Below are 57671 nucleotides of genomic sequence, written 5' to 3'. Positions count from 1 at the left end.
ACTTCGTCGAGGCTCTCGAAGCCAGTCGCACGGTGTCGATAGAACGCGGTGCCGCCGAGGTGGTCTTTGAACAGGTAATGGATGGTCGCGAAGCCCTCGCGTGCCAGCGAGTCCACGTGAGGAATGCGCTGCATGGGGGCCAGTTCGCCGGCAGGCGTCGTCACCAGTGAATAGTGACACATGCTGAGCCGAAGCGTGCCGCCCGTGAAGCCAAAGTGTTCGGCCAGCAGCGGCTGCAAGCGGGTTGCGAGAAAGTGCTCGTACGAGGGCGGCGCCTTGGCTCGAATCCCCGGATAAAACCGCCCGCCCGAAGCGAACTGCGCCGTCGTCGCTTTCTTGACCAGGCGATCAGGCTCGGCAACGAAGTTATCGATCACGAGCAGCGTTGCGCGCTCGTTGCCGAAAACCCGCTTCTCGATGCGGATTTGTGGGTGGAAGTCCAGAATCATGGCGACCGTCCGTGAGGCATGCGGCGTACTTTAGCAGCGCGGCGTCAAGGCGCCAGCAATGTCGAGGTCACCGCGTAGATCAGCAGGCCGGCAAGGCCACCGATCAAAGTGCCGTTCACCCGGATGTATTGGAGGTCTGCGCCAATGGCGGCTTCCATGCGACCGCTGAGCGTGCTCGCGTCCCAGCGCTTCACCGTGTCCGAGATCAAGCGCGCAACCTCGTGCCGCTGCAGCTCGATGATCCGAATGACGGCACCGCGCAGCATGAGATTGATTTCCAGGCGCAGCGCCTCGTCGGCGTGCACCCTCTCGGCGACACCACGCAGCCACTGTGCAAGCGGAGTATCGATCGAGGGGTCTTCTACCGCGGCCCGCGAGGCGATCTGATCAACGAAATCTCTGCCGATGCGCCGGAGATAGTCTGTGAACGCCGCGTGCTCGAGCAGTTGTTTCTTCAGCCGCTCACCCTCGGCGAGGAACTGCGGCGACATCGACAGCTGCTGGCAAAGGTTGTCGAGCGCCTCGTCGATTCGAGTTCGCAACGTATGATTGGGATCATCGGCCGCCGTGCGCAGCATCTCCTCGAGAACCGTGATGAGCCGATCCGCGATCCGCTGATCCACTGAAAAACGCCGCCACAGCCACGAGGTTCGTGTTCTCACGGCCTGACGGAGCTGCGGCTCGTACTGGTGAACCAGTTCGGCGGCCTTGCGCAGCAGGGCATCGACCGGCCGCCGATGGCCCTGCTGGGCCATGATCGCCGCCAGGATCTTCCCGAGCAGCGGTGACAGTTCGGTGCGTTCGACGGGGGCGAACAGATAGCGGCGGATCAGACGGTGCAGATCGTCGTCGCTGAGCGAGTTGGCGATCGTTGCGAGCCCGCGCATCAGGCCATTCGCCGCCAGTGCACTGTTCTTCGGCTCGGTGAGCCAGCGGGCAAGGCGGCCCGCGAGATCGGCAGCCTGGATCTTGTCGGCGACGATCTGGGGCGCCAGAAAATTCTCCTCGACGAAGCGTCCGAGCCCATCGCCAATACGATCTTTGTTCCTTGGAATCACCGCCGTGTGCGGAATGGGAATGCCGAGCGGATGGCGGAACAGGGCAGTCACGGCGAACCAGTCGGCGAGCGCGCCAATCATGGCTGCTTCGGCGAACGCACGAACGAATGCGACCCATGGGTGGGTCCGCTCGAGCGAGTAGGCGACTACGTAAAGAATACTGACTGCGATGAGCAATCCAGTCGCGACTCTCCGCATCCGGCGCAGTCCGGCGGGAATGGCAATTCGCTGCATGTCGTGCCTCAAGGCGTGGCTGCACTAGCCAGGCTGAATCATGAGTGTGACATGGTACGTCGGCGAGAACGGCATGGGACGATCATCGCGAGCAGCGCGAGGCCGAGCAAGGACAGAAGATCCAGACTGCCGCCGCCGCTGCGTGCGCGGCCGGGGCTTGCAGAGCTTGCATTGCCAGTTTGGGGCTCAGTGGCGACGGCGGCTTTGATCTCCAGTGTTACCGAGGTCGCAGCGGATTGACCGTGCGTGTCGCTGACCGTCAGCGACACCGTGGTTGATCCGGTTTGTTCGCTGGCCGGAGCGAGTGTCAACGTGCAGTCCAGCGTGGTCGAGCCGCAGCCTGCACCAACTGAGATCGCAGAATCGGGTAACACAGTCGAGTTGCTGCTCCCCGCTGTCACCGTGAGCGTGCCGGATCCGCCGATCGTGAACGCGATGGGAGCGGGCGAGCTGGGCAGCGTAATGGACTGATTGTCTCCCGAGGTCACGCCGATAGTCGGCGGCGGCGGAGTGGCCGGCGGATCTGGTGGATCTGGTGGGGGCGGAGCGGATGTATCCTCCACGGCGATCGTGCCGCTGGTATAGAGATCGTCCGTATTCCAGGCTGAGCCGGAGGGCAGTGTGGGCAGCGTCAGGGTCGCGAATTCACCCGCGAACGAGTCGAACGACAGCAGCTTGAATCGATCGCCGGGCGCGGGAGCAAAGCCGTTCTTCAATTCGACTTTCAGGGCAGGTCGATGCAACGTCAGCCTTTGCGCGACGGTCAGCTGGCCCTGGTTCGTGCAGGCGCTCGCGCCGCCAACCTCGACCACCAGCGTCATGTTCGATTGCAACGTCACCGCACCCGGATCTCTCGAGCAGCCGCCAACCCGGATTTCGCCCATCATGGCGGCGACTGCCGCCGCGGAAAGTGCCTGTGCTCCGAGCCCGGTGTAGTGAACGCCGTCTTCCAGATACCGGCCGCTTTGGCCGCTCTGCGCATTCCAACCGATGTCTTCCATCAAGCGTCGCGCATTGATGACCATGACGTTGGGATCGCTCTGCGCGATGGCGAGTTGTGCGCCGACATACCGGTCATATTCCGCCGTCTGGGCTGGCGTCAGGCCGCTTTCATAAACGTCTGCGATGAGAATGATGGGGAAGTCGTCTTTGCCCACCCACGCCCGAACTTGCGAGATGACTGCCGAAATGTCCGACTCGAACTGCGTGGCGGTGACGTTGCCACCTTCGTTTGCTCCGTAGTGAAGCACGGCCGCATGGAAGCCGAACGCCGCGAACATGGGCCCCGCGTCGGCGTGAGTGCTCGAGAACCGCGATGCCGTATATCCGCCCAGCGAAAAGTTATCGATGACGACGCCTTCGGGGTGTGTCTCGTTGACGAAGCGCAGGCCGATGAGATCGGTGAGGGCGGAATCGCTCGAGCCGAACACTTCGAGCTGCATATAGTTCGTGCCGTTGAACTCCAGGGCAGAGGTCTCGCCGGATTTGATGGCGAATGTCGCGGACCGAAGTCCAAGCGTGAGTGTTCCTGTCGTCGTGACGGCCGCAGCGTATGAAACCGAGGACGACGCGTTGGGACGAGCGCGATAGGCGATCTCGCCCGATGCGGGATGGGTCGCGGCGTAGATTCGTGCCTTTACCTTGCCCGAGGTGTTGAAGTAGGCAACCTCGGTTGGAATGTTCGTGCTCGGATCCACGCCCCTCGCGTCATGACGGAGCATCGTGAGTTGGCCGCGATTTCCGCCGGTGATGTTGACCGCACTGTTCAAGCTGGAGAACGCCGTTGGCCGGGCATTCGGCAGAATCTGGCTGGCGTCGAGTCGCGTTGCTGTCGGCCCTGGCGTTGCGCACTGTCCGGCGAGTAGCCAGTTCGCAGGCCCCGAGTTGCCATGGTAGAAACATCCCACTACGGGCGTCTCGGGCGAACTGCCGAAGCGCTTCCACATCTCATAGTTCAATAGCGGGATGTACTGGAAGCCGTGTGAGCCGGGACTTGTCTCCTGCGAATCGCCGAGCACAGCGATGCGGATTGTCCGGGTTTGCGCTGCCTTCCACAGAGCCTGGAACACCTGCGGCTGTTGTGAGTAGAAGAAGTCGACGTCACGGAAGCTTGGATAGACCTGCTGGGCGTTGCCGATCGAGAACCACTGCAGCGCAATTGCGCCGACCGCTGCTGCCCGTAGAGGAGCCCCGATAGTTCGCTGCATCTCTGTCTCGTCCTGGTGGTACGAGCGCGCCTGACTCCCCGAGCTCACCGGTTGTCCGATGCTCGGAGAAATAAACGCGGGCAGGAACTACTTTGGTTCCGTCGAATACTACATGCCACTTTCTAGCCGGAGTCCGCACCCAAAAGATCGCGCGAGATCAGGCTGGTGAGTTGAGTGGTTTCCACCAGCAGCCGCGCACCCGCGGGGCTCAGGTGAACTGCATCGCTATACAAAATGGGCTTGCCGGGTGGGCGCTGGGAGCAAACATTTGCCGCGCACAACACGGCGATTGCGTCGACCAGTTGCACATCTGGAAATGAGACCTGCACCCGACTCAGGACGCGGTTATACGGCGCCATCGCCCGTTCGACCTGATCCCGGGCGCGTTCCGGATAGCACTCAGTGGACGGCAGTTTGACGGCGCGCAGGAAGCACGCGGGCGGGGTTGAGTAGGCGGGGATCTCGCCGAGATAGATCACGCGAGAGAATTGCGTGAGTTCGCTCAACAAGGTGCGCACGCCGTACTCGAAGATGGCTTCCTTCGATTCGGCAGGGCCGGCGCCGTCACGGCTCAGTTGAATGTCTGGATCGGAGATGAGGAAGGAGCCGTTGCCGACCACGACGATGACTTTCGGCTTGGTTCGGTGGGCATAGTCGACGAAGGTTCGCCAGATCTGCTGGCACTCATCTTCATTGGGGTCATAGCCGCTGACGCGAACGTTCAGCACGGGCGGGCAACCGCCGCGCCCGAGCAGCATGACTGGCTGTGTCGGCGCCAGCAACGGTGCTGCGACCTCGTAAATCGCATGAGCCCGCGAGTCGCCGACAAACAAAATCGACGGAGGTTGTGCGCTGGTCGTGCGGCAATAGTTGATCGGCGTGGTCGCCCCGAATCGGGCGTGACATTGTTTGTCGAGCCTCGGGCCGTGGTGCAGGGCTCGTATGTCCGCATCGAACCTCTGTGCGACGCCGCCTGTGGCATACACAACCAATCCGGCGACGCCGGCGACCGCAGCGGCCGCCGCCAGACGAATGTTGAATCGGCGTTCTTTGCGCCGTCGCACCGGCAGTTCGATGTAGCGATACGTGAGCCACGCGAGCAGAATGCTCGAAGCCAGCGCGACCCAGCGCAGCGCGAGCGGCGGCAGACCGGCTTCGAGAATATTCAGGAACGAGAGCAGCGGCCAGTGCCACAAATAAAGCGCGTAGCTGATCAGGCCGAACCACACCAACGGGCGTGAGCCAAGCAGATAGCGCTGAATCCATGCGTCCCCGGGCGTGGCCAGAATGAATAACGTACCCACAACGGGCAGCAATGCAGGCCAGCCCGGGAACGGCGTGGTCGTGTCGAACCCCACGATCGAGGCGAGGATCAACGTCAGGCCGGCGAGTGGCAGGAAGTTATGACCCAGGTCCAGAAAGCGACGGTCGCCGGTGTCAGCGCTCGTCGCTGCACGGGTCGATCGCTCCATCGACAGCGCCAACAGACATCCGGCGCCTAATTCCCAGAATCGTGACACGGGCCAGAAGAAATTGGCGACCGGCGCAGTTTGCGCCATGTGCACGCTCGCTGCGAACGATGCGAGCACCAGCACGGACACAGTGACGAACAGCGCGTTCTTGCGCTTCCAGAGTGCGACGAGCACCGCGGGCCACAGGAGATAGAACTGTTCTTCTATGCCCAAGGACCACAGGTGCAGGAGCGGCTTGAACTCCGCAGCCGTATCGAAGTAGCCGGTTTCTCGCCAGAGCGCGAAATTTGCCATGAACGCGGCCGCAGCGGTGGCATGTTTGCCGAGCTGCTTGAACTCGTTCGGCAAGAGCAGAAACCAACCCAGCGCCAGCGTCGTCGCCAGCACCAGCACCAGCGCGGGAAACAAGCGCCGGACCCGCCGCCAATAGAAATCCGCGAAGGTGAAATCCGCGTGCAGCAACTGGCGCGCGATGATGCTCGTAATCAAATAGCCGGAGATGACGAAGAACACATCGACGCCGACATAGCCGCCGGTGACGGTTTCTGGAAACGCATGAAATCCAAGCACGGCGAGCACTGCCACGCCGCGCAGACCATCGACTGCGGGGCGATACTGGAAGTGCCTGGCGTGCTCCGCTGACAGGACGTCAGGGCGCATGGCAGGACCCTCTTCGACTCGAGAGAGAAATTTCGAGAGCTGAGAGAGTCGGCTACTACGGTGGAGAGGAAAGGCAGGCTGCGGCGGAGGCAGCCGGGCACAAGAGCGCGGAGCAACTGGTGTTACTCACCATCGGGCGATCCTGCGAGCGATGTTGTTCGCCGATCGTGGAATAGCGCGCTGGCACACGAAGCGCGTGGTGGCCCTTGCGTCGACGCCAGATGGTTTTGCGCAGGAACTGCACACACGACAGCGTTACGTCCGACGCGCTCGTGGTCTTTTGTCGTGCGCAGCTCCTCATGAAGCTTGCAACGCCGCTTTGGCTGCAAAGTTCCTGCACGTTGTGCGGTCAAAAATTCTCGGCAGGCGCTGCAGCGATTCATCTACACGTCGGAAGCGTATCCTTTCCCTGCCGGCGCATCGAATCGATTCACCAGCTTCGCGTACTCCGGCGGATAGAGCTGCGAGATCTCGAACTGCCCGGAGGTGCGGTCGGTGACGGCATCGATCGTTTGTCGCAGGATCATTGCGTGGCCCACGACATTCCATCGGCCGTCGATCTCTTCGACCAGGAACACGCGCGTGGGCTTGAGGTTGTAGAGCCGTCGGCCCGCGATCGAAAAATCATAAACGCCGCCGACGCGAAGCTCGGCGGGAAAGCCGGCGCCACGCTTGAGCTTCAGGGTGTCATTGAGCTCGATCAGATGTCCCATGCAGTTATCGCGTCATGTCCGCCGGCGGGCGGCAATTGTAACCGCGGACTCTGGTCGCCGAGCAGCCCATCGTGTGCAGCTTCGGTAACGCGGATCCGCTAGAGTAGGGCGTCTGGGGAGTCTTAGTCAGGATCGCTCGATGTCGTTGTTCTCACGCTTTCGCAAAGCGCCGCCGCCTTCAGCTGCCGTGAAGCATCCGGAGCCTGTGGCGCCCAAGGCGGCCCCAGAGCCGCGCGCTCCAGAGGCTGCCTTGCTGGCCGAGCAGGAGGAGCAGGGCTTGCAGGCGGCCATCGCCGCCGGCGATGTGCAGACGATCGCCAGGCTGGTCATCGAGGGCACGTCGACCCGGATCCGGCAGCACGCCGCCGAGGCCATCGACGATCCGGCGCAGATTCGCGAGCTGATCCGGAACGCGCGTGGCGGCAAGGACAAAAGCGTCTACAAGATCCTGACTCGCAAGCGGGATTCGGTCCTGGCGCAGGAGCGCGAAGTCGAACACCTGCACGCCGAAGTCACGGCCACCGCCGCTGCCATCGAAAAGCACAGCCATCGCCCGTTTGACCCCCTGTTCACACCGACGCTGGAACAGCTCGAGGGACGCTGGTCGACCGTGGCGTCGCATGCAGCCCCGGACGTCGCCGAGAAAACCCGGCAGGCCATCGACCGCGCCCGTGAGGTCATCGCTCAACACTTGCGACAAATCGCAGCCGAAGCGGCACGCCAGCTGGCCGTTGCCAATGCGGCCGCCCAGGCCCAGTTGCAACGGGAGCAGGAAGAAAAGGCGGCCGCGGCCGCTGCCGCCGAGCGCGCCCACGTTCAGGAAGTCGAGCACCAGGCCGAAGTCGAAAAACACGAGGCCGAGGCGAAAGCCTTGCGCCAGATCGGCGGCTTGATTCGCAAGGCGCATGGCGCGCTCGCGTCCGGCAGCAGCAAGACGGCGGCTGGGTTGCGTCGAGGCATCGACGACAAGTTGGCCCACGCGCCGCACCTGCCAGCGCATCTCGCCAACCAACTCCGCCAGCTCGATGAAAAGCTGCAGGAACTGAAGGACTGGAAGAGCTTTTCGGTCGCGCCCAAGCGCGTCGAGCTCATCGAGCGGATGGAGTCGCTGGTCGGCGCGACGTTGCGCCCCACCGCGCTTGCCGGGCACATCAAGGATCTGCAGGAACAATGGCGGACCTTGAGCAAGGGCGCGGGCGAGAATGGCGAGGCGGAGTGGCAGCGTTTCCACGAGGCCGCGCAGAAGGCGTTTCAGCCGTGCCGTGAATTTTTCGAGGCCCAGGATAAGGTCAAGGAAGAGAATCTGCGTCAACGCGGCCTGCTGTTCGAGCGGCTTGCCACTTTCGAGTCGCAGCACGATTGGGAGCAGCCCGATTGGCGCAATGTGATCACAGCAGTGCGTGAAGCCAGGCAGCTCTGGCGTCAACACTCGCCCGTGGATCCCGCCGCCGCGGAACAGCTGCAGGGGCGCTTTAATGAATTGACGGCCTCGCTGCAGAGTCGAATCGACGCCGAGTTCGCGCATAACGTCAAAGAAAAGAAATCGCTCATCGAGCGTGCTCGGGCACTCGCTGGATCGGCGGAGACCCGCAAGGCCATCGATGAGGTCAAGCGGCTGCAGGAGAAATGGAAAGCCGTCGGCCCGGTTTCGCGCGATGACGATCGCAAGCTGTGGGAGGAATTCCGGAAGCAATGCGACGCGCTGTTCCAGAAGCGTCAGCAGGAGTTCGCGACCCAGAACGCCGCGTTGGATGCCAACAAGTCTCAGGCCATCGGGCTGTGCGAGGAGATCGAGAACATCGCGCAGCTGTCAGGTCAGGAACTGCTCGAGGGCGCGAAGAAACTCCCCGAGCTACGGGCTGCCTTCGATGGCATCGAGGAATTGCCGAAAGCTGACGCGCGGCAGCTGCAGAACCGCTTCGAGCGGGCGTCCGAGCGTTGTCACAAGGCTGTCGCTCAACAGCATGCCAGAGATGCGGAGCAGGGTTGGACAGCTCTCCTCGATGCATCGAACGCCGTGCGCGCTTATCGATTCGCCGTCGTTCGCAATGCCGATGAGGCCGAGCGCGATACATTGAAGCAAACTGCAGATGCGCAGCTGGCGAGCGCGGTGAAGTGGCCGAAGCGTGGCTTGGACGCGTTGAAGCAGGCTCTCGCGCAGCCCGGCAGCAATGATCTCGCCGCCAACGAACTGGCGCTCAGAACACTGTGCGTCCGCGCCGAGATCCTGACCGAGACGCCGACGCCCGACGCGGATCAAACGCTACGTCGCGAGTATCAGGTGAAGCGCCTGATGCAGAGCATGGGTCAAGGCATCAAAGCTGAGGAAGGGCTCGATGCGTTGACGCTCGACTGGCTGAGCGCTGGCCCGACGGAAGAGGGGACGTATCTGAAGCTGCTGGAACGCTTCAAGGCGTGCCGGAGAAAGGCGGTGTGAGGCCCGCTGAATTCAACATTCGCAGAGGAACCCCTGCCGACAATCGCCCCGCGTTCGATGTTTCGATGCTGGCGCTGAAGGACCTTTTCGTTCGACAGGGTTATGAGTGGAAGCTGGAATCCGAAGCATTCTGGCAAGTCATGGAGCCACTCGTCAGTCACGTGGCTGAGCACGCAGCCGAGTGGTGGGTCGCGGAGGATCGCTCGGATGGAACACTGATCGGTTACGCCCGATCCGTGGAGCGGGACGGTCTGTTCGAACTTTCGGAGCTGTTTGTTCGACCGGACAGACAATCGGCCGGCCTCGGTAAAGTGCTGCTCGACAAAGCGTTCCCCTCCGGGCGTGGCGAAGTCCGGGTCATCATTGCAACCAATGACGTACGCGGGTTGGCGCGTTACTACGGCGCCGGTACAGCGGCGCGTTTCGTGCTGTTCTCATTGGCGGGACAACCCCGGCCTGCAGCAACCGAAGGCTACGAGGCCCTCCGAATTGGTTCTGAAGCGATCGGCGAATTTGCCGAGATGGAGCAAGCCGTCGTCGGCTATGCGCGACATGCCGACTATCCGTGGCTGTTGAAAAACCGGGAGATCTATAAGTATCGCAGCGGCGGACGCACGGTCGGATTCGGCTGCTTCAGTGAAACGGGGCAGGGCCCCATCGTGACGCTCGAACCCGACGACCAGCCGGCCATCCTGCTCCACTTCGAGACGCTCGCTCACAGTCGCGGGATGGAAGCCCTTTCGTTTCAAGTACCCTCTATCAACGTCGGCGCAATGAATCATCTGCTCGACCGCGGCTACAAATTCGACTCGCCGCCCGGCTTGCTGATGTCGAGCAGAGACTTCGGCCGATTCGACCGCTTCCTCCCTTTTGCGCCAGCTATCGTGCTGTGAGTCGGAGGGTTGGCGTTTAGGCGCCGATCAGTCGACTCCTCTGCGATCGATTCTGCAGCGCGTGCCTTGATCTGTGCGGTTCGCTTCGCGGGTAGGCGGGCGATCTTTTGACTGAGCGTGCGTGCCACGGCTACTTATCTCGATCTATTACTAGTTTCGTGACGCTTGGTCTGGGAGCCAGGACTCCACGAATTCATTGCCAGCAACAAATGCGCTCGCCAGTTCACGAACTTTGCCGTAGGCGACAAGAGAGTAGTGCGAGGCGGCGAATGGACAGTCGTGGGGAACTTCGATCTCGGTAGCAGCGAGGGTGTATGTGTCGTTTTCGCAGACGCGGAAACCATTCTGTCAGCATTTCGCATAAATACTTACAACCAAGTAACGGTACTGCTGCAATCTCCGAGTGCATTCACTCAACTCACCGAGGCACTCAAAGCCAATCCCGCACTTCGGATCGAAGCTAGGCGCGAAGCTGAAGTGATTGAGGACAGCATGAAGCGCTTCAATGGAATACTTAACTTTGTAAGCTACTTCATCGGCTCCATCATGGCTGTGGCGGCTACGTTTGGAGCCGCAAACTCGCTATACGCAATCGTCGATAGCCGCCGTCGCGAGTTGGCCACCTTGTGTGCCCTCGGTTTCACACCGGGGCCACTCATCACAGCCATCTTGGCCGAGTCCACGCTCTTGGCATTGTCCGGGGCCTTCATCGGGGTGGGACTCGCCTGGTTTTTCTTCAACGGATCCGCCGCCAGCCCGCTTGGCTTCAGCTTTCAGCTTGCGGTCACGGCTCCGATTGCGGGGCTCGGTCTCGCTTGGGCATTCGCCATGGGTATCGTCGGAGGCGTGCTGCCTGCGGTCAAAGCAGCGCGCCTGCCGGTGACAACGGCGTTGCGCGCAACTTAGCGACATTGCTCTCAGCAACAGCACCTCGTAACAGGTGAAGTTGTGGTTAGGCCGAGCCGGTGTTGACGCACCGGTTCAGTCGCTTCACGTCACGCTTGTGCTGACTGGGAGGAGATAGGGGTAACGATGGCTTGCCGCGAAAAGTGACCACTTGGATTGCGGCATGCGTATGCGCAAGCGCGTTACGAAGTCTTGACCGGCTGGAAGTCGCCGGCAGCTGGTGGACCATCGACTCAGTCGTTGACTCCCTCTCAGCGGCTCACAGATTTCGAGGCTCGCCAGACAATCAGCCGGGAGCTTGGTCATGAGCGGGTGGAGATCACCAAGGTCTACCTTGGACGATAGCGGGATTGGCCTTCCGGCGATTTGACAAGGATAAAGCTTTTGGACATGGCGATGGGCGCTTGAACCTCTGCATAGCCGGCGCCGGCTAGCACGACTCACTGATTGTTGCCTTCAAAGAAGAGCGCGATTTTCCTAGTCTGGCCTGTCACAGAGCCCTACGCTCGCCCGTCTAGCAGTTGGATCGACTGGCATTGTGCTAGCTCATCAACTTCTCTGAACAAGGGCTGTGAAAGCATGAAACGCGCTAACTGGTTTTCTGTCTCTCCCGAGGGTGCCAAGGCCGTGGGAGGGCTCCATCACTTCGTCACGACGGGTACGGCGCTGCCAGCCAGGCTGATCCACCTGGTGTTCCTGCGGGTCTCTCAGATCAACGGCTGCGCACATTGCATCGACATCCACACGCGCGACCTACTCAAGGAGGGGATGTCGGTCGATACTGTCGTTCTCGTGCCAGTCTGGCATGAGGCTGCGTACCTGTTCTCGGAACAGGAGCGCGCTGCTCTGGCCTGGGCCGAGGAAGTGACCCGCGTCAGCGAAACGCACGCCTCTGACGAGGCGTATGCGGCAGCGGCAGCGGCATTTTCGGAGAAAGACCTGGTGGACCTTACGCTGACCATTGCCGCGATGAACGCGATCAATCGCCTCGGCATCAGCTTCCGCTTGAAGCCGCGCGCCAAGGCCGACGCGTAGTGCGCTGAGCGACTTGCGCATAGTGCCTTGAACGCTCAGCCGCGGCCTCTGGCCCGGTGCTAGTGCGTACTCAGGACGACATCTTTGTCCGGATCAAGCCGCGGATGAGCGCCGCCGTTGACACTGTCAACGCCCTCGCAGACCGAGTAGGGTTACAAGAGGTTTGCAACAGGGGACGCGTTGATGCGTACTCCGGCGCAGCTGAGAGGGTTTACGGCGGCGCGAGTCTCATCGGCAACAAGAGCAAGGGTCCGGCGCTGCCGCTCGGCATCCAATCCGCGCTCGATGAGAGAGACAACGACGAGGAACACGTCAGCGAGGCAGTGAGCCTCGACCATGCCATGCGTCGCAGCCCGTTCAGCCACGGTCGCGACGGCGTGGGCCAATTGCATGTTTCGGATTGCTACATTGAGCGGGTCCATGCCGAGCGTCGTTGTCTCGCCTGTGCGCTCGCGTCGTATCCCGGCCTTGCCGGCGCCGCTCACGGTGCACCAGCCCGGAACTCAAGCAGTTCCTGTTCTAACTGCTTGATACGTTCAAGGCAGCGCAGAGCCAACGCAGCCATGCTGTCGAGAATGTCGGCGGCACGATTGAGTCGGAACATGAGCGAGCCCTGTTCGCCGCGAACGGCCTTTGCTGTAGCTCGCAAGACGAGTGCAGTAGCCCGCGCTTCGGCGATGTCGTTCATGCCGTCCATGCGACACCTTCGACGATGAGCGCCAGATCATGGACGGGGACGAGGAGGTCAGAGACTTGGAAATAGAGGCGACCGCGCTCGATGCGCGGGTAATGGGCACAGCCATGACAGCCTCCGATAAAGGCAGTTGTGGTCAGGGCCGTCGTGGCGCTCTAACACCGCGGCTGCCCGCTCTTCGAACTCAGTGGTTCGAGATCAGGCGCGTGCGATGACGTCGAGCGTTCGAGGGTGCTGGAATTGGCCGGCGGTGAGGCCCGAAAATTCAGGGAGTTGCATGAACTTTCTCCTGCAGTGAAGTGAGCGAAGGCAGGAGCGGACGACTTTGTACCCTTAGCTGTACTCGTAACAGATACTGCTAAAAGCCCGTCGTTCTAAGTCGTTGACTCAATTGGTCGGGACGGCGAGATTCGAACTCGCGACCCCTTGCACCCCATGCAAGTGCGCTACCAGGCTGCGCCACGTCCCGACACTGATTCGATGCTACACGGCTGCATCTTCTACGACAACTTTGGGGTTTAAGTTGTTGAGATGCAGCCGTTTTGGGGCGGAGCGAAGCTAGCTTGAGCGTCCGGCGACTCGTCCCGCGGCGCGCGATATTACACTCTTTCTTCTGGTCGCGCAGACCCGATTTTTCGGCTGCTCACTCGTACCGAAGCGCCTCCATCGGCTTGGCTCGGGCCACGAGCATTGCATGACCGGCAACGGTGGCAAGCGCGATGGCCAGGGCGAGAGCGCCAGCGATGACGAAGGTCAGGACCCCAATCTCGGTGTGGTAGGCGAAGCCTTGCAGCCAACGTTGCATCACTAAATAGGCGCATGGCCACGCGATAAGATTCGCCCAGAGCACGGGGCGAGCAAACCGCCAGCCCAGGAACAGCAGAATGTCGGTGCGGCGTGCGCCCATGACTTTCCGCAGGCCGATTTCTTTGGTGCGCCGTTCGGCGGTGAAAATTGCCAGGCCCAGCAGGCCCAGCGCTGCGAGCACGATGGCCACTGCGGAGAACCAGGTGAATATCGCCGACTGCGTCAGGACGTCCTCATACAGCGCATTGACGAACTGATCCAGAAACATTCCCTGGAACGGACTGGAGGAATGTTTCTCCCACAGGTCGCGCACCGATTCCAAGGACTGTTGCACCGAGCCGCCGTCGAATCTGAACACCATCCGTGAGAACACGGTGGGATCGATGTAGTACGCGGTCGGTCCGACGACGTCGCGCACCGAGCCGATGGAGAAATCCGGGACGACTGCCGCAATTTTGGAGCTCGACTGCCCTCGGAATTGCAAACGTCCGTCGATGACGCTGAGCCGCTGCCATCGAGCGAACGTGCCGACGGCCTCGGCGGGCGAGGAGTACCCGAGGGCTCGCGCCGCCGCCTCGTTGATGACGATGGTTGGATTGTCGGCGGTGCTTTGGTCCTTGCGTAGCAGATCGTCCTGGCCAAATTGAGGCGACAGCAGTCGCCCGGCGATGGGCTGAATACCGAACACATCGAAGAACGAATAGTCGACTTGCGCCGCTCTGCCATTGACGTTGCCGCCACCGTGCGGCGAGATGAAATTTACGGAGATGTGGTCGAAGCCGAGCGTGGAGCCGGAGACGCAGGTCACGGCCTTCACCCGCCCGAGCGTGGGCAGTGCATCGGTGAATGAGGTGGGGCAGCCCAATGCCGGGCTCGCCAGGTAGATCTGGTCGGTGGGCAGGCGCAGCCGATCTTCGATGGCGAAATGAATCTGGCGATTGACCGTGAAGGTCGCAACTAGCAGCGCGATCAAGATCGCGAATTGAGCGACGACCAACGACTGTCGCGCGCGGCTCGACTGCGGAGTGAGCGTGGTTCCCCGGAGCACTGCGTTAGGCTTGAAGCGCGACAGATAGAGCGCTGGATAGGCGCCGGCCGCGAGCCCCGTCAGCACGGTCAGCCCGATCAATCCCAGGCCAAGGCTCGGCTCGGTCAAATAATCGAAGGCGATCTCTCGTCGCAGGAATCCGTTGAATGCAGGAAGAACGAGCTCCACCGCAACGACGGCCGGAATCAGCGCGAGCAGGCCATAGAAGAGGCATTCGCCCATGAACTGAATCATGATTTGACGCTGAGTGGCGCCAGCCGCCTTGCGCACGCCGACTTCGACGGCACGACGCGAGGCCCGCGCCGTCATCATGCTGATGAAGTTGCCGCACGCAACGACGAGGATGAGCAAGGCGACGCCAATCAATGCGTGCAGTACTCGCACATCCACCGGAGGCTTGAGGTCGCCAATGCTGCGAGGTTGGAGATGGACGTCGGCAAGCGGCGTGAGTGTGAAGGTATAGGATTTGGCGATGGGCGTGCCGTTCACGTCGCCTCGGACGTGTGAATCGGTAAACGCGCGCAGCCTCGAGCGCACGTCGTCAATGCTGGCGTCGCCTCGCAAGCGCACGTAGGTGTATGCGTTCTCGCTGCGTAGCGCACCGGGCTGGCGCTGTTCGGCGGTCAACGTGACCAGCGGGGAGAAGCTAGCGGCGCCGGGCAGGAACACGTCGCAGTTGAGATGACTGTTCGAGGGTAGATTCTCAACGACTGCCGCGACACGCATGACAGCGTCCGGTCCGACGCGAACCGTTTCGCCAACCGCATCTTCGCGTGAGAACAGTTGTCTGGCAGCTCGGCTCGTCAGCACAAGCGAGTCCGGTTGGCTCAACGCATTCGCGAGGTCGCCTGCGATCGATCTGAGCGGAAATACGTCGAAGAAGTTGGGATCCGCCCAGAAGGAATCTAGTGCAGCGCCCTCATTGTCCTGCTTCGTAGACAGGCGCAAACCGCTCGGTGCGAGTCGGGTCGCGGTCTCGATTTCTGGAAATGCGAATTTCAAGGCTTCGGCATCGGTTGTCGATGTGACGCTCAACCGCATCGCGCTACGACCGGGCGGCTCGACCACTTCGCCGACCAGATAGATGCGATCATGGTTTGGAATGAAGCGGTCGTAGCTGAACTCGTCACGCGCGTACAGCGCGATCAGGGTGGCGGCGGCGAACCCCAGCGACAGCCCGAACAGATTGATGAGCGTATACGCGCGATTGCGCAGCAGATTGCGAATCGCCGCCGCAAAATAGTTGGCTAACATGCCACCGCGATCTCCTGATCTTCGACCACTCGGCCGTCAAGCATGTGCACGATGCGACCGGCCCGGTGTGCGTGCTCGGCGGAGTGCGTCACCATGACGATCGTGGTCCCGGCCCGATTGATCGCACCGAGCAGATCCAGCACGGCATCGCCGTTTGCGCTATCGAGATTGCCGGTGGGTTCATCCGCGAGCAGCAGCTTGGGCCGTGTGACGAGCGCTCGGGCCACCGCCACGCGTTGTTGCTGTCCGCCCGACAACTGCTTCGGCATGTGATGTTCTCGGTGCTTGAGCCCGACGCGTTCCAAAGCCTCGGCGACTCGGCTGCGACGCTCGGCGCGAGCCATGCCGACATAGAGCAGCGCCACCTCGACGTTCTCCGCGACGTCGAGGTCGTCGATGAGATTGAAATTCTGGAAGACAAATCCGACCCGCGCTCGGCGGTGCAACGTGAGTTGTTCTTCCGAACAGCGCGCCACGTCTTCGCCCATGAACCAGTACGCTCCGGACGTGGGGCTGTCGATGAGCCCCAACACGTTGAGCAGCGTGGACTTGCCGCAGCCGGAAGGACCCATGATGGCCAGGAACTCGCCGGCGCGCACCTCGAGAGAAACGTCATCCAATGCCGCCGTTTCAACGTCACTCGTGCGATACGTTTTGCAGATGCGGTCGAGCTTGAGCATGGGGGCTCCTAACGAGTGAGGACGATGCGATCCACGGCGTCGAGCCCGGTGTAGTCCGAGGTGATGACGCGATCGCCAGGGGCGAGACCGTCGAGCACTTCGAGCTGTTCGATGGAACGCCGGCCGAGCCGGACCTGCCGGCGCGCCGCCGATTGGCCGTCGGCGGCAACGACAAACAGCCAGGTCCCGCCAGTGCGCTCTATGAACTGACCATTGGGAAGTAACAACGCGTTCGTGTCGCCGCCAAGCCTGAGCCGGCCCTGTGCGGTGGCGCCGGCTACCAAAGCCTCCGGGCGCTCGGCGCCAAAATCGAGATCGATCTGAAACTGCCCGTTGCGGACCTGCGGAGACACGCGTCGCACGGTGAGATCGGCCGGCGCGCCATTGATCTCGACCGTGGCTGTTTGACCGGGGCGTACCCGCGACAAGTAGAACTCATCGATATCGGCGACGAGCTTCATTCCCGAGTCTGGCGTCACTTCCGCCAGACGATCGCCGGACGCGCGGTTCTCGCCGACCTTCAAGTCGAGCGCGGTGACACGGCCAGACACTGGGGCGCGAACGACGAGGCTGTCGAGTTTGTCGTGCACCACCGTGAGGTTGCCTCGCAGGTTCTGCAGCTGATCGTGAATGGCTGGCAACAAGCGGGCGCGCAACTCGGATTGCCGGCGACTGCTGTCGGATTGGATCGGCTTGAGTTGTTGATAATAGGCAAGCTCATCAGCGATCTCGTCGCGCTGCTCGCGAGACATCAGCCCCTTACCGGCCAGCGTCTCGCGACGCTCCATGGCACGCCGCAGACTCAGGATTTTGTAGTCGATCTCTGCGAGCCCTCGCTCGTTCACCAGATGATTCTGTTCGAGCGCGATCTCGTTCTGCTGCAGCTGTGAGATGGCCTGGTTGAGCTGCGATTCCTGCTGAATGACCTGCAGCGCCAGGTTGGTGTTGCTGAGTGCGATGATGGGCTGGCCGGCCTCGACCACGTCGCCCGCTTCGACGTAAATGCGGTCCACGCGGCCACCGTCGACGGCATCGACATAAACGGTTTCCCGGGGCACGACTCGCGCATTCAAGGGAATCAAATCACGAAACAAACCTTGCTCTACGGTCGCGGTCGATATTTGATCGAGCGGCACTCTTAGTGTTCGCTCGCCTGTGCCTGCGATCAGTTTGATCAACAGCAATGAGGCGGCCAGGACGACAACCGCAGCGGCACCAATCCGGGCGCCGAGCGACCAACGTCGCAGCGACCACGCGGGATGCTCGATCCGCCGATCCATCGCGGGACCGGCAAGCGAAGCGGGCGGGGCAGGGATCGCCATCGTTGCATCCGTCACATCAACGAGGCTTGCGACGAAGCTTGCCGGCCAGCGCTTTCAGTTGATCTGCGCTCACCAATCCCGAGTCGACCAGCCCAAGCAACATACGCTCGAGCGAGCCGCCGCAGTATCGCTGGACGATGTCCTGAACCGCGCTGGCCGCGGCCGATTCCGGCGTTTCTTTGGCGCGATAAACAAACGTTCCGTTCACGACCGTGTGATCGACGTAATCCTTTTCCTCCAGGCGCCGTAGCACGGTGCGGATGGTGGCGTCCTTCAAATCGCGGGCAACTTGCTGGCGAACGGCAAAAGCCGTCATCTCGCCGTGTTGCCAGAGAATCGCGAGCAACTCGTGCTCCAGATCGCCAAGCGGAGGGCGCGCGCGTTTCATGGTGTTATCACTCGTAACATGTGACGAGTTGTAACATCTAAGCTCGGCGATGGCAACCCGGCCTTTCGAGGCCGGTGCGGGACTACTCGGCCGAGTAGCTCAACGCTTCGATCTTGTTGCCGTCCGGGTCGAAGACAAATGCGCCGTAATAGTGATCGTCGTATTCGGGACGAATGCCGGGCGCGCCATCGCTGCGTCCGCCATTCTTCAACGCAACGGCGTGGAATTCATCGACCATCTTGCGGCTGCGTGCCTGGAACGCGATGTGGGTGCCGTTGCCGGCGGTGGCGGGTTGTTTGTTCGTGGGGACGACCAGGCTGAAAAGAATTTCGCCGGTGCCGTAGTGCGCGCCGGTTTCATCGCACTTGAGCAAACGAAAGCCGAGCAGGTCGAAGACGGGATCGTAGAACCGCCGTACGCGCTCTACGTCGTTGGTCCCGAGCGAGACGTGATTGATCATGGCAGCACCGTTCGGTGGAGATCCGTTCAACCGATGCCACAGAGCACAAGTTCCGGCGGCTGCGGCAGCGCTCCAGAGTGAGCGCTGCCTTCGAGACGATGCTTACTGAGCCGCGATCACGCGGATCTCCACGGTCCACTTCGGCTGTGCGAGCTTCGCTTCTACGCAAGCGCGCACCGGTGTGTTCCCCGGGCTCACCCACTTGTCCCACACCGAATTCATCTCAGCAAACGTGCTCATGTCGGCCAGCCAGATCGTGGCCTGGAGCAGGCGGCTCTTATCGCTGCCCACCGACGCGAGCGCCTTGTCGATCTGCTGCAGGATATCCGCCGTCTGCGCAGCCACCGGCTGGCCGGCCGCACTCTCGGCCACGTAACCGGACAGATAGACGGTGCCGTTGTGGACGACGATGCCGCTCATCCGCGCGCCGACGTCGTAACGCTTGATTTCGCTCATTGCTCTTACTCAGGGGTTAACCAAGGGCCGCGTAGTTTCACCATCCGGGCCGGCTCGGGCAATGCGCCCACTGAAATATTTCCCATGACTTAAGGCTGACATCGTGCTATGACGCCGCCCATGCGCGTTCCAACGGAGCAGGAATTACAGGCAGACGTGGCCAGGGCGGGCCGGATCGATGCCATTACCGCGATGCTCAATGTCATCTGCCGGGTGACGAAGATGCGTTTTGCGGCGGTGGCGCGGGTCACCGAGAATCGCTGGATTGCCTGCCAGGTCCGCGACGAGCTCGGCATCGGGCTCGAGCCGGGCGGCGAGCTGGAGATCGAGACCACGATCTGCAACGAGATCCGGCAGCACGGTCAGTCGGTCGTGATCGATCACGTCGCCCTGGATCCGCACTTCTGCCGTCACCCCATCCCGGCGAAATATGGCTTTCAGAGTTATATCTCGCTGCCCATCGTACTGCCCGATGGCGAGTTCTTCGGCACGTTGTGCGCGCTCGATCCCTTGCCGGCCAAGGTGAGCAGCGCAGAAACCTTCGGCATGTTCAAGCTGTTCGCCGAGCTGGTGGCATTTCACTACGACGCGCAGAAGAAGATCGACGCCAACGCCGCGCTGCTGGTGGATGAGCGGCACAACGCCGATCTGCGCGAGCAGTTCATCGCAGTGCTCGGTCACGATCTGCGCAATCCGCTGGCGGCGATTTCGGCGGGCAGCCGTGTGTTGATGAAGCAGCAGCTCGACGATCAGTCCCAGGACGTGCTCACGTTGATGCAAGGCTGCATCCGGCGCATGACGGGCTTGATCGACAACGTGCTCGATTTCGCTCGCGGCCGGTTGGGTGGCGGACTGTCGCTCGACAGGAATGCCAAGGAGCCACTCGAGCCGACGTTGTTGCACGTGATCGATGAGCTGCAGACGGCCTGGCCGGATCGAATGATCGATCTGTCGCTGGGCGCGATCGGCAGGGTGGATTGCGATCGCGCGCGGGTCGGTCAGTTGGTTTCGAATCTGCTGTCCAATGCATTGCTCCATGGCGCGCCTCGTGCACCGGTCAGAGTCGCCGCGCGCATCGAGGACAATCAACTGGCCATCGATGTGAGCAACAGCGGTGAGCCCATTCCAGCCGCGGTGCTCGACAAGTTGTTTTCTCCGTTCGTGCGGATGTCGTCGGAACCGCACGGATTGGGTTTGGGCTTGTACATCGCGAGCGAGATCGCAAGAGCCCACGGCGGCACGTTGACAGCGACGTCATCCCCGGAAGAGACGCGTTTCATGTTCCGGATGCGCCTGGCGGCAGCAGGGCTGGAACGGAGAGTTCGGCGGCGCGCTGGTTGAAGCGCGCAGCAGTGAATCTCACTTCTGCTGCTGCGCTGATTGCTTGCCGGGCCTCACCGCCCGATCGATCGCATTCTCACTGTGCGCTTCGAGACTGAAGACCAGGAGCGATCGCCCGGTGACTCCGTACGTTTCGCCGGTCGTGAATATGGCTTTGCGCCCGGTCGGCAGGTCGGGAAGGTTGGTGTCGATCAGCAGTGTCCAGCGCGCGTCGGGCGAATCGCCGGGCAGGGTGAATTCCACCAGATCGTGAAATGCGTTCAGCACGATCAGCAGCGTCGCATCATGGCTGCGCTGACGCAGCCCCGACTCCTGGGCGCGACCGTCGAGCAGCATGCCGAAACACAGCATGCCATCATCGGCCCACTGCTCGTCCTCCATCTCCTTGCCGCTGGCATTGATCCAGGTGATTTCCTTCAGACCGATGCGCGGATTCTCCTGCGCGGAGAGGAAACGGTTGCGACGTAAGATTGGAAATTTCGCTCGCAACGCGGTCATCTGCTGGACGAAGCGCACCAGCGTTTCGTTCTTCTCGGCGAGTGACCAGTCCAGCCAGCTGATCTCGTTGTCCTGGCAGTAGGCGTTGTTGTTGCCTTGCTGAGTGCGGCCGAATTCGTCGCCGGCGAGCAGCATCGGCGTGCCTTGCGACAGCAGCAGTGTCGCGAGGAAGTTGCGAATCTGGCGGGCCCGCAGCGTGTTGATGCCTTCGTCGTCGGTCGGGCCTTCGGCGCCGCAGTTCCAGGAACGGTTGTGCTCGTGGCCGTCCCGGTTGTCCTCGAGGTTGGCTTCGTTGTGCCGCTCGTTATAGCTCACCAGGTCGCTGAGCGTGAAGCCGTCGTGCGCGGTGACGAAGTTGATGCTCGCGTACGGTCGGCGGCCGAACTTGTCGAAGATGTCCGCGGAGCCGTACAGGCGCGGCGCTACTTTGCCGGCTGATGCTTCGCCTCGCCAGAAGTCGCGCACCACATCGCGGTATTGATCGTTCCATTCGGCCCACCCCGGCGGAAATCCGCCGACTTGATAACCGCCGGGACCGCAATCCCAGGGCTCGGCAATCAACTTGACGCGACTCAACACCGGATCCTGCGAGCAGGCTTTCAGGAAGCCGCTCTGATTGTCGAACCCGTTGGGTTCGCGCGCGAGGATGGTGCCGAGATCGAAGCGGAAGCCGTCGACGTGCATCTCGTTCACCCAGAAACGCAGGCTGTCGGTGACCATTTGAATCACCCGCGGATGACTCAGGTTCAGCGTATTACCCGTGCCGGTATCGTTGATGTAGTAGCGCTTCTGCTCGGGCATCAGGCGGTAGTACGACGCATTGTCGACGCCTTTGAAACATAGCGTTGGCCCGCGCTCATTGCCCTCGGCGGTGTGGTTGTAGACGACATCCAGGATCACTTCGAGCCCGGCATCGTGAAAGCGCGCGACCATCTCTTTGAACTCTTGCACGCCGCGCCGCCGATCGATGAGATAGCGCGGGTCCGGGGCGAAGAATCCAATCGAGTTGTAGCCCCAATAGTTGGTCAAGCCCTTCTCGAGCAGCAGGCTGTCATAAACGAAGGCATGGATCGGCAGCAGCTCCACCGTGGTGATACCGAGCGACTTGATGTACTTGATGACTTCGGGCACGGCGAGGCCGGCGAAGGTGCCGCGAAGTTTCTCTGGCACCTGCGGGTGCAGCTTGGTGTAACCGCGCACGTGCGTTTCGTAAATGATGGTGCGATCCCACGGCACGAGCGGACTGACAGATTGTTTCCAATCGAAAGCCGAGTCCGCGACTACGCACTTGGGGATGAAAGGAGCGCTGTCGCGTTCGTCGAAAGTCAGATCGTCGCCTTCGGCGCCGATGGTGTAACCGAACAAGGCGTCATCCCAGCGCAGCTCGCCGACGAATTCGCGCGCGTACGGATCGATTACCAGTTTGTTGGGATTGAAGCGGTGGCCGGCTTCGGGCTCGTACGGGCCGTGCACTCGATAGCCGTAAACCGTGCCGGGGCCGACATCGACCAGATAGCCGTGCCAGATCTCGTCGGTGTACTCGGGCAGCTCGATGCGCTCGAGCTCCTTCTGACCATCGGCGTCGAATAGGCACAGTTCGACTTTGGTGGCGTTGGCGGAGAACAGCGAGAAGTTCGTGCCTTGGCCATCCCAGAAGGCGCCTCTGGGGTGGGGCAGGCCCTCACGCAACTGTGACGCGAAACTACGGCTCAAGGTTGGCACCCGATCGAGGAGGGATAACGACCGCAGGAGCAACGCTCAGCGCTTGGGAACGTTCCCTAACCCCGGGCTTTCCGGCGTTTGGTGCTCTTGCGTGTCGCCTTCCGCGGCGATTTCCGTGCAACCTTCTTCTTTGCCGTCTTTTTCTTGGCGGCCTTGTTCTCGGGAGTCTTGCCGTACAGCTTGCGCAGCTCTTCCTTGGCGTCTTCGAGCTTGCGCTTGCTGGCGGCCGGTAACGTCTTGCCTGCACGATTCCCGTAGAAGGTCAGCATGGACATCGCGGAGCGATACGGCGAGGACTTGCGCTTGTGGCTGCGATCGGCGGAGCGCTTCAAGGAAAGGGCGATGCCGCGAGAGCTGGCGCGGGTGAATACGCCTTCCTCGAGTGTCAGTGCATCGCTGGTCTGGGTGACTCGCTGCGACCAGCGTTTCCTGCGGGCGGTGGCCATGCTGCCTCCGGGATCGTGGCGACGCTGACGGAATGATCCAGCCGTGCCAACGTTCCCAGAACGCCCCGGCCCATTACTCGAATTGCAGCGTCCAGGTCTCGCCGACCAGCGCTTGACCGAAGCTGTGGTGGGGTTCGCTCTTTTCCAGTTTGAAGCCGGCCGCAACGTACAACTTGCGCGCCGCGAGCAGGGTGCTCTGTGTCCAGAGCGTCATGCCTTTGTAACCTGCCTGCCGTGCAAAGCTGACGCACTCTTGCACGAGAAGGCGGCCGACGCCGTGGCCTCGCGCGCTGTCCTCGACCAACAGCAGACGCAGCTTCGCGATGCCGTCGGAACCACGCACCAACATGATCGTGCCGACCGGCGTGTCACCCAACTCGGCGATCCAGCAGCGCTCGGTCGCGGGATCGTATTCGCGCAGAAACTTGGCGCAGATCTCCGCAACCAGCGCTTCGAAGTCGCTGTTGTAGCCATATTCCTTTTCATACAGCGCGCCGTGCCGCTGAATGATCCAGCCCATGTCGCCGGCTCGATGGGTTCGCAACCGGACGGCTGGCGTGGCAGGCTGCGGGCTGAGGAGCGATTGCACTTGTCTTAGATGCGCTTGCAGTTGCAGTTGTTGATGCCAGGGCAGGGGTTCCAGCAGCTTGGCGACTTCATCGCGCGCTTGCTGATTCACGCTCGCGAATGCCTTGCGGCCTTTCGCTGTCAGTAACAGGTGAGATTTGCGGCCATCGTCCTCGGAGCGCTCGCGCTTGAGCCAGCCGCGCTTTTCGAACTGCGCGAGAATCCGGCTGACGTAGCCGAAGTCCATGCCGAGCGCTCGCACCAGGTCGGCCGCCATGACGTCTTCGTTGTTGGCGATCTCGTAGAGCACGCGGACTTCGGTCAACGAATAGTCGCCGCCCAACAGGTTGTTGCCGAGCACGCCGATGGTGCGGGTGTAAAAGCGATTGAACTGCCGGATGTCGGCGATGATGGTGTCTGAGGCTGCATTCATACGGTTCCCTCCCTGCGGCCAGACCTTCGCGCAATTACTTGACGCTGTCAAGTATCGGTCCAGGCCAGCGCCTGGCAGGTTTTCCGGCTCGCGACGGCGGCCCGTTTGGAGCACAATTCGCGGGTGATCAAGCTCCGAGGCTTCATTCTCCAGGCCAGTTATCGCGTGGTCTCCGGCCCTGCCGGAACGCGCGTTCCTGTCATCCATATTTACGGTCGTCTCGAGGACGGCGGTACCTTTCTGGTTCGCGACCATCGCCAGCGCCCGCACTTCTATATCCGCACGGCGGATGTCGAGCGCGCGAGTGTGCTGACCTCCCAGCAAGCGGTTCCTTTGCAGAAGCGCACCTTCAATGGCGAGCCGGTATCGCGCTTCGACATGGAAACGCCGACCGATGTGCCCGGCCTGCGCGACCGGATGCACGACGTGGGTATCGACACCTACGAAGCGGACGTGCGCTTTGCGATTCGCTATCTGATCGAGCGCGGCATCAAAGGCGGTTGTGAGATCGAGGGCGAGGCCACGCCGGGCGAGGGCATCAGCTGGGTGTTCGACAACCCCGTGCTGCGGCCGGCGGATGTGAGGATCAAGCCGCGCGTCCTATCGTTCGATATCGAAACCGATGGCAAGGGTGAGCGTCTGCTCGCCATCTCGCTGTACTCGAACGAGATCGACGAAGTGCTGATCGTCGACGGCAGCGATCGTCCGATGCCCGAGAAGGCCACGCGCTGCCTCGACGAATATTCCGCGCTCAACGCGTTCTGCGAACGGGTGCAGCGTCTGGATCCCGACGTGATCACCGGCTGGAACATCGTCGACTTCGATCTGACGGCGTTGCAGAAGATGGCGCAGCGGCTGCGGCATCCCTTCAACCTCGGCCGCGATACGGGCGCGATCCGCATTCGCAAGGCGGAAGGTTATTTCGGCAGCGGCCAGGCGAGCATTCCCGGCCGATTGGTCATGGACGGCATCGATCTGCTGCGCGGCGCGTTCGTGCGCATGGACGATTACTCGCTCGACGCCGTTGCACGAGAAGTGCTCGGTGAAGGCAAGGCGGTAGCGGGCGATGTGCGCGATCGTCTGGCCGAGATCATTCACAACTATCGTCACGATCTGCCGGCGTTCGCGTTGTACGCTCGCACCGACGCGCGGCTGGTGTTCGAGATCGTCGCGAAGTTGAATGTGATCCACCTCGCCGTGGCGCGCAGTCAACTCACGGGCATGACGCCGGATCGGGTCGCAGCCAGCATCGCCTCGTTCGACTTTCTATATCTCTCCGAACTGGAAAAGCTCGGCATCGTGGCGCCGACCGTCCGCTCCAGCGATTCTCGTGTGTACGAGGCTCAGCAGGGTGGCCACGTGCTCGAGCCGCTCACCGGTCTGCACCGGAATGTCTGGGTGTTCGACTTCAAGAGTCTGTATCCCAGCATCATTCGCACGTTCAACATCGATCCGTTGTCGTATGTGGCGCGGCCGCACCCGACGGACGATTTGATCGAAACCCCGGGTGGCGCGTTTCGCCGGGAACCGGCGATCCTGCCGCGAGTGCTAGATGAGCTGTTTCCGCGGCGTGATGTCGCCAAGAAGAATGGCGATAAAGTGGCCTCGCACGCCATCAAGATCTTGATGAATTCCTGCTATGGCGTGCTGGGCACGCCTGCCTGCCGCTTCTACAACCCGGCGCTCGCCAACTCGATCACCGGGACCGGCCGCGAGATTCTGCTCTGGTCCAAGCAGTGGTTCGAGAGCGCGGGTTACACCGTGCTCTACGGCGATACGGACAGCTTGTTCGTTCGCTCCGGGATGCCCGATGCCGACGAAGCGCGCGCCATGGGCAAAGAGCTCGCAGCCAAGCTGAATCGAGACATCGCTCAATACATCGGCCAGGAATGGCGCGTGACCAGCAAGATGGAGCTGAAGTTCGAGAAGCTCTACCTTCGGCTGTTCCTGCCTCGGGCCCGAGGCAGCACGCGCGGCGCCAGCAAACGTTACGCGGGCTTGCTCAATGCGGCCGATATCGACGGCGTGCAGTTCGTCGGCATGGAAGTCGTGCGGCGTGACTGGACGGCGCTTGCCAAGCAAGTACAGCGCGAGCTGTATCACCGCTTGTTCACCGATCAGCCCGTCGACGTGTATCTCGCCGACATCGTCGGCCGCGTGCGCGACGGCAAGCTCGATGACCAGCTGGTCTACAAAAAGAATCTTCGGAAGGACACCGAGGAGTACACCGCGACGACGCCACCGCACGTCGTGGCCGCTCGCAAGTCGACTCAGCCGCTGGGTCGGCTGATCAGTTATGTGATCACGACGGCGGGCCCGGAGCCCATCGACAACGTCCAGCATCCGCTGGATCGCGAGCACTATGTGATCAAACAGATCAAACCGGTCGCGGAGCCGGTGCTCGCGACCTTGGGATTGGATTTCGAGCAGGTCATCGGCGACAGCCGCCAGATGGATCTATACGCACTGCTCGGCGATCGCTGATTACGTGCTTCGCCGACGTGCCGCGCCATTGCGGCCGCTGGCCGATGCCCGCGCCGATGTCGAGCGAGGCGCAGCTGCGGCGGCGACACGAGTTCCGCTCGCACGCGATGAGGCTGCAGCGGCCGAAACCTTGTTGTTCTTCTTTCGAGCCGTGTTGATCAGGTCCAGCACTTCGCTGATGATGCCTTCCATGATGGTGCGCGCTTTGTTGGCATCGCCGGCCTCGATGGCGTCGAGCACTTTTTGGTGAATGCCAACGTCGGCCTGCGGCACGCCTTTCACTGAATTGGTGAGCCGGATCGAGATCCGCAGCGCCGCGTTGATCATGTCTTCGAGCTGCGCGTAGAAGCGATTGCCCGTGGCGTGCAGTACGGCGACATGAAAGGCGATGTCGGATTCGAGGGGATCATCCTCGCCCAAGGCGGCTGTCTTCATTCGCTCGACAGCGCGACGGATGCGGGCGATGCCTTCGGGCGTGGCGCTCCGGGCCGCAAGCGCCGCTGCCATGGGTTCGATGGCGTAACGAATCTCCGTGAACTCGGCGAGCAGTTCCAGCGAGAACTTTCGCTCCAGCAGCCAGCGCAGTACATCGGGATCGAGCAGGTTCCAATTGCTTTCCGGCTCGACCCAGGTGCCCTGGCGCGGCCGGGCGCTGAGCAGGCCCTTGGCGGTGAGCATTTTGACCGCTTCCCGCAGCACGGTGCGGCTCGCACCGAACTGTTTGCACAGCTCGGCCTCGATGGGAAACGGCACCGCGTCGCCATAGGTCTGGGTGACGACGGCTTGGCCCAGTTCTTCGACGATGCCGTAGGTCAGGTTTTGTCCGCTAGGTTTGCGCATCTGCCTGGCTTGTATGTGTCCCTGAGTTATGGGAGCAACATATCACGATCACGCGTGGACGGATCCCCGTGCCTGATTCCAGGCGCTGACGATGGCAGTCGCTCGCGCGCCGACCTCGGCGGCGCTGCGGCCCGGAGCATAGATGTCCGTGCCGAACCCGATGCCGTCGATGCCGGCTTCGGCCCATTCCGCCAGATTGTGAGCCCCGACGCCGCCGACTGCGAACACTTTGGTTCCCGGCAACACGGCCCGCAGCGCTTTCACGTGCTGCACGCCATAGGTCGAGGCCGGAAACAACTTCAGCGCCGTCGCGCCGGCATCGATGGCCGCAAAGGCCTCGGTCGCGGTCGCAAAGCCGGGGACCGCCTGCAGCCCCAACTCCACACTGCGGGCAATGACGGCTCGATCGATGTTTGGCGTCACGATCAACTTGCCGCCAGCCTCGGCGACAGCGTCGACCTGCGCGGCCTTGAGCACCGTGCCGGCGCCGCAAAGGCATTCGTTGCCGTATCGCTCGGTCAAGCGACGAATGCTCACCAGCGGCTCGGGTGAATTCAGCGGCACTTCGATGCCGCGGATGCCGGCGTCGACCAGAGCCTTGGCGACCTCCAGGATTTCATCGGGACGAATGCCACGCAGGATGGCGATCAAGGGCGGGAGAGCGACGGGCGTGGACACGAAATTACTCCGCGATATCGGCGTGGGCGAGGGCGTTCAGGCCGGCGATGGTCAGCTCGGTGGCGTCCAGCGGCACGGTTTGAATGCCATGGGAGGCGAGGGCGGCTGCGTAAAGCTCCGCCAGCTTGGGCGCGCCAATGATCGGCACGGCGGTGCTCGTCCGCAGCGTGCCATCGAACCAGGGCAATGCCCCCAACACGTCCTGACCGATGATGAGACCAGACAGGTAGGTGGAGGCTTCGGCGTGCGTCATGCCTTGAATCAACTGGCGGGCGCGCACTTCGAACAACAGGTGACTGAGCGGGACGCTGCGCATTTCACGGCTGCGTTGCAGGCCAGCCTCGAAGCCGCGACGCTCGGCTTCCTCATTCGCTTCGACCGCCGAAGCTTTGAGCAGGGTGCTGCGATCTCGCAGCAGGGCGTACAGCTCGCCGGATAAACTGGTTTGGAAAGATTTGAGCTTGCCGTCTTCCACCAGCGCCCATTTGGTATGAGTGCCGGGCAGAGCGACGATGTTTCGTCCGCGTCCGAGCGCGGGATGCATGGCAATCGCGCCGAGAATTTGTGTTTCCTCTCCGCGCATGACATCCGGCGCGCCGAGCGGGTTCGTACAGGAGACACCGGCGGCGATGGCGATCGAATGGCCGCGTGCGTCGAAGCGAAGCAGCGCAGAGCGCAGCTCCGCGGCGCCGGCCGGGCACGAGGCGTACGGGACTTCCCGCCACCCGTTGCGTGAGCCGACCATGCCGGCGAGCCAAATCGGCAAAGACCCGTACTTGCGAGCCCAGGGGTCGAGCGCGCCGAACAGTGTGGCTTCGGCGCTGACGGTCAACGAGCCGATACCGGCGCCATCGACCTTGTCGAGGACCGTGGCGCCCCGGCATAGATGCAGCCGCAGGTGGGTCGTGCCCCAGTCGCCGGCAATATGGGTTGGTAAGTCGGTCATGAACGGGATTCCATGTGGGCCTTTTATATGATTAATATTCTCCATGTAAAGCCCGGGCTGGACAATTGACCTGTAAGCTCTAGTTTGAGCGGCCCAACCGCACGGATTCTTGGGGGAAGCGATGCAAGGAACCGAGCCTGTCGCGCCAAAGCTCGCCCGGTGGGCGGCGCTATTCATGGTGTTGACCGGCAGTGCCTGGGCTAGCGCGCCTCAGGGTTACTACCTGGGCGCCGATCTGTCCTATGTCAACGAGATGGAGGATTGCGGGGTCGTGTACCGCGTCGCCGGCAAACCGGCGGACCCCTTCGTGTTGCTGAAGTCCCGCGGGGCGAATCTGGTGCGCGTTCGTCTATGGAACGATGCCGAATGGACTGCGTACTCCAATCTTGCCGACGTGAAGAAAACCATTCGTCGGTCGCGGCAGGCCGGCATGCAGGTGCTGCTGGATTTTCATTATTCGGACGACTGGGCCGACGGCGACAAGCAGATCATCCCCAAAGCCTGGACGAACATCGCCGATCCGGATGCGCTGGCGCAGGCCCTTTACGACTTCACGTTACAAACGCTGCGCGAGTTGGATCGCGACGGGCTCATGCCCGAACTGGTTCAGGTCGGCAACGAAACCAATGGCGAGATCCTGAGCACGCTGGAGCGGGCCAAGGAGCCGATCAACTGGTCCCGTAACGCGAAGCTGTTCAACGCGGGCGTTCGTGCCGTGCGCGACGCCGGCGTAAAGTCGTCGATAAAACCGCGCGTGATGTTGCACATCGCGCAGCCAGAAAACGTCGAGCCGTGGTTCGCGGCTGCCAAAGCCGCGGGCGTCACGGATGTCGATTTGATCGGTATCAGCTACTACCGGCGCTGGTCGACGCAGGATCTCGATGGACTCGACGCAGTCATTCGCAGGCTGCGACAAAGCTATCGGGCCGATGTGCTCGTCGTCGAAGCCGCCTATCCGTGGACACTGGAGAATGCAGACCAGTCCGCGAACTTGCTGGGCAGCGATTCGTTGATCGAGGGCTATCCGGCGACCCCGAGCGGACAACGTCGCTATCTGATCGATCTCACGCAGCGAGTGATTTCGAACGGCGGTGTCGGTGTGGTGTATTGGGAGCCGGCCTGGGTGTCGAGCAAGTGCAAAACGCGCTGGGGCACGGGCTCCGGGTGGGACAACGCGACACTGTTCGATCATCGGGGCGAGCTGCTGCCGGGCGCGGATTTCTTTGGCTTTCCATATGTGTTCTCGAAACAAAAGGAGCCATAGCCGCGGCCGCGACGACTCCCCCTTGCGTTCCCGATTAGCGTCCTATATATACGACAAATCGGTTTTTGTCTGAGTAAAGGAAATGTCTCTTTGCAGGGGGAGATATGGCTACTCGAGCACGGACAAACCGGCTGTGGCGGCATGCTTTGGGCTGTTGCGCGCCACTGCTGTTATGGAATGCGGCGCACGCCGCCGAGCCGCAAGCCGCGGCCGGCGAGATCATCGAAGAAGTACAAGTCACCGGCATCCGGCAAAGCCTGCGCGATGCACTGTCGGTGAAGTTGAATTCCGACCTGGTCGTCGACGCCATCTCTTCTGAAGACATCGGCCAGCTGCCCGACGTCACCATTGCCGAATCCATCAATCGGCTGCCGGGCATCAACGCGACACGCGATCGCGGCAATGACAGTCAGGCGGTCGTACGTGGCCTCGGGGCAAGACTGGTGCTCGGCACGATCAACGGCCGTGAAGTGGCGTCTTCCGAGCCGGATCGCAATGTTCGCTGGGAGATTTATCCTTCCGAAGTCGTTTCGGGCGTGAAGGTCTACAAAACCCAATCCGCCGATCTCATTGCCGGCGGCGTGGCGGCCACCATCGATATTCAAACATTGCAACCGCTCGACTACGAGGGCGCGGAGTTCGTGGTTCGTGGCGGGCCGGTCTATTACGACGAAGGCGCGGACATTCCCGACTACGACCCCTGGGGCTATCGCGCCAGCGGCTCCTATGTTCTCAAAGCGAGCGACACCTTCGGACTGGTCATCGGCCTGACGGCGCAACAACAAAAGAACGGCTACTCATCGTTCACCGGCTGGGGCTACAACGATTCGCTCGCGCGACCGCCGGAAGGCGCGAGCGATTTCACCGGCGATCTGGACAGCGACGGCACTCCGGATGCGACACCGTGGGGCGCGCAGGTTTCGGTCAACCGCATCGATCAGGATCGGCGCGGCGCTTCGCTGGGCACGCAATGGCGGCCGTCGGACCAGTTCGAGCTGCGTTTCGATGCGTTGTACTCAGACGTGGATATTCACGAGGACCAGGGCCAGACCGTCTACGGCCAGAGCAATTGGGGCAACTGGGACAACGGCAGCTGGGCTGCCTACAACGCACCGGGCGCGAGCTACACCATCGTCGATGGCACGGTGGTCGCAGCGACGCTGCCATTCAGTTCGGTAACCACGGTGGTGTCGGACTACGATGAAAAGAAAGATCTGTCGGTCACGGGCTTGAACGGACGCTGGTCCGGCGAACGCTGGAGTGTCACCGGCGATCTTTCCTATTCGCAAGCCGAGCGCGAGAACACCTGGAAAGCGGTGCGCACCGAGGTGTATCCCGATTGGATGACCTGGGACACTCGCGGCGGCCGTCTGCCGACGATCACGACCAGCGTCGACCCGACGACCCTGACGCAGTTCGCGCCGGATTATCGAGGCGGCAGCGTCGATGGGCCGGAGCAGCTGGAAGACGAGTTGACCGCGGGCGCCTTGGACTTCGCCCGTTCGCTCGATGGGAGTTTCCTGTCAGCGGTGCAGTTCGGTGCGCGCCTGTCGAACAGAACCAAGCAGCACGATCGCATGGAGACGTATCCGTTCGCACCGGCCGGCGGTGTAGAGATTCCGGCATCGTTGTTCCGTGTGTACAACGTGCCGTCCGTCAATTTGCCGCCCGTGCTGCTCGGTGACTATGACGAGATCGCTCGTCTCGCGTACGGATCAGCGCTCGATCCGAGCAACGCTGCCGAGAATTTCTCGCAGCGTTGGAAAGTGAAGGAGGAGGTCACGGAGGGGTACTTCAAGCTTACCTTCTCGAGCACCGCTGTCGCACAGCGCATGACAGGAAACATTGGCGTGCGCCTGCTCGACGTGCAGACGACCAGCGATGGATTCCAGCAGGCCACGGGGGCGAGTGAGCTCGCGCCCGTCAGCATCGAGCACGACTACAGCGAGCTGCTGCCGAGCGCCAACGTCAACTTCAATCTCACGGACACGACATTGTTGCGCTTCGGCGTGGCGAAGGTCGTCGCGCGTCCGCCGCTCGATGAATTGCGCGCGAGCCGTACGCTGACAAATTGGCTGCCCTATACGGGCAACGCAGGCAATCCCAACCTCGAGCCGTTTGAAGCAACGCAGTTCGACGCCTCGTACGAATGGTATTTCCGGGACGAGGCGCTGCTTGGCTTGGCGGCCTATTACAAGGATGTGTCTTCGTACATCGGCTGGCGGCAGGATCCGCAGACGTTTGAAGGGATCACCTATGCCGTCGCCACGCCGGTCAACGGCGATGGCGGCGCCATCACAGGCGCGGAGGTGACCTTTCAGACACCCTTCTTCTTCTGGAGTGCGCTGCAGAACTTCGGCGTCTATTCGAACTATGCCTATGTGGATTCGGACGTCGAGGAGTTCGTGCCCGTCACCAATCCGCTCACGGGCACCGGCTTCGCTCGGCACACAGCGGTGTTCGATCTCTGGTACAGCTCGGGTCCGATCGAAGCGCGGCTCGGCTACAAGTATCACAGCCCGTTCACGGTGATTTATGGCTGGAATGGGGCGGACCTGCAGACCCTCGAGGAGGAGTCGGTGCTGGACCTCAGCACATCGTATCAGCTCACCTCCGGGATCCAGCTGCGCTTCCAGGTCAACAACCTCACCGACGAGCCGTTGCGCATGCACCGGGACAATCAGGTGAACCGCATCGGCCGCTATGACGAGTACGGCCGGCGCTACCTGGTCGACGTCACCATGAAGTTCTAACCGCCACCTCGAGCCTGCCGGTGTTCCAGCTGCAACGCCTGGCGCACCGATGTCAGCACGGGCTCCAATGGCGATGTGCTGTACTTGACACTGTCGATTTGCTTCGAGGGTGTCATGTACGACTGCAGGCGTTTCTTCATCGATGGCGAGTGGCTGACTCCGGCGGGGCGCAGGGAATCGCTGGTGATCAATCCGGCGACCGAGCAGCCGGTCGGACAGATCTTGTTGGGTACGGCCGAGGATGTCGACGCGGCGGTGAAAGCGGCACGGGCGGCGTTCGCGACGTACTCGCAAACCACGCGTGAGGAACGCATCGCGCTGTTCGAGCGCATCGTCAAATTGTACGAGGCGAATATCGAACGCCTCGCACGAGCGGCGTCCGATGAGATGGGCGCGCCGATGACGCTTGCCGTGCAAGCGCAGGCGGGCAGCGGCTTCCGCCATTTGTCCACCGCGCTGGCCATCCTCAAGGACTTCGAGTTCGAAGAACGCCTGGGCACGACGCTGATTGCGCGTGAGCCCATCGGCGTGTGCGGCTTGATCACGCCGTGGAACTGGCCGCTGAATCAGATCAGCTGCAAGGTTGCGCCTGCGCTTGCCGTCGGCTGCACCGTTGTGTTGAAGCCGAGCGAAGTCTCGCCGGTCACCGCGCACATCTTCGCAGAGATCCTTGCTGAGGCGGGCGTGCCGAAGGGCGTGTTCAACCTCGTCGACGGCGATGGGCCCCGCGTCGGCGAGGCGATCTCTCGTCATCCCGACATCGATATGGTGTCTTTCACCGGTTCCACGCGCGCCGGCGTGCTTGTTGCAAAAGCCGCAGCGGATACCGTCAAGCGCGTGTCGCAAGAGTTGGGTGGCAAGTCCGCCAACATCATCCTCGAAGATGCCGATCTCGCAGCATCCGTCGCGCACGGCGTCAACTGGATGATGACGAACAGCGGCCAGTCGTGTAACGCACCTTCTCGCATGCTCGTGCCTGCGAAGCGTTACGACGAAGCGGTCGAGGTCGCGAGGCAGACGGCGGAGCAGTTGAAAGTCGGCGATCCCAAGGCGCCGGGCGTGACCACCGGTCCGGTTGCAAACAAGCTGCAGTTCGAACGCGTACAGGCGTTGATCGCGAAGGGCATCGAGGAGGGCGCGCAGCTGGTGACCGGTGGCGTCGGCCGTCCGAACGGCATTGATAGAGGCTATTTTGTGAAGCCGACCATCTTCGCCGGCGTCAACAATGAGATGACGATCGCGCGCGAAGAGATCTTCGGGCCGGTGATGGTCCTCATCCCGTACCAGGATGAAGCGGACGCGATTCGCATCGCGAACGACTCGGTCTACGGGCTCTCCGGTCACGTGCACTCGGGGAACATCGAGAACGCACGACGCGTGGCCTCGAAGATCCGCACCGGCATGGTTCACGTGAACGGCGCGGCCCGCGACATGTTTGCTCCGTTCGGCGGCTACAAGCAATCCGGTAACGGCCGCGAGTGGGGCCGGGAGGGCTTCAAGGAATTCCTCGAGACCAAGGCCATGATGGGCTACTTCACCTGACCATCGATCACTGACGAGTACAGAGCATGCAAGACCAACAGGCACGGCAGGACATCGATGCGCTGCTGAAGACGTATTTCGATGGCCTCTATCACGGCGATGCGGCGCGTCTGCGCGAGGTGTTTCATCCGCAGGCGCAGCTGTTCGGCGAGGTGCGCGGCGCCCCCTATCAGAACACGGTGGATGGGTGGCTCAACGCGGTCGCCAGCCGACCCTCGCCGCAGGCCAGGGGCGAGTCATTTCAGATGGAAACGCTGGAGGTCCAGCTGCACAACCAGATCGCGTACGTGCGCGCTCGATGTCCCATGCTGGGTTTCAACTACTTTGATTATCTCGCACTCATGCACAACGGCGAGCGCTGGTTGATTACCAACAAGTTGTTCACCCACGTCGACGCCTGACCGCGTGGGATCGTTGAGCGCGCCGGAACGGCTGCGCTCTACGTGGTAGGCAGATGCGCCATGAGGCGCGCAATCTCGTGACTGTCAGAATCTGGGCGCGCCAACAGCTGCTGGATGATCAGCATGCGATCTGACGGCGGATGGGTTTGATTCAGCTTGGTCACACCTTCGATGCGCTCCATGGTGATGCGAAACGAGCGGATTCGAGGCAGCAGCTGCTGCACTTTTCCCGGCGGCGCCTGTTCCAAGGTCCACGGATGCTCGCTATCACGCTCCAGCACCTCGGCGATGCGACGGAGCACCTTGATCTGGCCCTCATCGTCATCGATGACCTCCAGCCGCCCGCGGATTTGAGCGGAGACATAGTCCCACGTTGGAACCGTGAGCAGCGTTTTGTACCAGCTGGCGGATATGTAGGTGTGCGGGCCCGGAAAGATCGCCAGCGCTCGGTGCCCGTTCTGCAGTGTGTTCGCTTGTGGGTTGACCCGAGTCAAGTGGCCGACCAGGGTCGCGGCCGTGTCGTCAGTCTCGAAGAAGATGGGCGTCGGCGTGGCGTAGGTCTCTTCGCCCGCCGCCGTGATCAAGTGAGCGAACGGATATTTCCTGACAATGGATACTGGATCCGTCGCCGCGTAGGCGCTCGGCGCATACATCGTTCTGGCGGCTGCTGGACTGCTCATGGCGCCCGACTCGCTCAAAGAGTGATGTCAGGCAGTCTATCCAGGCCCGTCAGGGAGCTGGTTGCGAACGAGGGCGCGAGCAGTGATCCCGCTGCACCACCCAGGCGTCACTCGGCTTTCTTCGGCGGACGAACGATCTGCCCGGGACGCACGCCCGTCGTGCGTCGGTCCTGATAGACGAGCTTGCCGTTAACCCATACTTTCTCGATCCCTGCCGACAGGGCCGTCGGGTTTTGCATGGTCGCACGATCGATGACGGTCGTCGGATCGAACAGCACCAGGTCGGCGCTGTTGCCTTCGGCGATGATGCCCCGATCGGTGATGCCTAGATGTTTCGCGGCCAGGCCCGTCATCTTGTAGACGCCTCGCTCCAGCGTCATCACTTTCTTTTCCCGGACGTAGTGGCCCAGCACTCGGGGAAACGTGCCGTGGCCTCGTGGATGGCCGATGGACACTCCGTCCGAGCAAATGTTGGCGTGCTCCCAAGCCATCAGGTGCGCAACGTCGTCCTCGCGCATGCTGGTGCCGATGACGGACTCGACGCGCTCCTCCTCGGGATGTGCTTTCTGGTACTCAATGGCCTGCTTCATCAGGGCGAGATAGACATCCACGGGCGGGGCGTTTCGTTCCTTCGCCACTTGCGCGAGCGACTTACCGACGATGGCGGGATCGGGCTGAAATCGCGAGAAGTACAGCCCCTCCGGCGAGGTCGACTCTTTGAGCTTGGACGCCAGGCCCTTACGGTCGTCGTAGATTCCGTTCGGAAACATCACTCGCATCGTCGATTGCCAGTACGTGTACGGATAGATGTCGGCGGTGATGTCCACGCCCGAGGTGCGCGCATCGTCCATGAGCTTCAGCACTTTATCGGCGCTGCCCCAGAGTTTTCTGGCGCCGATCTTCAGGTGCGAGACCTGCACGGGCGCGCCGGATTCCCGGCCGATGTCGATGGTCTCCTGCAATGCGCTCATCAGTTCGGATTCTTCGTCGCGCATGTGGCTGATGTAGCGACCGCCGAGGCGGGCGGAGACTTTGGCCAATGCCACGATCTCGGCGGTGCTGGAGAAGTTGCCGGTTTCGTACTGCAATCCGGTGGAGAGGCCGAACGCGCCAGCTGCCATGTCCTCTTCGAGCAGTTGACTCATGCGCGCGATTTCTTCATCGGCCGCGGGCCGGCGCGCGGCGTTCATGCCTTGTTCGCGCAACGTGTTGTGACCGGAGTACGAGCCGAGGTTGACCGCGATCGGACTTTTCGCGAGCTTGGCGAAGAAGTCACGCAGGGGTGACTGCGATGAGCCGTCCTGACCGACGATGATGGTCGTGACGCCCTGACTGACGACGGCGACCATGTCCGGCGACTTCGGAATGTCATAGTCGTGATGGCTGTGCGTATCGATGAAGCCAGGCGCCAGCGTTTTGCCGTTGCCGTCGATCACAATCTCGGTGTTGCCGGGCACGATATCGCCGACCGCGAGGATCTTGCCATCGGCAATGCGCACCGAACCTTTGCGGGCTGGCGCGCCGGTGCCGTCAATGATGCTGACGTTGGCAATGACCGCACTGTCGAGATTGGGCGCCGCGGCCGCGAATACCAGCGTCGGGGCCGTGGCGAGCAGGAGCGCGAGCAGCTTTTTCACGGGAGGACTCTCCATGCCTGATGCACTCGATTATGAGGGACTGCGGGTGCCATCGGCCAGAGTGTGGACCTGTCGCAGGCGGGTCTCAAACTCACTCGATCAGCCTCATCTCCCTCGCGCGGGCAATGGCGCCCGTTCTGGTGCTCACATCCAGCTTGGCAAAGACGTTCTTCAAGTGCCATTTCGCCGTCGATAGAGCAATCTGCGAGCGTGCACTGATCTCATGATTGCTCAACCCCAGCGCGAGCAGACGAAGCATATCGATCTCACGTTCGGTCAGCGGCTCCAGCGGGAGGGCGGGCTTGCGAGCGGAAGGTGCAACAACGGGAACGGCTTGGGAGAAAACGTTGCCGAACTTGCAGAGATAGTGCGCCGGCAGCGGTGCGCAGAGGCGGCCGCTGGCGAGCGCGGCGGAGATGATTTGAATCATCGCAGGCGCCTCGTCGAAGACGCCGCGAGTGAAGCCGTGGCCGCGGGTCAAGCCGAAGCCGCGGTTCAAGCAATCGAACGCTGATTCGATATCGCCGGAATGCCAGTAGCAGCAGGCGAGTGCAGCTTCGAGCGGAGCCTCGCGAAAGACGTAGCCCACCTCATGGGCACTATCGCGCAGGACCAGCAAAATGGCGCGAGCCTCCTCGTACTGGCGCTGCTTGATCAGCAGGGCGGCGTAGCCCGAGCCGAAGCGCTCCCAGGCTTCATCATAGGACCGCGACCGACGCCACTCGCCCGATCGCGCGCGACGCTGCAACCCAAACTCCAATGCCACAGCACGTGCACGTTGCAGATTGTCCTGCGAGAGGAGCAGCCCAATCTTCTCCGCGCAGACTTGAGCAAGGAAGCGGGCGTGCGAGCCGCTCTCCAACATGCTGTGAAGATAGTCGAGCAGTTGGAAGGCCTCGCCATGGCGGCCGTTGCCTGCCTTGATGCGCGAGAGCGTCACATAGGCAGTGACGACATTCTCGACCGTTGACTGTACGCACAGTAGCGGCAGTACTTCCGTGCAAAGCGCTTCCGCCTCCTCGAGCCGATTCTCTTCGTAACGCATGTAAGCGAGGGCATTCGCCGCGTTCACCCAGGCTGGGGTGCGATGGCCGCCGCGCACCATTTGAAACATTCGTTCGCACCGATCGGCGGCGGCCTTCATGTCCCCTTGAGCACGATCGGCGAGCGATGCGACGACCTCGGCATAACCCAAGCTGTACAAGCTGATCGAATCGAACGTGTCACGCGCACGCATGGCCAGCCGCCACGCCTTGTCAAACTGATTCAGTCGAAGCATCGTGTACGCCTGCAGCGTCAACAGCGTCCCGATGAGAAAGCTGTCCGCACCCCGGTCTCGTAAGGCCTCAGGTGAGGAGATGCCAATCTGACCGCTGCTATCAGCGAGCACCGTGAGCATCGCGTGCAACAACCGAAGATGCACCGACCCGAGAGCTCGCTCGGTAGTGACGTTTGCCTCGACTTCTCGCAACGTGGCGGCCGCCTCGTTGAAACGTCGCGAGAGGATCAAGCTCGCGATGTACGACCGGCAGATGCCCGCGTGGCCGAGAATTACGTTGTGAGGGACCTTGGTGATCCAATGAATGACCGCGACGGTCTCACCGGCCCGCAGCCACGTCGTCGCGCAGCGCTCCAACAACTCCAGACGCCACTCCTCGTTGCTCGCCGCGAACGCATGATGGAGCGCTTCGTCGTAGAGTTGATGCTCCGCGTACCAACGGCTCGCGCGCTCATTCAATACAGACAACCGGGCTGTGTCGTGCCGCAAGTGGCTGCGCAGGAAATCGAGAAACAGCGTGTGATATCTGTACCAGTGCCCGTGACTGTCGAGCGGCTGGATGAACAGCTGCGAGCGCTCGAGCTGTTCGAGCAACGACTGGCTGTGCGACACACCGAGCAGTGCATTGCAAAGCTCGGCAGTCATGCGATCGACGAGGCTGCTCGCGATCAAGAATTCGCGCAGCTGCGGCGCTTGCTCCTGCAGGACCGACGTTCCCAGGTAACGAGCCACTTCGTAATGAGAGCCATTGAAATCGCCGATACCCTCGCGAGAATCGGCAGCAGCGAGCAGCGCGAGTTTCACGCCGGCGACCCAGCCCTCGGTGCTGCGCCGGATGCTGTGCGCTTCGTCTGCCGTGAGCGACCTGTGGCACAGCTGCTCGCCTAATTGCACGATCGCAGCCATGTCGAAGTTCAAGTCTTCCGAGCCGAGTGTCATGAGCTGATCGTTCAGTCGCAGCTGGCCCATGTGTAGCGCCGGCACGCCGCGGCCCGACAGGATCCATCGAATCCCAGCGGGCGATTGCAACAGCAAAGCATCGACGGCGCGCACTAGCACCGGCGTGCCGAGCATCTGTAAATCATCCATGACGATACAGATCGGCGGGTTCAACCGGCCCAGACTGGCGATGAAGACGGCGACGGCGGTATCGAGCGATTCATCCTCACCGCGCCGATGCGGAAGATACGCATCGAACGCCGGGCACACGGAACGGACCGCGGCAATGAGATAAGAAAAGAACCGCACCGGCTCATTGTCCTGCTCATCGAGCGACAACCAGGCGACCGCGTGCGACGCACATGAATGCCGGTGCCATTGGGCGAGCAGGGTGGTTTTGCCTGACCCGACAGGTGCTGTGAGCAACGTCAACTTTTGCCTGGCCGCGGCATCGATTCGCGCCAGCAACGTGCCGCGCTCGATGCACGTCGTCGCACATTGCGGCGGCTTGAGCTTGCTGTGAACGAGATAGTGCGGGCCGAGGTCGCTGCTGGAGTGTGACGCCGAACGAAGCGCCACGGGTTCGGCCCGATCCTTGCCGCGTCTGGTGAGCTGGTGTGCCACGCGCTCCCCCCGAACGAATCCGTTTCTAAATAAATATCGGCCGGAAAACATCGGCGCCGCCCCTCCGATCGAAGGGGGCGTTCCGATTATGCAGCCGCCTAGCATCCGCGTCATCCGCTGAACCACAGCGGGCCATCACTTCACGACGCCATCGACGAGGGGGAGTCACCAGCCATGTGCAGCAAAGCCATGTGCTCCCAGGCCAGGACGGCATGGGGGCGCGCAGTTCTACTCTGCGCAACACTGTTCGCGAGTCACGGCGCGCTAGCCCAGGCGCCCAACTTTGTCGCCTTCGAGTCCGGACACGTTCGACCGGTCGCGATGTCGCCCGATCGCACGCGCTTGTTCGTCACGAACACGCCGGATAACACGCTGGAGGTCTTCGACATCACCTTGAGCGGACTGGCGCTGCGGGCGCGAGTGCCGGTCGGCCTGGAGCCGGTGGCGGTCGCGGCTCGCAACGACTCCGAGGTGTGGGTCGTCAATCATCTTTCCGACAGCATCAGTGTCGTCACGCTGAGCGGCACGCCCAGAGTTACACGGACGCTGCTCGTTGGTGATGAGCCGCGTGACATCGTGTTCGCCGGCTCGCCTGTGAGGGCGTTCATCACGACTGCGCACCGCGGACAACAGCGCACCGATGCTTCGATCAGCAGCGTGACGGGTGCCGGCGATCCGCAATTGATCACACCGGGCATCGGCCGCAACGACGTCTGGGTGTTCGACCCGACCAGCCTGGGCAACACCGTCGGTGGCACGCCAGTGCGAATCTTGAACTTCTTCAGCGATACGCCGCGCGCCCTGGCGGTGAGCCCGGATAAGAACACCGTGTACGTCGCGGCGTTCAAGTCGGGCAACCAGACCACGACGATCCTGGAACCCATGGTGTGCGACGGCTTCCGGCCCAACGTGCCGTGTCTCGTCGATAACCTGTCCATCATGCCGGGCGGCAATCCCGGCCCGGGGACGAACTTCGAAGGCAAGCGGGCTCCGGAGACCGGCCTCATCGTGAAGTTCAATAACGCCAGCGGCCGTTGGGAAGACGAACTCGGCCGCAACTGGAACAACGCCGTGCGATTCCGCTTGCCGGATCTCGATGTGTTCGCGGTGGACGCACGCACCTTGTCGCAGACCGCGAGCTATGCGCACGTCGGCACGACACTGTTCAACATGATCGCCAATCCAGCGACCGGCAAGCTGTATGTCTCCAACACCGAGGCGTTCAACCTGCAGCGCTTCGAAGGGCCGGGCGAGTTCGCCGGTCAGACGGTGCAAGGTCACCTGGCGGAGACGCGCATCACCGTGATCTCCGGCTCGACGGTCACCCCTCGGCACCTGAACAAACATCTGGACTACACCAAGCTCGCCAACGAGTCGGGCTTCGATCCGACCGCGCGCAATCACAGCCTGTCGACGCCGCTCGACATGGCAGTGACCAGCAATGGCCAGACGCTCTACGTCGCCGCGTTCGGTTCCAGCCGTATCGGTGTTTTCAGTACCGCAGCGCTCGAGGCGGATACATTCAATCCGCGCACGGCCAGCGCCAACTATATAAATGTGAGCGGCGGCGGCCCGAGCGGCCTGGTGTTGGATGAGTCGCGCGGCCGATTGTATGTAACGACGCGGTTCGACAACTCGGTGAAAGTCATCGACACGACGACTCGTGCGCAGGTCGCGGCCGTGACCTTGCCGAATCCCGAGCCGGCCGCGGTCGTGCAAGGCCGGCCGAAGCTCTACGACGCCACTGTGCTGTCGGCCAATGGCGAGGCCTCGTGCGCCAGCTGCCACATCTTCGGTGACGTGGACGATCTCGCGTGGGATCTGGGCAACCCGGACGACGTAGTCACGCACAATCCCTTGCCGAAGAACCTGACCAGCGATCTGGAGATCGCCATCGGCAAGACGCTGTTTGGCGTGCGCACGCCCATCAACGGCAGCGACGACGTCGAAGAATTCCATCCGATGAAGGGCCCGATGACCACGCAGACCTTGCGCGGGCTGCGCAACGCCGGCGCCATGCACTGGCGCGGCGACCGGGCGACGGGCCACTTCGGCAGCGATCCGCTCGACAGCAATCTTTCATTCAATAATTTCATCGTGGCTTTCGAAGGGCTGCTCGGCCGCGACGGTCTGCCCAGCAACGCCGACATGCAAAGCTTCACCAACTTCCAGCTCAAGGTGCTGCCGCCGCCGAATCCGGTGCGTGCGCTGGATAATTCGCTCAACGCCGCCCAGACACGCGGGCGCAATTTCTATGTCGGCTCGCGGCCCTCGGACGGCATCGAGATTCCGATTCTCGGCGGCATCATCCCGGGTGACACCGCGTTCAACTGCGAAGGCTGCCATCGTCTCGATCCGGCGTCGGGCTTCTTCGGCACCGGCGGCGCGGCGAGCTTCGAAGGCATCACGCAGATCGTGAAGATCCCGCATCTGCGGAACATGTATACGAAGGTCGGCATGTTCGGGGCGCCACGCGTGAACTTCTTTGGTGCGCCTGACACCGGCAACATGGGCAACCAGATCCGGGGCTTCGGCTTTGTCAACGACGGCTCGGTCGACACGCTGTTCCGTTTCTTCACGGCGGTCGTGTTCAACCCGCAGTTGAACGCCGGCTTCCCGATCCTCAATCCGGATGCCACCCGGCGGGACGTAGTGCAGTTCATGCTCGCGTTCGACAGCGACCTTGCGCCGGTCGTCGGTCAGCAAGTCACTCTCACCAATGCCAACGCCAGCGCCGTGAACTCGCGCATCAACCTGCTCATCCAGCGGGCCAAGGCGAACTTCGTGTCCAAGGAGCTGGGTGGAGCGACGAAGGAGTGCGACCTGGTCGCCAAGGTGGCGCTCGCCGGCAGCGTGAAGGGCTATCTGCTGGATGCGGCGGCCGGCGACTTTGTGGCCGCCGACGGCACTCGTCGCACCGACGCCTCATTGCGGGCCCTGGCCGCCACGACCGGTCAGGAGGTGACATATACCTGTGTGCCACCGGGGTCCGGTCGACGGATCGGCCTGGGCCTGTAACCGGCAGCGTGACTTAATCCGGTCCGCCCGTGCGCCGCGACCCGGCGCACGGGCTTTTCTTTTGTCCCTTGTGAGGGTGAAGGTGGTGGCCGGGCGGGGAAGCCGATACCATCGCGACTCGTGCTGGGCAGGGTGCCCGAATGCCGGGAGCGCAAGGATGCGCAGGACCGGCCCTTATCGACTACCAACGAATCCTCGGGCTTGCGACTTCTCACTCTCATCCGGACGGCGTGCCTGTTGCTGGCCGTCGCAATTCTGACTGTGGCAGGGACGGTGCGGGCGGCCGACTCGCGCCCGACAGAAACAGCGTCGAAGCCGCATCCCGCTCAAACCTACATCGATCGGGCTGCCGCCGCGGTTCGCGCCAGGCCCGAAGACAGCGTCCGGGATACCCAGGCGGCGCTGAAGATTCTCGCCAACCAACCGAACGCCGACCTGGAGATCCGGGCGCGGTTGCTCCTGTGCGATCACCTCTCCGAGCGAGACAAGGCGGCCGCCGAAGCCGAAGTCGCCAAAGCTCGCGCCTTGCTACCGCAGGCGACCCGTCGCGGCCTGGAAGCGGGCGTGCTCAACTGCGAAGGCACAATCCTGGAGACCGTCAGCGAAAACGCCCGCGCCCGCGAGCTCTACGAACAGGCCGTCGCCGTCGCGACACGCACCCAGGACGATGAAATGCTCGCGGCGTCCTTGTTCGCCCGCGGCTATCTGCTCGGCTTGCAAGGCCAGTACGCGACCGGTCTCGCCGATTTGAAGCGGGGTCAGGCGCTCTACGAAGAGCTCGACCTGCCGCACCATTCGCTCACCGCGTTGAATGGCATCGCGATTCTCTACAACCGCATGGGCGACTACGCCCAGGCGAGACACATGTATGACCAGGCGCTCAAGGTTCAGCGCGAGGCCGGCATGTATCGCGAGCAGGGCGTGACGCTTCACAACTTGGGTCGAGCTCATGAGAACCTGCGCGAGTGGGACGCGGCGCAAGCGGCGTTTCAAGAGTCCTACGACATCAACCGTCAGCTGAATTATCCGCGTGGCGAAGCGTATGCACTGCGTGGCCTGGCGGCGGTCAAGAACGCGAAGGGCGACCCAAACGGTGCTTTGCAGACGCTCGAACAGGCGATGGTCTTGCAACGGCAGACGCCGGACGCGCGCCTCAACGCGCAGATTCAATTGGCGCGAGGCGTGGCGCTGCATCGGCTGCGACAGTTGCCGGCCAGTGCCGAAGCACTGCAGGCAGCACTCACTGTGTTCCGCCAGGCTGATTCATTGAGCGAACTACGTGCAACCTATGGTGAGCTCGCGGCGGTGCTCTCCGACATGGGCAACTGGCGCGAGGGCTACGCGCATCTGCTCAATGCGCAGGAAACGTCCGAGCGCATGTTCCGCAATCAGGTTGATCAGCGTTTCGCGACCTTGAAGGTGGAGTTCGACACTGCGGCCAAGGAAAAAGAGAACGCCTTGCTGGTCCGTGAGAATCGCGCCAACCAGCTGGCCCTGGCCGAAGGCCAGCGCGCGCGCAATTGGCAAAGAGCAGTGATCGTTTTGACCGTCGTCCTGATCGTGCTGCTGGGACTATTGGCCTGGCACCAGTGGCGCTCAACCCGCCGCATGCGCACGCTGGCGATGACCGATGAGCTGACCGGCGTGCCGAATCGTCGCGCCGTGCTGTCGCGACTTGCGCCATTGTTGCAACAGCCGAATCCGCCGAGCTGTGCGATGCTGATCATCGACATCGATGACTTCAAGAGCATCAACGATCAGCACGGTCATGCCGAAGGCGATGAGGCGCTGAAGGCGGTCGCCCGGGAGCTGCGCGAGGATGTGCACGAGCCGGCTTTCATTGGCCGCCTCGGCGGCGAAGAGTTCGTGGTGGCGATTCCGGGCGCGGACTACGACCGGGCGTATCGCCTGGCGGAGCGTTTCCGCGAAAGCGTGATGAGCATCGATACGCGACGATGGCTGAAGGATCGTCGCATTACAGTCAGCATCGGATTGACCATGGCGAAATCGACCGGCGATACGCCCAGCACCATGTTGCAACGGGCGGACGCGGCGTTGTATGACGCAAAACGGGCCGGGCGGAACTGCGTGAAGGTGCAGTTGCCCGCGCCGGAGAGCGAGGCGCCGGCGCCGATCAAGCCGGGGCGAGTGGAATTCGCCTGACTCACAAACATTAGGGGACACGATGACGAAACTGCGACGGGGCCTGCTGGCCGCCTGTGGATTGGTGGCATTCGCGGCGCTGAGCACGGCCCATGCCGATGAGGACAAGGCACTCGCGCACGCGCGTCAGCTGCTCAAGAAAGTGATTCTGGTCGATGGCCACAACGATTTGCCGTGGGCCATCCGCACCGACAAGAAGGCGCCCGGCGATGTGGCCGCCTACGATCTGAACGGCACGGTGACCGGGCAAACCGATCTCAAGCGCCTGGATAAAGGCGGCGTCGGCGCGCAGTTCTGGTCGGTTTACATCCCTGGCGAAATCGGCACCGGCTTTGCTCGCACCCAGCTCGAGCAGATCGATATCGCCCGGCGCATGATCGAACGCTATCCCAAGCTTCAGTTCGCAAGCAGCGTTGCGGACATTCGCGCCGCGCACCGTGAGGGTCGCATCGCGTCGTTGATGGGTATGGAGGGCGGCCACGCCATCGAGAACTCGTTGGGCGCCTTGCGCGCCTACTACGATCTGGGCGTGCGCTACATGACGCTCACTCACAATGTGAATCTGGACTGGGCGGACTCGGCCGCCAAGCCGGCCGAACATGGCGGTCTCACCAAGTTCGGTGAGGATGTCGTGCTGGAGATGAACAAGGTCGGCATGCTGGTCGATCTGTCGCACGTGTCCGACGGCACGATGGACGACGCGCTGCGCGTGTCGAAGGCGCCGGTGATTTTCTCGCACTCGTCGGCTCGCGCGATCTGCGACGTGCCTCGTAACGTGCCCGATAGCATTCTGAAGCGCCTGCCGGAGAATGGCGGTGTGGTGATGGTGACGTTCGTCGCCGGCTTCATCGATCCTGAGGTCGCCAAGATCCAGGTGCCTGCGATGGCCGAACTGAGCCGTCGCACTCAGGGCAAGTCGGTCGAAGAAGCCGAGCAGATCGCCGAGGAGGTCATGGGTAAGCTGAAGCTGCCCAAGACCAGCATCGCCAAGGTGGCCGATCACATCGAGCACATCCGCAAAGTGGCCGGCGTGAAGCACATCGGTCTCGGCGGCGACTACGATGGCAATTCCGATTGGCCGGTGGGACTCGAAGACGTGTCCAGCTATCCGTCGTTGTTTGCGGAGCTGATTCGCCGTGGCTGGAGCGATGAGGACCTGACGCTGCTGGCCGGTGAAAACGTGCTGCGTGCTTTGGCCAAAGCCGAGGACGTGTCGCGTCAGCTCAACAAGAAATAATGTGAACGCTGCGAAGGAATGCGGACAACAAGATGGCGGCCGGAGCGCCGGCCGATGGCAGTTCTGGATCGATCGTGGCGGCACGTTCACGGATGTGATCGGCCGCCGTCCTGACGGCGAGCTGGTCACTCTCAAGCTGCTCTCCGAGAACCCGCAGCGTTATCGCGACGCTGCGGTTCAGGGCATTCGCGAGTTGCTCCAACTCGCTTGCGATGCGCCGATTCCCGCTGAGCGCATCGATGCCGTTAAGATGGGGACGACGGTTGCCACCAATGCGCTCCTGGAGCGCAAGGGCGATCGCACGGTGTTGCTCATCACGCGCGGCTTTGCCGATGCGCTTCGCATCGCTTATCAGCACCGGCCCAAGCTTTTCGTGCGGCACATCGAATTGCCGTCGTTGCTCTATGAAGAAGTCGTCGAGATCGACGAGCGTATCGCTGCTGATGGCAGTGTCGTTCGCGAGTTGGATTCGGCGTCGGCGGAGAAGTCGCTGCGCGAGGTTTTCGCTCGCGGTGTGCGCAGCTGCGCAATCGTGTTGATGCACGGTTATCGCTATGCAGAGCATGAGCGACAGCTTGGCGAGCTCGCACGCCGGATTGGATTCTCGCAAGTGTCGGTGTCGCACGAAGTCAGCCCGTTGATGAAGCTGGTGTCTCGTGGCGATACGACGGTTGTCGATGCCTACTTGTCGCCGGTGTTGCGACGATACGTGGAGCAGGTGGCGTCGCAATTGCCGGGTGTGCGATTGCAGTTCATGCAGTCGTCGGGTGGCCTGACGGATGCGCGCCAGTTTCAAGGGAAAGACGCGATTTTGTCGGGGCCCGCCGGTGGCATCGTCGGGGCTGTTCGGGCGGCGAGCGAGGCAGGATTCGGGAAGATCATCGGCTTCGACATGGGCGGTACGTCGACGGATGTTGCTCATTACGCCGGTGAGTACGAGCGTGCGTTCGATACCGAAGTGGCGGGCGTGCGGTTGCGAGCGCCGATCATGCAGATTCATACCGTCGCGGCCGGTGGTGGCTCCGTTTGTCGATTTGATGGTGTGAGGTTGAGGGTCGGGCCGGAGTCGGCGGGCGCAGATCCTGGCCCTGCTGCATATCGTCGCGGCGGGCCGCTGACGGTGACGGATGCGAATGTTCTATTGGGAAGGATTCAGCCGGAGTTCTTTCCGGCGGTGTTCGGACCGGAGGGGAATCAGCCGCTCGATGGCGCTGTAGTCGAGGCCAGCTTCTCAGCGCTGGCAGCTCAGATGGCCGCAGGCTCGGCAGGGACCTCGAGCGTTGCGGGTAAAGCGGCCATACATAGTGCGGAGAGTATCGCGGCCGGCTGCATTCGGGTCGCAGTCGAGAACATGGCGAACGCCATCAAGAAGATCTCCGTACAACGCGGCCACGACGTTACTGAGTACACGCTCGTGTGCTTCGGCGGCGCGGCCGGCCAGCATGCCTGCCTGGTGGCCGACGCACTGGGAATGCAGACGGTTTACATCCATCCCTTGGCCGGCGTGCTCTCGGCCTACGGTATCGGGCTCGCTGATGTGACCTCGATGAAGCAGCAGGCGGTCGAGGCGGAGTTGCGCGATGACGTGCTCGCCGGCCTGGAGTCTGCATTCGCCACGCTGGAATCCGCCGCCCGCGAGACCCTGCTAACGCAGGGCGTGCCGCTCGAACGCATTCGCGTCGAGCGCAAGCTAGCGATCAAGTACGCAGGCACGGACAGCACGTTGCTGCTATCGCCGGAAGCAGAAACCAAGCACGGCCCGAGCTCGCAGCTGGCCGCACGTTTCTATGACGAGTACCGGCAACGCTATGGATTCTTGATGTCCGGGCGCGCATTGGTCATCGAATCGATCACCGTCGAGGCGATCGGCGCATCACATCAGGCGCCAACGCGCGCAACCAACGTCGCATCGGCCGCGACACTGCCCACACCGATCGACTCTCGCCCGGTCTACTTCGAGAACGCCTGGCATTCAACGCCATTCTTCGAACGCACGTCACTGCTGCCGGGCGCGAAGCTGACCGGCCCGGCTGTGATCCGAGAAAGAAACACGACCATCGTGATCGAGCCCGGTTGGCAAGCCGAAGTCACGGCGCTGGATCATCTAACGTTGCGAAGAGTGCAGCCGCTGCGCCGTGAGCATGCGATCGGCACGCAGGCCGACCCCATCCTGCTCGAGGTGTTCAACAACCTCTTCATGGCCATCGCCGAACAGATGGGTGTGACGCTCGCCAACACGGCAACTTCCGTAAACATCAAAGAACGCCTGGATTTCTCCTGCGCGCTCTTCGATGAAGCCGGCCACCTGATCGCGAACGCTCCTCACATGCCCGTGCATTTGGGTTCCATGGGTGAATCGGTCCAGGAGATTCTGCGCCGGCGCACGACCACGATGCGACCAGGCGACGTTTTCGTCCTGAATGCCCCCTACGCCGGCGGTACGCATCTGCCGGACGTCACCGTCGTAATGCCGGTCTTCATCGCCGACTCGAAACAACCGACGTTCTTCGTCGCCGCGAGAGGCCATCACGCCGACATCGGCGGCTCGACACCTGGCTCGATGCCGGCGAACTCGACGCACATCGAGGAGGAGGGCGTGCTGCTCGACAATGTGCAGCTCGTCGCGAATGGCGTATTCCTCGAAGCAGAGATGCGCAAGCTGCTCACCTCGAGCAAATATCCCGCCCGCAACGTCGAGCAGAACCTCGCGGACCTGCGCGCCCAAGTAGCCGCGTGCCAGAAGGGCGCTGCCGAGCTCGAAGCGATGGTCTCGCATTTCAGCCTGCCGATCGTTCAGGCCTACATGCAGCACGTGCAGAACAACGCCGAGGAAGCCGTCCGACGTGTCATCGACGCGCTTCACGACGGCGAGTTCGAGTATGCGATGGACAACGGCGCACGCGTCAAGGTGTCCATCCATATCGATACGCAGACGCGTTCAGCGACCATCGACTTCGCCGGCACGAGCGCTCAACAGTCGAATAACTTCAATGCCCCGGTGTCAGTCACACGCGCCGCCGTTCTGTATGTATTCCGAACCTTGGTGGTCGATGAGATTCCGATGAATGCCGGCTGCCTGAAGCCGCTGAACATCATCGTGCCGCCGCGTTCCATGCTGAATCCGCAGCCGCCCGCCGCCGTTGTTGCCGGCAATGTCGAGACTTCGCAAGTCGTCACCGACTGCTTGTATGGCGCGCTGGGCGTGCTCGCCGCGAGCCAGGGCACGATGAACAACTTCACGTTTGGCGATGGCCAGCATCAGTACTACGAGACCATTGCAGGCGGTTCCGGAGCCGGGCCGGATTTCGACGGTACGGATGCGGTTCAGACGCACATGACGAACTCGCGGCTCACCGATCCTGAAGTGCTGGAGTGGCGCTTCCCGGTGCGGCTGGATGCGTTCAGCATCAGGCAGGGCTCGGGCGGTGCAGGGCGGCACAAAGGGGGCAATGGCGTCGAACGTCGCGTGCGTTTTCTGAAGCCGATGACGGCGAACATCCTCGCCAATCATCGCGCCGTTGCGCCCTTTGGCCTGAACGGCGGCGATCCCGCGCAGGTCGGCAAGAATTGGATCGAACACGCCGACGGCACAGTCGAGCACTTCGGCGCTACACACACCGCGCAGCTCGACCAGGACGACGTGTTCGTGATTCAGACGCCGGGAGGCGGCGGCTTTGGCTGAGCGGCCGGCAGCAGGCCGGTTGGCGACCGCGAGCATCGTTGGCACGACGCTCGAGTACTACGACTTCGCGGTCTACAACATGCTGGCCGCGCTCGTCTTCAACAAGCTGTTCTTTCCTTCCTTCGATCCGCTCTCCGGGACATTGCTCGCGTTTTCGACGTTTGCAGTCGGTTATCTGTCGCGACCGGTCGGTGGAGTGATCTTCGGGCACCTCGGCGATCGTTATGGCCGGCGCTTCGTCCTGGTCGCGACATTGCTGCTGATGGGTGTGACGACCGGGTTGATGGGGCTGTTGCCGATCTATACGACCGCCGGCATCGCCAGCCCGATCATGCTGGTTGTGCTGCGATTCATTCAGGGTGCTGCGCTGGGCGGGGAGTGGGCAGGCGCGGTGTTGCTGAGTGTGGAGCACGGTGATCCTCAGCGCCGCGGGCGGAATGCGTCGTGGGCGCAGATGGGCCCATCGCTTGGAACACTGCTGGCGACCGGCTCGATTGCATTGATCACCTTGCTGCTGACGCCGGATGAGTTCCTCGCATGGGGCTGGCGTGTGCCGTTCTTCGCAAGCGTTGCGCTGGTGGCGTTTGGTTTGTGGATTCGGGTCGGTGTGGACGAGACGCCGCTGTTCAAGCAGATCGAGAAGCTGCACTCGAAAGCGCAGGCGCCGATCAGCGAAGTCGTGCGTGGCCACTGGCGGAGTCTGGTCGTGGGCGGCGGCGTGCGTATCGGCCCCGATGTGTTGTACTCGCTGGCGGTGGCGTTCTCGCTGAGCTACTTAACAACTGTTCTAGGTCTGTCACGCACGCTGGCATTGACAGCACTGTCGCTGGGTGGCGTCGTCAATGCGCTCACCATTCCATGGTTCGGGGGATTGTCGGATCGCTGGGGTCGACGCGTCGTGTATGGCTCCGGCGCCGTGCTCGGGCTGATCTGGATGTTTGCATTCTTTCCGCTGCTCGAAACCAGACAGCCCGCGCTCATCGTGCTCGCGATCGTCGTCGCGCTGACTGTGCACGCGATGATGTATGGGCCGCAGGCGGCCTTCATAGCTGAACAGTTTCCTACACGCGTGCGCTACGCCGGCGCGTCGCTCGCCTATACATTGGCCGGTATAGTCGGCGGTGGCATCGCACCCATGGTGTCTACCGCACTGTTACAACGATTCGGCACGCCTCTTGCGGTTTCTTCGTATGCCGCGCTTGCCTTGCTGATCACCTGCGTGGTGCTGTTCATCGTGCGCGAGCGTGCGCGCGATCAGCTCGATTGAAGCTTTTTCCTACCGCACTTTTTTTCTAAAGTTGCACTCCGACAACACGTCGGAACTCTTTCGGCGCAGATTCGTTGCAGAACATTCCTGACAGAAGGACGGGACAGCCATGAAGACGTTGCGGTGGGGGATTCTGCAGGCCCTGGGCTTGTCTGTGATTGTGACAGGCTCGGCGATCACGCCGAGCATCGTCGAAGCGCAAGTTACGAGTGCGGTCGTGCGCGGCCGAGTGTTGGCAAATGGCAACCCGGTGCCGGCGGGCGTACAGGTGATTGCCACGAATTCAGAAACCGGCTTCACCAAGCAGGCAACCACGCACGACAACGGCTCATACGCATTGATCGGCCTGGTGCCGGGCACGTATCAGCTCAAGATCGAAGGCGAAGGCTTTCAACCCACCGCGCGCGCCGTACGCGTGTCGATCGGTCAAGTGATCGATCTGGATTTGAACGCGATGACCGAAACGGTCGCGCTCACCGACGAAGTCGTGGTGACCGCCGAGCGGCTCGTCGACATGCGCACCTCGGAAGTCGCAACCAACATCAGCGTCGAGCAGATCGAGTCGCTGCCGCAGGGCAATCGCAACTTCCTCAATTTCGCAGCGCTCGCGCCCGGCGTGCGCATCAACGATCGCGACACGGAGAAAACATTCCAGGCGGGCGCGCTCACCGCGAACGCCGTCAACGTCTATATCGACGGCGTGAGCTACAAGAACCAGGTGATCAACGGTGGCGTCGTCGGTCAGGATTCGAGCCGCGGCAATCCGTTTCCGCAGAACGCCGTGCAGGAGTTCCGCGTGATCACGCAGAACTTCAAGGCCGAGTACGAACAGGCGTCCAGCGCCATCATCACGGCTAAAACGAAGTCGGGCACCAACGAGTTTCACGGCGACACGTTCATCTATTACCAGGACAAGAGCCTGGTCGCGAGGGATGACTTCGCGCGTCCCGGCGAGCCGAGGGCGGAGTACGAGCGCAAACAATACGGCCTGTCGTTCGGCGGCCCGATCATCAGGGACAAGATGCACTTCTTCGTCGCTTACGAGGGCAACGATCAAGATCGCGCCGAGCGCGTGACACTGGGCAATCCCGCGGCGGCGCCGATCTTCGGTCAGTACGAAGGCTCGTTCGTGCAGCCGTTCCGCGAGGATCTGTTCTTCGGCAAGATCGATTTCCAGCCGACGTACAACCAGACCATGGATCTGTCGTTCAGCCTGCGCGACGAATCCGACATCAAGGACTTCAGCGGCCAGAACAGTTACGAGGTCGCGAACGACATTCAAAACGAGGTGCGCACCGTCAAGTTCGGCCACACCTACGATGCCGAGAGCTTCACCAACGAAGCGACGCTGCTGTACATGAAGTACGAATGGCATCCGACGCCGGTCAACTACGATCTGATCGGCCGCGAGTATGTCGGCATCATTCGCATCGGCGGCGGCTCGACCAAGCAGAACATCGGCCAGGAGGTGCTCACCTTCAAGGACGACCTGACCTTCACCGAGTTCGAGTGGCTGGGCGGTCACTCGGTGAAGACCGGCTTGCGCATCAGTCAGGTCGACTACGAGGTGCAGAAGTTCCAGGTCTCCAATCCCATCTTCCGGTTCCGTCCGGAGATCGGCAACTTCTCGTTCCCTGCCGAAGCGGAATACGGCACCGGCAATCCCGATCTGTCGGGCGATACCACGCAATACGGTCTGTACATCCAGGACGACTGGTCGGTCACGCCGAGGCTGACATTGAATCTCGGCGTGCGCTGGGACTATGACACCGATCTGCTCGGCAGGGACTATGTGACGCCGGACGCGATTCGCGCAGCCGCCTCTCAGTACGTGCCGGATCGTTACTTCACCGATGGCAACGATCGTGACAGCCCGACCGACCTGATCCAGCCGCGCCTCGGCTTCTCGTTCGATATGTTCGACGACAACCGCACGGTGATCTTCGGCGGCGTGGGTCGTTACTTCGATCGGGTGTTGTACAACGAGATTCTCGATGAGCGCTTCCGTTTGCAGTGGGGCGTGCGCAAGTTCCAGTTCTCGCAGGACGGCCTGCCGCGCAACGGTCAGCCCACGATCGTGTGGAACGACTCCTATCTCAGCGTCGAGGGTTTGAATCAGTTGATCGCCTCGGGCGTCGCGCCGAATCCGGAGATCTTTCTGATCGACAGCGAGACGCGCATTCCAGAAACGATTCAAGCGAGCCTCGGCGTGCGTCAGCGCTTCGGCGACGACTGGCTGACATCGCTCACGTTCGCTCGCAATCGCAGCCGTCACGGCTTCACATACATCTTCGGCAACCGCAATCCCGATGGCTTGATCGGTCCGCTGCCGGATGAGGGCTGCTGCGCGCCGGTGAGCGGCGGCTTCGGCAACATCCTGGTGTCCAGCGATGCCAAGCAGACCTGGTACAACGGCGTGTACGTGACGCTGGAAAAGGCGTACAGCCAGGCTTCGCCGTGGGGCATGACGCTCGCGTACACCTACAGCGAGGCAGAGGAAACGGGCGGCGACCTGTTCAGTCTCGACTACCCGCTGGTCTCCGATTTCCCCCGGCATCCCACCAGCGGCGATGAGCGGCACCGTATCGTGATGACAGGCATCGTCGCGCTGCCGTGGGACATGAAGTTGTCCTCGACGTTGACCTTAGGCTCGGGCACGGGTTACACGATCACGGATCAATCGCAGGGCACCGGCCCCGGCGAGATCCAATATCGCTACTTTACCGGCCGGCCTGCGAAACACTCGTTCCTGATTCCGGGCGTCGACGCGTGGGCTTATCGCAGCCTGGATTTCCGGCTGGAGAAGAGCTTCGAATTCGGCCGCTCGCAGGCTTTGAGCATCGTTGGCGAGGTCTTCAACGTGTTCGACTATGAGAACTACGATCCGCGCTCGTACAACGGCTTCATCCCGTTCGGGGGTGCGACCAACGAGGCCTTCGGTAAACCGACGGAGTTGATCGAACCGGGTCGCCGATTCCAAGTCGGAATGTCGTATAGTTTCTAGGCATCTTGAAACTCGGGATCGGGCATCCTGCCACGACCCTCGTGGCGAGGCGGCAAAAGACGAGACTTGTGCCGCTCGCCCGCCGCCTGCAGCGGCGGGGTACATCCATGTACCCGGGGGTGGCACTTGGTGAGGTATCTTCGTCTTGGAACACCATGGCATTCGTACACGATGAGGTTGCATGACTCCTTCTCCTGGCCACGGCTACTTTGGCTCCTCGCGGCGGCGCTGTTCGTAGGCGTCGCCGGCGCCGCGGAGCCGAGAGCTAAATCCAAGGTGCCGGGAGTCGTGGTGGAGCGCTCGCGAGTGTTCGATCCGGAGCGCGATGGCGATCCGGTCATCAACAATCTGCAGCGCCGCACGTTCCGCTTCTTCTGGGACACGACCAACAAGCAAAACGGTCTCGCGCCTGATCGCTTCCCATCGCCCTCGTTCGCGAGCACGGCGGCGGTGGGCTTTGCGCTCACGGCTTACGTGGTTGGAGCGGAGCGGGGCTTCGTGTCGCGCTCGCAGGCGCGCTTACGCACGTTGCGCACGTTGCGATTCCTCGAGTCGATGCCGCAGGGACCGGATGAAACCGGCATGGGCGGCTACAAGGGTTTTTTCTACCACTTCGTCCACATGCACAACGGCCAGCGCTTCGGCACGTCGGAGCTGTCGACCGTCGATACCGCGCTGCTGCTCGGCGGCGTGTTGCTGTCGCAAAGCTATTTCGATCAGGACAGCCGGTCCGAGCGCGAGATTCGCGAGCTGGCGGAGAAAATCTACTCCCGCGTCGACTGGCAATGGGCGCAGAACCGGCCGCCGATTCTTTCGCACGGCTGGCGCCCGGAGAGCGGCTTCCTGCGCTTCGATTGGCGGGGCTACAACGAAGGCATGTTGATGTACATCCTCGCGCTCGGCTCGCCCACGCACCCGATCGAGCCCGAAGCGTGGACCGAATGGATGCGCACGTACAAAGACACGTACGGCAAGTTCAATGGCCAGGAATTCCTTTCGTTCGGCCCGCACTTCGGCCACCAGTACTCGCACGTGTGGATCGACTTCCGCGGCATCATGGATGCGTGGAATCGCGAAAAGGGCTACGACTATTTCGAGAACAGCCGGCGTGCTTCGTACGCTCAGCGCGAATACGCGCGAACCAACCCGATGCGCTGGCGCGGCTACGACAGCGAAATCTGGGGCCTGACCGCGTGCGATGGCCCGGCGGATACGGTGCAGATCTATAACAATGAAGAGCGCGGCTTCTTCACGTACGCGGCTCGCAGCACCGCGTCGATTCATATCCTCGACGATGGCACGATCGCCCCGACCGCATCCGTCGCTTCGATCGCCTTCGCGCCGGAGATCGCGATCCCGGCGATTCGCGCGTTCCGCGCGCGTTTCGGGGAGCATTTGTATCAGAAGTATGGATTCCTGGATTCGGTGAACCCGAGTTTTACGTTCTCCGATGTGCCATTGCGCCACGGCCGGATCGTCGAAGGGATCGGCTGGATCGCCGATGACTATCTGGGCATCGACCAGGGGCCCATCGTCGCCATGATCGAGAACTATCGCAGCGGCTTGATCTGGAGCGTCATGCAGAACAATCCGCACATCCGCCGGGGACTGCAGCGGGCAGGCTTCACGGGCGGCTGGCTCGATAAGCCCGCGCCATCGCAACCCAGCTCTTGAGCCGCTCTATGGCTTCGATGCCATTCGCCGCAGGGATGAATCGTCGGGAGGCGATTGTCGCGCTCTCTGGCGCGGCACTGGCGCTTGCTGGATGCGGCCGTGCGAGCAACAAGAAAGAGATCACGTTCTGGGGCGCGGGCCGGGAGGGCGACATCGCCGCCGAGCTGATTCGCGGATTCGAGCAGGAGCATCCCGAGATCAGCGTGAACGTCCAAAAGATGCCGTTCACCGTCGCGCACGAGAAGTTGCTCACTGCATATGCTGGCGAGACGCTGCCGGATCTTTGTCAGCTCGGTAACACCTGGATCCCGGAGTTCGCGGCGCTCGACGCGTTGGAGCCGCTGGACAGCTATGTCGCGGCATCCAAGGAAGTGCAGCTCGATGATTATTTCGAGGGCATCCTGGCGTCGAACCGGATCGATGAGACTTTGTTCGGCATTCCCTGGTACGTCGACACGCGCTTGCTCTATTACCGTCGCGACCTGCTGCGACAGGCCGGCTTCGACGAGCCGCCGCAGACCTGGGATCAGTGGAGCGAGATGCTGGCAGCGATCAAGAAGCTCGTCGGGCCGGATCGCTACTCGGTGCTGTTGCCTGTGAATGAATTCGAGCCGCTGCTGGTGCTGGGACTGCAGCTGCCCGCAGAGTTGCTGCGTGAGGAGGGGCGCTACGGCAATTTTCGTAGCGAGGATTTCCGGAAGGCGCTTTCTTTCTACGCCAGCCTGTTCGATCGCGGCTGGGCGCCACGCATGACGAACACTCAGATCTCGAATGTGTGGGATGAGTTCGGGCGGGGTTTCTTCTCGTTCTACATCTCCGGGCCGTGGAATATCGCTGAGTTCAAGCGGCGACTGCCGCCGGCAGTGCAGAACGAGTGGATGACAGCGACCATGCCCGGGCCGGACGGGCCAGGTGTTTCCAGTGCCGGCGGATCGAGCCTGGTTGTGTTCAAGACATCGCAAGTGAAGCCGGAAGCGTGGCTGCTCGCCGAGTATTTGTCGCGCCCGTCCACTCAGCAGCGCTTCTACGATCTGACGGGCGACATGCCGTCGCGGCGCAGTTCGTGGCAAATGCCGACCCTCGTCGAGTCACCTTATGCGCGCGCCTTTCTCGAGCAACTGGATCGAGTGCGCTCACCGCCGAAGGTGCCTGAGTGGGAGCGTATTGCCACCGAGATGCGCCTCGCGGGCGAGCGAGTCGTGCAGCGGGTGCAAACGGTTGACGAGGCGGTCGTCGCGCTGGATCGCAAGACCGATGAGATCCTCGCCAAGCGGCGCTGGATGCTCGAGCGCAATACGTTGCCAGGTGCGACGTGAAGCGCTCGATGGCGGCGTGGTGGTTCGTCGGGCCGGCGCTGATCGTGCTGGGCGTGTTCTTTT

Annotated in this window: 40 protein-coding genes, 1 tRNA gene and 1 pseudogene (2 of these 42 cut by a window edge); 20 read left to right on the top strand and 22 right to left on the bottom strand. The window is 62.2% G+C overall.

Annotation, left to right across the window (positions count from 1 at the left end):
* The 5 genes from EK373_RS29955 to EK373_RS29935 form a co-directional block, all read right to left on the bottom strand.
* Window positions 1-449 carry the 5' portion of a DUF6445 family protein gene (locus tag EK373_RS29955; protein WP_129648815.1) on the bottom strand. The gene continues 247 nt to the left of window position 1, outside the view, so 449 of the gene's 696 nt are visible here — the first part of the coding sequence; its start codon is at window positions 447-449; its stop codon lies beyond the left edge, outside the window.
* Between the two features lie 44 nt (window positions 450-493).
* Entirely contained in the window at window positions 494-1741 is a 1248-nt protein-coding gene (locus EK373_RS29950; RefSeq protein WP_129648814.1) for a DUF445 domain-containing protein, read from the bottom strand.
* Window positions 1742-1779: 38 nt separating this feature from the next.
* Entirely contained in the window at window positions 1780-3948 is a 2169-nt protein-coding gene (locus tag EK373_RS29945) for a hypothetical protein (protein ID WP_129648813.1), read from the bottom strand.
* 122 nt (window positions 3949-4070) lie between these two features.
* Window positions 4071-6080 carry an acyltransferase family protein gene (locus tag EK373_RS29940; RefSeq protein WP_129648812.1) on the bottom strand — a complete coding sequence of 670 codons (2010 nt, stop codon included), beginning with the start codon at window positions 6078-6080 and terminating at the stop codon, window positions 4071-4073.
* Between the two features lie 383 nt (window positions 6081-6463).
* Window positions 6464-6793 carry a hypothetical protein gene (locus EK373_RS29935; protein ID WP_129648811.1) on the bottom strand — a complete coding sequence of 110 codons (330 nt, stop codon included), beginning with the start codon at window positions 6791-6793 and terminating at the stop codon, window positions 6464-6466.
* A 139-nt stretch (window positions 6794-6932) separates the two neighbouring features.
* Between EK373_RS29935 and EK373_RS29930 the strand changes: the two genes are divergently transcribed.
* From EK373_RS29930 to EK373_RS29910, 5 genes and pseudogenes are all read left to right on the top strand, one after another.
* On the top strand, window positions 6933-9230 hold the full coding sequence (locus tag EK373_RS29930) for a DUF349 domain-containing protein (protein ID WP_129648810.1): 2298 nt from the start codon (window positions 6933-6935) through the stop codon (window positions 9228-9230).
* Between the two features lie 65 nt (window positions 9231-9295).
* Window positions 9296-10123, top strand: coding sequence for a GNAT family N-acetyltransferase (locus EK373_RS29925; RefSeq protein ID WP_129648809.1), 828 nt, complete (start codon window positions 9296-9298; stop codon window positions 10121-10123).
* A gap of 279 nt (window positions 10124-10402) precedes the next feature.
* Window positions 10403-11029 carry an ABC transporter permease gene (locus tag EK373_RS29920; RefSeq protein ID WP_129648808.1) on the top strand — a complete coding sequence of 209 codons (627 nt, stop codon included), beginning with the start codon at window positions 10403-10405 and terminating at the stop codon, window positions 11027-11029.
* Between the two features lie 153 nt (window positions 11030-11182).
* Window positions 11183-11374 (top strand): annotated as a pseudogene (locus tag EK373_RS34465) (hypothetical protein); the annotation flags it as partial.
* A 234-nt stretch (window positions 11375-11608) separates the two neighbouring features.
* Window positions 11609-12064, top strand: a complete 456-nt coding sequence (locus tag EK373_RS29910) for a carboxymuconolactone decarboxylase family protein (RefSeq protein ID WP_129648807.1) — start codon at window positions 11609-11611, stop codon at window positions 12062-12064.
* Window positions 12065-12545: 481 nt separating this feature from the next.
* Here EK373_RS29910 and EK373_RS29905 read toward each other — a convergent pair whose 3' ends face one another.
* The 8 genes from EK373_RS29905 to EK373_RS29870 form a co-directional block, all read right to left on the bottom strand.
* The gene (locus EK373_RS29905; RefSeq protein WP_129648806.1) at window positions 12546-12761 is read right to left on the bottom strand and encodes a hypothetical protein; all 216 of its coding nucleotides are present in this window, start codon (window positions 12759-12761) and stop codon (window positions 12546-12548) included.
* Window positions 12762-13150: 389 nt separating this feature from the next.
* Window positions 13151-13227 (bottom strand) — tRNA-Pro (locus tag EK373_RS29900).
* 174 nt (window positions 13228-13401) lie between these two features.
* Entirely contained in the window at window positions 13402-15867 is a 2466-nt protein-coding gene (locus EK373_RS29895) for an ABC transporter permease (RefSeq protein WP_129648805.1), read from the bottom strand.
* Window positions 15861-16547 carry an ABC transporter ATP-binding protein gene (locus EK373_RS29890; protein WP_129648803.1) on the bottom strand — a complete coding sequence of 229 codons (687 nt, stop codon included), beginning with the start codon at window positions 16545-16547 and terminating at the stop codon, window positions 15861-15863. Before EK373_RS29890 ends, EK373_RS29895 begins: the two co-directional genes overlap by 7 nt.
* Before the next feature lie 8 nt (window positions 16548-16555).
* Window positions 16556-17869, bottom strand: coding sequence for an efflux RND transporter periplasmic adaptor subunit (locus EK373_RS29885; RefSeq protein ID WP_129648801.1), 1314 nt, complete (start codon window positions 17867-17869; stop codon window positions 16556-16558).
* A gap of 16 nt (window positions 17870-17885) precedes the next feature.
* Window positions 17886-18257 (bottom strand): BlaI/MecI/CopY family transcriptional regulator, encoded by a 372-nt coding sequence (locus EK373_RS29880; RefSeq protein ID WP_129648799.1) that lies wholly within the window; start codon window positions 18255-18257, stop codon window positions 17886-17888.
* An 82-nt stretch (window positions 18258-18339) separates the two neighbouring features.
* Window positions 18340-18717, bottom strand: coding sequence for a VOC family protein (locus tag EK373_RS29875; protein WP_129648797.1), 378 nt, complete (start codon window positions 18715-18717; stop codon window positions 18340-18342).
* Between the two features lie 102 nt (window positions 18718-18819).
* Window positions 18820-19173, bottom strand: a complete 354-nt coding sequence (locus EK373_RS29870; RefSeq protein ID WP_129648795.1) for a RidA family protein — start codon at window positions 19171-19173, stop codon at window positions 18820-18822.
* Between the two features lie 120 nt (window positions 19174-19293).
* Between EK373_RS29870 and EK373_RS29865 the strand changes: the two genes are divergently transcribed.
* Window positions 19294-20514, top strand: a complete 1221-nt coding sequence (locus tag EK373_RS29865) for a GAF domain-containing sensor histidine kinase (RefSeq protein WP_129648793.1) — start codon at window positions 19294-19296, stop codon at window positions 20512-20514.
* Window positions 20515-20532: 18 nt separating this feature from the next.
* Here the strand turns inward: EK373_RS29865 and glgX are convergent, their stop codons facing one another.
* The 3 genes from glgX to EK373_RS29850 all read right to left on the bottom strand — a co-directional run bounded on the left by glgX (window position 20533) and on the right by EK373_RS29850 (window position 24180).
* Window positions 20533-22725, bottom strand: coding sequence for a glycogen debranching protein GlgX (gene glgX / locus EK373_RS29860; protein WP_129648791.1), 2193 nt, complete (start codon window positions 22723-22725; stop codon window positions 20533-20535).
* Window positions 22726-22790: 65 nt separating this feature from the next.
* Window positions 22791-23180: a DUF3175 domain-containing protein gene (locus EK373_RS29855; RefSeq protein ID WP_129648789.1), complete on the bottom strand. Its 390-nt coding sequence runs from the start codon at window positions 23178-23180 to the stop codon at window positions 22791-22793.
* A 73-nt stretch (window positions 23181-23253) separates the two neighbouring features.
* A complete protein-coding gene (locus tag EK373_RS29850; RefSeq protein WP_129648787.1) occupies window positions 23254-24180 on the bottom strand; it encodes a bifunctional helix-turn-helix transcriptional regulator/GNAT family N-acetyltransferase in 927 nt (308 codons plus the stop codon).
* Window positions 24181-24303: 123 nt separating this feature from the next.
* Here EK373_RS29850 and EK373_RS29845 point away from each other — a divergent pair, with 123 nt between their 5' ends.
* Complete coding sequence (locus EK373_RS29845; RefSeq protein ID WP_157994602.1) at window positions 24304-26664, top strand: DNA polymerase II; 2361 nt, start codon at window positions 24304-24306, stop codon at window positions 26662-26664.
* Here EK373_RS29845 and EK373_RS29840 read toward each other — a convergent pair whose 3' ends face one another.
* From EK373_RS29840 to EK373_RS29830, 3 genes are read right to left on the bottom strand one after another with little or no spacing between them, the layout of a single operon-like run.
* Window positions 26665-27504 (bottom strand): FadR/GntR family transcriptional regulator, encoded by an 840-nt coding sequence (locus EK373_RS29840; RefSeq protein ID WP_129648783.1) that lies wholly within the window; start codon window positions 27502-27504, stop codon window positions 26665-26667.
* Window positions 27505-27552: 48 nt separating this feature from the next.
* Entirely contained in the window at window positions 27553-28182 is a 630-nt protein-coding gene (locus EK373_RS29835) for a 2-dehydro-3-deoxy-6-phosphogalactonate aldolase (protein WP_129648781.1), read from the bottom strand.
* A 4-nt stretch (window positions 28183-28186) separates the two neighbouring features.
* The gene (locus tag EK373_RS29830; RefSeq protein ID WP_157994601.1) at window positions 28187-29128 is read right to left on the bottom strand and encodes a 2-dehydro-3-deoxygalactonokinase; all 942 of its coding nucleotides are present in this window, start codon (window positions 29126-29128) and stop codon (window positions 28187-28189) included.
* A gap of 121 nt (window positions 29129-29249) precedes the next feature.
* Between EK373_RS29830 and EK373_RS29825 the strand changes: the two genes are divergently transcribed.
* From EK373_RS29825 to EK373_RS29810, 4 genes are all read left to right on the top strand, one after another.
* Window positions 29250-30392 carry a glycoside hydrolase family 53 protein gene (locus EK373_RS29825; protein WP_129648777.1) on the top strand — a complete coding sequence of 381 codons (1143 nt, stop codon included), beginning with the start codon at window positions 29250-29252 and terminating at the stop codon, window positions 30390-30392.
* A 104-nt stretch (window positions 30393-30496) separates the two neighbouring features.
* Window positions 30497-33145 carry a TonB-dependent receptor gene (locus EK373_RS29820; RefSeq protein WP_129648775.1) on the top strand — a complete coding sequence of 883 codons (2649 nt, stop codon included), beginning with the start codon at window positions 30497-30499 and terminating at the stop codon, window positions 33143-33145.
* A 114-nt stretch (window positions 33146-33259) separates the two neighbouring features.
* The gene (locus EK373_RS29815) at window positions 33260-34687 is read left to right on the top strand and encodes an aldehyde dehydrogenase family protein (RefSeq protein ID WP_129648773.1); all 1428 of its coding nucleotides are present in this window, start codon (window positions 33260-33262) and stop codon (window positions 34685-34687) included.
* A gap of 26 nt (window positions 34688-34713) precedes the next feature.
* On the top strand, window positions 34714-35088 hold the full coding sequence (locus EK373_RS29810; RefSeq protein ID WP_129648771.1) for a nuclear transport factor 2 family protein: 375 nt from the start codon (window positions 34714-34716) through the stop codon (window positions 35086-35088).
* 38 nt (window positions 35089-35126) lie between these two features.
* Here EK373_RS29810 and EK373_RS29805 read toward each other — a convergent pair whose 3' ends face one another.
* From EK373_RS29805 to EK373_RS29795, 3 genes are all read right to left on the bottom strand, one after another.
* Complete coding sequence (locus tag EK373_RS29805; RefSeq protein WP_129648769.1) at window positions 35127-35768, bottom strand: FMN-binding negative transcriptional regulator; 642 nt, start codon at window positions 35766-35768, stop codon at window positions 35127-35129.
* Window positions 35769-35875: 107 nt separating this feature from the next.
* Entirely contained in the window at window positions 35876-37405 is a 1530-nt protein-coding gene (locus EK373_RS29800) for an N-acyl-D-amino-acid deacylase family protein (RefSeq protein ID WP_198683755.1), read from the bottom strand.
* 91 nt (window positions 37406-37496) lie between these two features.
* Window positions 37497-40247, bottom strand: coding sequence for a LuxR C-terminal-related transcriptional regulator (locus tag EK373_RS29795; protein ID WP_198683754.1), 2751 nt, complete (start codon window positions 40245-40247; stop codon window positions 37497-37499).
* 174 nt (window positions 40248-40421) lie between these two features.
* Here EK373_RS29795 and EK373_RS29790 point away from each other — a divergent pair, with 174 nt between their 5' ends.
* The 9 genes from EK373_RS29790 to EK373_RS29750 all read left to right on the top strand — a co-directional run.
* Window positions 40422-43265, top strand: coding sequence for a hypothetical protein (locus EK373_RS29790; protein WP_129648762.1), 2844 nt, complete (start codon window positions 40422-40424; stop codon window positions 43263-43265).
* Between the two features lie 201 nt (window positions 43266-43466).
* A complete protein-coding gene (locus tag EK373_RS29785; RefSeq protein WP_129648760.1) occupies window positions 43467-45428 on the top strand; it encodes a diguanylate cyclase in 1962 nt (653 codons plus the stop codon).
* A 22-nt stretch (window positions 45429-45450) separates the two neighbouring features.
* A complete protein-coding gene (locus tag EK373_RS29780) occupies window positions 45451-46665 on the top strand; it encodes a dipeptidase (RefSeq protein ID WP_129648758.1) in 1215 nt (404 codons plus the stop codon).
* A 1-nt stretch (window position 46666) separates the two neighbouring features.
* Complete coding sequence (locus EK373_RS29775; protein WP_129648756.1) at window positions 46667-50347, top strand: hydantoinase B/oxoprolinase family protein; 3681 nt, start codon at window positions 46667-46669, stop codon at window positions 50345-50347.
* A gap of 19 nt (window positions 50348-50366) precedes the next feature.
* On the top strand, window positions 50367-51614 hold the full coding sequence (locus tag EK373_RS29770; RefSeq protein WP_198683752.1) for an MFS transporter: 1248 nt from the start codon (window positions 50367-50369) through the stop codon (window positions 51612-51614).
* Window positions 51615-51723: 109 nt separating this feature from the next.
* Window positions 51724-54618, top strand: coding sequence for a TonB-dependent receptor (locus EK373_RS29765; RefSeq protein ID WP_129648752.1), 2895 nt, complete (start codon window positions 51724-51726; stop codon window positions 54616-54618).
* A gap of 171 nt (window positions 54619-54789) precedes the next feature.
* Window positions 54790-56292, top strand: coding sequence for a glucoamylase family protein (locus EK373_RS29760; RefSeq protein ID WP_129648749.1), 1503 nt, complete (start codon window positions 54790-54792; stop codon window positions 56290-56292).
* Window positions 56293-56309: 17 nt separating this feature from the next.
* Window positions 56310-57608, top strand: coding sequence for a sugar ABC transporter substrate-binding protein (locus tag EK373_RS29755; RefSeq protein WP_407676229.1), 1299 nt, complete (start codon window positions 56310-56312; stop codon window positions 57606-57608).
* 8 nt (window positions 57609-57616) lie between these two features.
* A protein-coding gene (locus EK373_RS29750) for a carbohydrate ABC transporter permease (protein ID WP_407676228.1) crosses the window boundary here: on the top strand, window positions 57617-57671 show its 5' portion. The gene runs 812 nt beyond the window's last position; only the first 55 of its 867 coding nucleotides appear in the window; the start codon lies at window positions 57617-57619; its stop codon lies off the right edge, out of view.

It is taken from the genome of Peristeroidobacter agariperforans (genome assembly GCF_004138335.1).
GTDB lineage: Bacteria > Pseudomonadota > Gammaproteobacteria > Steroidobacterales > Steroidobacteraceae > Steroidobacter > Steroidobacter agariperforans.
This window is presented reverse-complemented; position numbering and strand designations above follow the sequence as displayed.

What these genes read in the sequence shown, in the direction of transcription:
- EK373_RS29760 (WP_129648749.1), top strand. Translation starts at nt 54,790, where the DNA reads ATGAGGTTGCATGACTCCTTCTCCTGGCCACGGCTACTTTGGCTCCTC.
- EK373_RS29755 (WP_407676229.1), top strand. Translation starts at nt 56,310, where the DNA reads ATGCCATTCGCCGCAGGGATGAATCGTCGGGAGGCGATTGTCGCGCTC.
- EK373_RS29925 (WP_129648809.1), top strand. Translation starts at nt 9,296, where the DNA reads ATGCTGGCGCTGAAGGACCTTTTCGTTCGACAGGGTTATGAGTGGAAG.
- EK373_RS29875 (WP_129648797.1), bottom strand. Translation starts at nt 18,717, where the DNA reads ATGATCAATCACGTCTCGCTCGGGACCAACGACGTAGAGCGCGTACGG.
- EK373_RS29895 (WP_129648805.1), bottom strand. Translation starts at nt 15,867, where the DNA reads ATGTTAGCCAACTATTTTGCGGCGGCGATTCGCAATCTGCTGCGCAAT.
- EK373_RS29855 (WP_129648789.1), bottom strand. Translation starts at nt 23,180, where the DNA reads ATGGCCACCGCCCGCAGGAAACGCTGGTCGCAGCGAGTCACCCAGACC.
- EK373_RS29880 (WP_129648799.1), bottom strand. Translation starts at nt 18,257, where the DNA reads ATGAAACGCGCGCGCCCTCCGCTTGGCGATCTGGAGCACGAGTTGCTC.
- EK373_RS29815 (WP_129648773.1), top strand. Translation starts at nt 33,260, where the DNA reads ATGTACGACTGCAGGCGTTTCTTCATCGATGGCGAGTGGCTGACTCCG.
- EK373_RS29885 (WP_129648801.1), bottom strand. Translation starts at nt 17,869, where the DNA reads ATGGCGATCCCTGCCCCGCCCGCTTCGCTTGCCGGTCCCGCGATGGAT.
- EK373_RS29765 (WP_129648752.1), top strand. Translation starts at nt 51,724, where the DNA reads ATGAAGACGTTGCGGTGGGGGATTCTGCAGGCCCTGGGCTTGTCTGTG.
- EK373_RS29810 (WP_129648771.1), top strand. Translation starts at nt 34,714, where the DNA reads ATGCAAGACCAACAGGCACGGCAGGACATCGATGCGCTGCTGAAGACG.
- EK373_RS29830 (WP_157994601.1), bottom strand. Translation starts at nt 29,128, where the DNA reads ATGACCGACTTACCAACCCATATTGCCGGCGACTGGGGCACGACCCAC.
- EK373_RS29790 (WP_129648762.1), top strand. Translation starts at nt 40,422, where the DNA reads ATGTGCAGCAAAGCCATGTGCTCCCAGGCCAGGACGGCATGGGGGCGC.
- EK373_RS29805 (WP_129648769.1), bottom strand. Translation starts at nt 35,768, where the DNA reads ATGAGCAGTCCAGCAGCCGCCAGAACGATGTATGCGCCGAGCGCCTAC.
- EK373_RS29825 (WP_129648777.1), top strand. Translation starts at nt 29,250, where the DNA reads ATGCAAGGAACCGAGCCTGTCGCGCCAAAGCTCGCCCGGTGGGCGGCG.
- EK373_RS29950 (WP_129648814.1), bottom strand. Translation starts at nt 1,741, where the DNA reads ATGCAGCGAATTGCCATTCCCGCCGGACTGCGCCGGATGCGGAGAGTC.
- EK373_RS29870 (WP_129648795.1), bottom strand. Translation starts at nt 19,173, where the DNA reads ATGAGCGAAATCAAGCGTTACGACGTCGGCGCGCGGATGAGCGGCATC.
- EK373_RS29840 (WP_129648783.1), bottom strand. Translation starts at nt 27,504, where the DNA reads ATGCGCAAACCTAGCGGACAAAACCTGACCTACGGCATCGTCGAAGAA.
- EK373_RS29890 (WP_129648803.1), bottom strand. Translation starts at nt 16,547, where the DNA reads ATGCTCAAGCTCGACCGCATCTGCAAAACGTATCGCACGAGTGACGTT.
- EK373_RS29940 (WP_129648812.1), bottom strand. Translation starts at nt 6,080, where the DNA reads ATGCGCCCTGACGTCCTGTCAGCGGAGCACGCCAGGCACTTCCAGTAT.
- EK373_RS29910 (WP_129648807.1), top strand. Translation starts at nt 11,609, where the DNA reads ATGAAACGCGCTAACTGGTTTTCTGTCTCTCCCGAGGGTGCCAAGGCC.
- EK373_RS29780 (WP_129648758.1), top strand. Translation starts at nt 45,451, where the DNA reads ATGACGAAACTGCGACGGGGCCTGCTGGCCGCCTGTGGATTGGTGGCA.
- EK373_RS29850 (WP_129648787.1), bottom strand. Translation starts at nt 24,180, where the DNA reads ATGAATGCAGCCTCAGACACCATCATCGCCGACATCCGGCAGTTCAAT.
- EK373_RS29930 (WP_129648810.1), top strand. Translation starts at nt 6,933, where the DNA reads ATGTCGTTGTTCTCACGCTTTCGCAAAGCGCCGCCGCCTTCAGCTGCC.
- EK373_RS29935 (WP_129648811.1), bottom strand. Translation starts at nt 6,793, where the DNA reads ATGGGACATCTGATCGAGCTCAATGACACCCTGAAGCTCAAGCGTGGC.
- EK373_RS29905 (WP_129648806.1), bottom strand. Translation starts at nt 12,761, where the DNA reads ATGGACGGCATGAACGACATCGCCGAAGCGCGGGCTACTGCACTCGTC.
- EK373_RS29820 (WP_129648775.1), top strand. Translation starts at nt 30,497, where the DNA reads ATGGCTACTCGAGCACGGACAAACCGGCTGTGGCGGCATGCTTTGGGC.
- EK373_RS29865 (WP_129648793.1), top strand. Translation starts at nt 19,294, where the DNA reads ATGCGCGTTCCAACGGAGCAGGAATTACAGGCAGACGTGGCCAGGGCG.
- EK373_RS29945 (WP_129648813.1), bottom strand. Translation starts at nt 3,948, where the DNA reads ATGCAGCGAACTATCGGGGCTCCTCTACGGGCAGCAGCGGTCGGCGCA.